At 46.7% G+C, this 42,165-nt stretch carries 44 protein-coding genes; 16 read left to right on the top strand and 28 right to left on the bottom strand.

Annotated features, from left to right (window positions below):
• Positions 1 to 175: 175 nt before the first annotated feature.
• From KW844_RS26720 to KW844_RS26710, 3 genes are all read right to left on the bottom strand, one after another.
• On the bottom strand, positions 176 to 1,012 hold the full coding sequence (locus KW844_RS26720; RefSeq protein ID WP_218379829.1) for a hypothetical protein: 837 nt from the start codon (positions 1,010 to 1,012) through the stop codon (positions 176 to 178).
• Positions 1,013 to 1,096: 84 nt separating this feature from the next.
• Positions 1,097 to 1,912 carry a hypothetical protein gene (locus KW844_RS26715; protein ID WP_218379828.1) on the bottom strand — a complete coding sequence of 272 codons (816 nt, stop codon included), beginning with the start codon at positions 1,910 to 1,912 and terminating at the stop codon, positions 1,097 to 1,099.
• Positions 1,913 to 1,984: 72 nt separating this feature from the next.
• Positions 1,985 to 2,806, bottom strand: coding sequence for a hypothetical protein (locus KW844_RS26710; RefSeq protein WP_218379827.1), 822 nt, complete (start codon positions 2,804 to 2,806; stop codon positions 1,985 to 1,987).
• A gap of 176 nt (positions 2,807 to 2,982) precedes the next feature.
• Here KW844_RS26710 and KW844_RS26705 point away from each other — a divergent pair, with 176 nt between their 5' ends.
• Entirely contained in the window at positions 2,983 to 3,702 is a 720-nt protein-coding gene (locus KW844_RS26705) for a ferredoxin--NADP reductase (protein WP_218379826.1), read from the top strand.
• Between the two features lie 43 nt (positions 3,703 to 3,745).
• On the opposite strand, the gene KW844_RS26700 is transcribed toward KW844_RS26705, so the two are convergent.
• From KW844_RS26700 to dtd, 6 genes are all read right to left on the bottom strand, one after another.
• Positions 3,746 to 5,173, bottom strand: coding sequence for a glycine--tRNA ligase (locus tag KW844_RS26700; protein ID WP_218379825.1), 1,428 nt, complete (start codon positions 5,171 to 5,173; stop codon positions 3,746 to 3,748).
• Positions 5,174 to 5,254: 81 nt separating this feature from the next.
• Positions 5,255 to 6,193 (bottom strand): YihY/virulence factor BrkB family protein, encoded by a 939-nt coding sequence (locus KW844_RS26695; RefSeq protein WP_218379824.1) that lies wholly within the window; start codon positions 6,191 to 6,193, stop codon positions 5,255 to 5,257.
• 8 nt (positions 6,194 to 6,201) lie between these two features.
• The gene (locus tag KW844_RS26690) at positions 6,202 to 6,528 is read right to left on the bottom strand and encodes a nucleotide pyrophosphohydrolase (protein ID WP_218379823.1); all 327 of its coding nucleotides are present in this window, start codon (positions 6,526 to 6,528) and stop codon (positions 6,202 to 6,204) included.
• A 112-nt stretch (positions 6,529 to 6,640) separates the two neighbouring features.
• Positions 6,641 to 7,153, bottom strand: a complete 513-nt coding sequence (locus tag KW844_RS26685; protein WP_218379822.1) for a hypothetical protein — start codon at positions 7,151 to 7,153, stop codon at positions 6,641 to 6,643.
• Between the two features lie 12 nt (positions 7,154 to 7,165).
• Positions 7,166 to 7,684, bottom strand: coding sequence for a hypothetical protein (locus KW844_RS26680; protein WP_218379821.1), 519 nt, complete (start codon positions 7,682 to 7,684; stop codon positions 7,166 to 7,168).
• Positions 7,685 to 7,862: 178 nt separating this feature from the next.
• Entirely contained in the window at positions 7,863 to 8,315 is a 453-nt protein-coding gene (gene dtd / locus KW844_RS26675; protein ID WP_218379820.1) for a D-aminoacyl-tRNA deacylase, read from the bottom strand.
• A gap of 95 nt (positions 8,316 to 8,410) precedes the next feature.
• Here dtd and arfB point away from each other — a divergent pair, with 95 nt between their 5' ends.
• Entirely contained in the window at positions 8,411 to 8,812 is a 402-nt protein-coding gene (arfB, locus tag KW844_RS26670; RefSeq protein WP_218379819.1) for an alternative ribosome rescue aminoacyl-tRNA hydrolase ArfB, read from the top strand.
• A gap of 20 nt (positions 8,813 to 8,832) precedes the next feature.
• On the top strand, positions 8,833 to 10,368 hold the full coding sequence (locus KW844_RS26665) for a polysaccharide biosynthesis C-terminal domain-containing protein (protein WP_218379818.1): 1,536 nt from the start codon (positions 8,833 to 8,835) through the stop codon (positions 10,366 to 10,368).
• 150 nt (positions 10,369 to 10,518) lie between these two features.
• Here KW844_RS26665 and KW844_RS26660 read toward each other — a convergent pair whose 3' ends face one another.
• Positions 10,519 to 11,157 carry an MBL fold metallo-hydrolase gene (locus tag KW844_RS26660; protein WP_218379817.1) on the bottom strand — a complete coding sequence of 213 codons (639 nt, stop codon included), beginning with the start codon at positions 11,155 to 11,157 and terminating at the stop codon, positions 10,519 to 10,521.
• Between the two features lie 57 nt (positions 11,158 to 11,214).
• Between KW844_RS26660 and KW844_RS26655 the strand changes: the two genes are divergently transcribed.
• A complete protein-coding gene (locus KW844_RS26655) occupies positions 11,215 to 14,646 on the top strand; it encodes a hypothetical protein (protein WP_218379816.1) in 3,432 nt (1,143 codons plus the stop codon).
• Positions 14,647 to 14,712: 66 nt separating this feature from the next.
• On the opposite strand, the gene KW844_RS26650 is transcribed toward KW844_RS26655, so the two are convergent.
• From KW844_RS26650 to KW844_RS26625, 6 genes are all read right to left on the bottom strand, one after another.
• Positions 14,713 to 15,390 carry a DUF1361 domain-containing protein gene (locus KW844_RS26650; protein ID WP_218379815.1) on the bottom strand — a complete coding sequence of 226 codons (678 nt, stop codon included), beginning with the start codon at positions 15,388 to 15,390 and terminating at the stop codon, positions 14,713 to 14,715.
• A gap of 41 nt (positions 15,391 to 15,431) precedes the next feature.
• The gene (locus KW844_RS26645; protein ID WP_218379814.1) at positions 15,432 to 15,797 is read right to left on the bottom strand and encodes a diacylglycerol kinase; all 366 of its coding nucleotides are present in this window, start codon (positions 15,795 to 15,797) and stop codon (positions 15,432 to 15,434) included.
• 157 nt (positions 15,798 to 15,954) lie between these two features.
• Entirely contained in the window at positions 15,955 to 16,107 is a 153-nt protein-coding gene (locus tag KW844_RS26640; RefSeq protein ID WP_218379813.1) for a hypothetical protein, read from the bottom strand.
• 17 nt (positions 16,108 to 16,124) lie between these two features.
• Positions 16,125 to 17,468: a cell envelope integrity protein CreD gene (gene creD, locus KW844_RS26635; RefSeq protein ID WP_218379812.1), complete on the bottom strand. Its 1,344-nt coding sequence runs from the start codon at positions 17,466 to 17,468 to the stop codon at positions 16,125 to 16,127.
• A 51-nt stretch (positions 17,469 to 17,519) separates the two neighbouring features.
• Positions 17,520 to 17,816, bottom strand: a complete 297-nt coding sequence (locus tag KW844_RS26630) for a transcriptional regulator (protein ID WP_143159948.1) — start codon at positions 17,814 to 17,816, stop codon at positions 17,520 to 17,522.
• Positions 17,817 to 17,818: 2 nt separating this feature from the next.
• Positions 17,819 to 18,463, bottom strand: a complete 645-nt coding sequence (locus KW844_RS26625) for a hypothetical protein (protein WP_218379811.1) — start codon at positions 18,461 to 18,463, stop codon at positions 17,819 to 17,821.
• Between the two features lie 133 nt (positions 18,464 to 18,596).
• On the opposite strand from KW844_RS26625, the gene KW844_RS26620 reads away from it, so the two are divergent.
• Entirely contained in the window at positions 18,597 to 21,104 is a 2,508-nt protein-coding gene (locus tag KW844_RS26620; protein WP_218379810.1) for a DUF5686 family protein, read from the top strand.
• 65 nt (positions 21,105 to 21,169) lie between these two features.
• On the opposite strand, the gene KW844_RS26615 is transcribed toward KW844_RS26620, so the two are convergent.
• Positions 21,170 to 22,351 carry an aspartate aminotransferase family protein gene (locus tag KW844_RS26615; protein ID WP_218379809.1) on the bottom strand — a complete coding sequence of 394 codons (1,182 nt, stop codon included), beginning with the start codon at positions 22,349 to 22,351 and terminating at the stop codon, positions 21,170 to 21,172.
• Positions 22,352 to 22,441: 90 nt separating this feature from the next.
• On the opposite strand from KW844_RS26615, the gene KW844_RS26610 reads away from it, so the two are divergent.
• From KW844_RS26610 to KW844_RS26600, 3 genes are read left to right on the top strand one after another with little or no spacing between them, the layout of a single operon-like run.
• A complete protein-coding gene (locus tag KW844_RS26610; RefSeq protein ID WP_218379808.1) occupies positions 22,442 to 22,981 on the top strand; it encodes a gamma carbonic anhydrase family protein in 540 nt (179 codons plus the stop codon).
• 34 nt (positions 22,982 to 23,015) lie between these two features.
• The gene (locus tag KW844_RS26605; protein WP_178372137.1) at positions 23,016 to 23,168 is read left to right on the top strand and encodes a hypothetical protein; all 153 of its coding nucleotides are present in this window, start codon (positions 23,016 to 23,018) and stop codon (positions 23,166 to 23,168) included.
• 12 nt (positions 23,169 to 23,180) lie between these two features.
• Positions 23,181 to 23,327, top strand: coding sequence for a hypothetical protein (locus KW844_RS26600; RefSeq protein ID WP_218379807.1), 147 nt, complete (start codon positions 23,181 to 23,183; stop codon positions 23,325 to 23,327).
• Positions 23,328 to 23,331: 4 nt separating this feature from the next.
• Here the strand turns inward: KW844_RS26600 and rsgA are convergent, their stop codons facing one another.
• The 5 genes from rsgA to KW844_RS26575 all read right to left on the bottom strand — a co-directional run bounded on the left by rsgA (position 23,332) and on the right by KW844_RS26575 (position 28,234).
• A complete protein-coding gene (gene rsgA, locus KW844_RS26595; protein WP_218379806.1) occupies positions 23,332 to 24,261 on the bottom strand; it encodes a ribosome small subunit-dependent GTPase A in 930 nt (309 codons plus the stop codon).
• Positions 24,262 to 24,352: 91 nt separating this feature from the next.
• Positions 24,353 to 25,363 carry a VWA domain-containing protein gene (locus KW844_RS26590; RefSeq protein ID WP_218379805.1) on the bottom strand — a complete coding sequence of 337 codons (1,011 nt, stop codon included), beginning with the start codon at positions 25,361 to 25,363 and terminating at the stop codon, positions 24,353 to 24,355.
• 30 nt (positions 25,364 to 25,393) lie between these two features.
• Positions 25,394 to 26,308 (bottom strand): hypothetical protein, encoded by a 915-nt coding sequence (locus tag KW844_RS26585; protein ID WP_218379804.1) that lies wholly within the window; start codon positions 26,306 to 26,308, stop codon positions 25,394 to 25,396.
• An 86-nt stretch (positions 26,309 to 26,394) separates the two neighbouring features.
• A complete protein-coding gene (locus KW844_RS26580; RefSeq protein ID WP_218379803.1) occupies positions 26,395 to 27,261 on the bottom strand; it encodes a DUF58 domain-containing protein in 867 nt (288 codons plus the stop codon).
• A gap of 49 nt (positions 27,262 to 27,310) precedes the next feature.
• Positions 27,311 to 28,234, bottom strand: a complete 924-nt coding sequence (locus KW844_RS26575) for an AAA family ATPase (RefSeq protein ID WP_370626517.1) — start codon at positions 28,232 to 28,234, stop codon at positions 27,311 to 27,313.
• A gap of 296 nt (positions 28,235 to 28,530) precedes the next feature.
• Here KW844_RS26575 and KW844_RS26570 point away from each other — a divergent pair, with 296 nt between their 5' ends.
• The 4 genes from KW844_RS26570 (at position 28,531) to KW844_RS26555 (ending at position 30,476) form a co-directional block, all read left to right on the top strand.
• On the top strand, positions 28,531 to 28,866 hold the full coding sequence (locus KW844_RS26570) for a hypothetical protein (RefSeq protein WP_218379801.1): 336 nt from the start codon (positions 28,531 to 28,533) through the stop codon (positions 28,864 to 28,866).
• A 9-nt stretch (positions 28,867 to 28,875) separates the two neighbouring features.
• Positions 28,876 to 29,535 (top strand): peptidylprolyl isomerase, encoded by a 660-nt coding sequence (locus tag KW844_RS26565; protein ID WP_218379800.1) that lies wholly within the window; start codon positions 28,876 to 28,878, stop codon positions 29,533 to 29,535.
• Positions 29,536 to 29,593: 58 nt separating this feature from the next.
• The gene (gene gcvH / locus KW844_RS26560) at positions 29,594 to 29,974 is read left to right on the top strand and encodes a glycine cleavage system protein GcvH (protein WP_218379799.1); all 381 of its coding nucleotides are present in this window, start codon (positions 29,594 to 29,596) and stop codon (positions 29,972 to 29,974) included.
• A gap of 103 nt (positions 29,975 to 30,077) precedes the next feature.
• Positions 30,078 to 30,476: a VanZ family protein gene (locus KW844_RS26555; RefSeq protein WP_218379798.1), complete on the top strand. Its 399-nt coding sequence runs from the start codon at positions 30,078 to 30,080 to the stop codon at positions 30,474 to 30,476.
• 67 nt (positions 30,477 to 30,543) lie between these two features.
• Here the strand turns inward: KW844_RS26555 and KW844_RS26550 are convergent, their stop codons facing one another.
• The 3 genes from KW844_RS26550 to prfA form a co-directional block, all read right to left on the bottom strand.
• On the bottom strand, positions 30,544 to 31,149 hold the full coding sequence (locus KW844_RS26550; protein WP_255578645.1) for an OmpA family protein: 606 nt from the start codon (positions 31,147 to 31,149) through the stop codon (positions 30,544 to 30,546).
• Positions 31,150 to 31,395: 246 nt separating this feature from the next.
• Positions 31,396 to 31,974 (bottom strand): hypothetical protein, encoded by a 579-nt coding sequence (locus KW844_RS26545; RefSeq protein ID WP_218379797.1) that lies wholly within the window; start codon positions 31,972 to 31,974, stop codon positions 31,396 to 31,398.
• A 199-nt stretch (positions 31,975 to 32,173) separates the two neighbouring features.
• Entirely contained in the window at positions 32,174 to 33,238 is a 1,065-nt protein-coding gene (gene prfA / locus KW844_RS26540) for a peptide chain release factor 1 (protein WP_218379796.1), read from the bottom strand.
• A gap of 100 nt (positions 33,239 to 33,338) precedes the next feature.
• On the opposite strand from prfA, the gene KW844_RS26535 reads away from it, so the two are divergent.
• Positions 33,339 to 34,484, top strand: a complete 1,146-nt coding sequence (locus KW844_RS26535) for an amidohydrolase family protein (RefSeq protein WP_218379795.1) — start codon at positions 33,339 to 33,341, stop codon at positions 34,482 to 34,484.
• A gap of 79 nt (positions 34,485 to 34,563) precedes the next feature.
• Positions 34,564 to 35,664 carry a mechanosensitive ion channel family protein gene (locus KW844_RS26530; protein ID WP_218379794.1) on the top strand — a complete coding sequence of 367 codons (1,101 nt, stop codon included), beginning with the start codon at positions 34,564 to 34,566 and terminating at the stop codon, positions 35,662 to 35,664.
• An 81-nt stretch (positions 35,665 to 35,745) separates the two neighbouring features.
• Here the strand turns inward: KW844_RS26530 and KW844_RS26525 are convergent, their stop codons facing one another.
• The 3 genes from KW844_RS26525 to KW844_RS26515 all read right to left on the bottom strand — a co-directional run bounded on the left by KW844_RS26525 (position 35,746) and on the right by KW844_RS26515 (position 37,901).
• Complete coding sequence (locus KW844_RS26525) at positions 35,746 to 36,264, bottom strand: co-chaperone YbbN (protein ID WP_218379793.1); 519 nt, start codon at positions 36,262 to 36,264, stop codon at positions 35,746 to 35,748.
• Between the two features lie 11 nt (positions 36,265 to 36,275).
• Positions 36,276 to 36,803: a MerR family transcriptional regulator gene (locus tag KW844_RS29175; RefSeq protein WP_255578644.1), complete on the bottom strand. Its 528-nt coding sequence runs from the start codon at positions 36,801 to 36,803 to the stop codon at positions 36,276 to 36,278.
• 126 nt (positions 36,804 to 36,929) lie between these two features.
• A complete protein-coding gene (locus tag KW844_RS26515; protein WP_218379792.1) occupies positions 36,930 to 37,901 on the bottom strand; it encodes a M23 family metallopeptidase in 972 nt (323 codons plus the stop codon).
• Positions 37,902 to 38,241: 340 nt separating this feature from the next.
• Here KW844_RS26515 and alaS point away from each other — a divergent pair, with 340 nt between their 5' ends.
• Entirely contained in the window at positions 38,242 to 40,860 is a 2,619-nt protein-coding gene (gene alaS, locus KW844_RS26510; RefSeq protein ID WP_218379791.1) for an alanine--tRNA ligase, read from the top strand.
• A gap of 159 nt (positions 40,861 to 41,019) precedes the next feature.
• Complete coding sequence (locus KW844_RS26505; RefSeq protein ID WP_218379790.1) at positions 41,020 to 42,036, top strand: PDZ domain-containing protein; 1,017 nt, start codon at positions 41,020 to 41,022, stop codon at positions 42,034 to 42,036.
• The last annotated feature ends 129 nt before the right edge of the window (positions 42,037 to 42,165 follow it).

Here is a 42,165-nt window from a genome sequence, read left to right as displayed (position 1 = left end):
TGATACATCAATCACTAAAATAGTGATATGTAATCATAAATAAATGGTTGTCAGTATCTTGTTAAAAAATCAAAAGAAAATATATAAAAGAAAATGGTCGGAAGAAATTTCTTCCGACCATGACTACTTCCAGGCCCTCTTTACAATTATAAATATTTTATAATAAATCAATGTATTATTTCTTATACACAAATCTGATACTGCCGGTTTGAGTATCCGAATCACCCTTCCAGGTACTGCTAACCGGATAGTTTTTATCATTGTATACATAGGTATACGTTGTTTTCCATTCCGTGTTTTCCAATGAGGTTTTTTCAACCAGCTCTACCACATTATTTTCGCTCAACCAGTTGATTTCGCCTTCTGTAAACATAGCAGCACGAACGCTGGCATATGGATTTTTCTTATCGTCATACCTGTAGGTCATTGTACGCAGGAAGGTTTCAGTGGAGCCACTCATACTTTCTCTGCTTACAATTTTGGTAACGTTATTGCCGGTCCAGGTAAGTGTGTCCTGATACGACAGCTTACCGTCCGAATAGGAAAATGTGCGGATAAGTTGATTATTGTCATTATACACCAGGGAGTCTTTGGAGCTAAACCCATTTTCACCATTATAGATCAATGCCGGACGACCTTTAGCATCATAGGTGATCAGCTGTCTGTCGGTAGCCAGCGTATCTTTGACGTTACCCGTTTCAGCGTAGTTGATTCTTGTCAGCTTTCCGCCGCTGTAAGTAAAAAAGTAGCCATTGGGAATATCTTCCGCATCGTTGGTAATCAGTTGTGCGTTTAACGTACTGTCGGCATTGTATTTAAACAGCCAGTTAATACTGCCTTTTTGTTCTGCTTCTATTACGGAGTCGAGCAGTGGCGCACCGGATACCACGCCAGGCAGGCCTCCGCCGGGATTACCGGTATCAGGTGTTGGGACATCGGATTTACTGCAGGAGATTATGCACACGGCTAATAAAGCGGGTAAGGCTCCGAAAAGGAAGTTGGAAGTTTTCATAAAAATGTTAAATGGTTATAGCTTTTTAAGCAAAAACAGAAGCCAGCAATGCTGGCCCCTGCATAAATTAGTAAATGGTATTGATTATTTTTTGTATACAAAACGCATAGGTACTTCACCACTTGCCTGGCCACCGGAGTACACCCTTGTTAGCGTTACCGGGTAGCCTTTCTCGTTATAAACATAATTCCACTTTGCTGTTACAGTAGCTTGACCTTCCTGTGTTTCTGAAACCTCCACAGGATTGTTTTCGCTCAGCTTATAAATATTATTCTTGAATTGTATAAAGATAGCGCTTTGTGGTGCACAGAGGTAGGGATTTTTCTTATCATCATACTTATAATTGACGGTATTTACCAAAGCAACTTCACCATTCATCTCGTATCTGGTATATCTAAATTGTGTAAGATTCTTTCCAGTCCAGGTCAGGGTATCTGCAAAAATAATTCTGCCGGAATTAGTTGAAAATCTGCGAATGATCTGATTAGCGTCATTATATACAATAGAATCACGCATCGACTCTCCTACAGGAAGTATTATACTTAACCTACCCTGAGCATCATAAGTACAATCAGAACCCCATGCTGAATCCGCCAAATGACCCGTGCTGGAATATACATGGCGGGTAATTTTCTTATTGGTATACAGATAAAAAAAGCTGCTTTTAATACCTGTTCCAGAGGTAATAATTTCAGCAGCCTGTGTTCCATCCTCATTATATTGGTACGTGCTTACTTCGGTATCAACAGCTGTTTTTCCTGTTGTAAAAACAGAATCCAGGAACACTGCCGATGTTGTTTCATTTCCTGGCGTTGCATTATCTGATTTTTTGCAGGAAAAGAGGGAAATAGTTAATATGGTGAACATTGCACCTGCTATGAAAGTAGTATTATTTTTCATGAATCCTTGTCAACTAATTTTACGCTAAAGCTGCTAACAGCCTAGCTCAAATCATTAAATATTTTTCTTGTCTTATTTCTTATATACAAATCTGATCGTTCCCTCATCACTTACCCCTTCACCTGTAAGCACATAAGCAGCGTTTGTCGGATAATTTTTATCATTGTAGGTGTAGGTATATTTAGTAGTATTAGAACGCCCTCCTTCCACTTCATCTGAATATTCAACTATATTATTTTCACTCAGCCTGCAGATATTCTCCGGGAAAAAGAAAGCACTGACAGGAACACTAACGAAAGGATTCCTTTTATCATCGTATTTAAAAGAGTGAGTTTCCACATATCTGTCCTCACTGCCATAGATGTATTGAACAGACTTATACCTGGTGAGATTTTTACCTGTCCAGGTAAGAGTATCTGCATAATAAAGCTCGTCGGAATAGTATTTAAAGATGCGTACCAACTGATTAGCATCGTTATAAACGAGGGAGTCACGATTGGCCCAGTTGTCAGGGTTTCTAATTATCAGCCTCCCTTTAGTGTCATAGATAAACGTGGTACCATTAGTAGTATCATTCACATTGCCTGTCTCACTGAATACAAATCTTATCAACTGCTTGTTGGAATACAGAAAAAACACCCCTTGTGCACCCCCATTTGCATTTATTGAAATATCGGCATACTGTGTACTATCTGCATTGTACCTGTAGGCAGTCGTCGAATTCCATTCAGGACTGGCAGCAATGGTAATAACTGAATCCAGCAACGGACGCGCTTCCGCTACCACCGGCGGCTCCACCTCCGGCGTAGTATCATCAGATTTTTTACAAGAGAATAGTGATAAGGTTAACAGGGAAAACATGGCTCCTGTTATAAACATTGATTGTTTCATCATAGGTTTAATTTACCGGGATTAAATACATTAATAATTATATAAAATTAATAAATATTAAATATTTAAATAGCTTATAATTAAACATGATAAATATTTAGGGAGAGATTAAATTCATCGCCTGCTAATTTCCCACAGGAATATTCGTTATATTCAGTATGAGAAAATCCTGATTCCACATGGTCGAAAACTGGTATACCGGCATCGTTACAAAAATTGTAGATGCCACGCACAACACCCGTCGTTTCTGGATTAAAATACCGGAGTTGGAGCGGTTCGACTTCAAGCCAGGACAATTTGTGACGCTCGACCTCCCCATTCATGAAAAGAAAAACAAAAGATGGCGCAGCTATTCCATCGCTTCCCATCCCGACGGGAGCAATGAAATAGAACTCGTAATTGTACTACTGGAAGGAGGTGTAGGCAGTACCTATCTTTTCAACGAAATCAGGGAAGGAAGTGAGCTTACACTCAGAGGGCCTCTCGGCGTTTTCGTACTGCCGGAAACGTTAGAAACCGAAATTTTCTTTATCTGCACTGGTACAGGCATCGCGCCATTTCGTGCCATGAGCCATTATCTCAACCATCACAACATCCCACATAACGGCATACACCTCATTTTCGGCAGCAGGTATGAAAAAGACCTGCTCTATGCTGAAGAAATGCGACAGCTCGAACAATCCTTTCCGGGGTTTCATTACATACCTACGTTATCCCGCCAGGACGACTGGAGCGGCCGCAAAGGCTATGTACATCATATTTACGAGGAAATGCTGCAGGATAAGCGCCCTGCCAATTTCTATCTGTGCGGCTGGAAAAATATGATCGATGAAGCTAAACAGCGGATACAGGCCTTGGGGTACGACCGAAAACAAATTCACCTGGAATTATACGGCTAGCCATAAAAAGAGAAAAGGTCCGGTAAGTTACCGGACCTTTCTTTTATAAAATCTTGTTGAGTACCAGATTTCTGACTTCCGACATCGGCACACGTTCCTGCTCCATGGTATCGCGGTGGCGAATGGTAACAGTACCGTCTTCTTTTGTCTGATGGTCGATGGTTACGCAGAAAGGCGTACCTACCGCATCCTGGCGGCGGTAACGCTTACCGATCGCATCCTTCTCTTCATAAAAACAATAGAAGTGCTGCTTGCACTCATCCATGAGTTGCTGCGCCAGTTCCGGCAAACCATCCTTTTTAGTGAGTGGGAAAATAGCCAGTTTAGTAGGCGCCAGCTTGGCTGGTAAGCGCAGTACTACGCGACTATCCTGTTTTTCCGGTGTGCTCAGGTCTTCCTCCGCATATGCAGAGCAGATCACCAGCAGGAACATACGATCCAAACCAATAGAGGTTTCAATCACATATGGCACATAATTCTGGTTGATCTCTGTATCAAAGTACTGGATCTTCTTTTTGCTGTACTCCTGGTGCTGTTTCAGATCGAAATCAGTACGGGAGTGAATACCTTCCACCTCTTTGAAACCAATCGGGAATTCGAATTCGATATCCACAGCGGCATCAGCATAGTGCGCCAGCTTCACGTGATCTTTAAAGCGGTATTTAGCCGGATCGATACCCAGGCTCAGGTGCCATTGCATGCGGGTTTCCTTCCATTTCTCATACCACTCTTTCTGAGAGCCGGGACGGATAAAGAACTGCATTTCCATCTGCTCAAATTCACGCATACGGAAAATGAACTGACGGGCCACAATTTCGTTACGGAAGGCTTTACCTACCTGTGCTATACCGAAAGGTATCTTCATCCTGCCCGTTTTCTGCACGTTCAGGAAGTTGACAAAAATACCCTGTGCAGTTTCAGGGCGGAGATATATTTCACTTGCCTCGTCGGTCACACTACCCAACTGTGTAGAAAACATCAGGTTAAACTGACGTACATCTGTCCAGTTTACAGTACCGCTCACGGAGCAGGCAATTTTATTTTCTTCAATCAATGCTTTCAGTCCGGCATAATCCTGTGCAGCTTCCAGTTGTTCCATGGTACCCAGTAGCGCTTTCCCCTGGTCTTCCGGCAAGGTAGCGGCATAAGCCTCAATCAGGTGATCCACGCGGTAGCGCTTTTTGCTATCCTTGTTATCAATCATTGGATCGCTGAAGTTATCCACGTGACCGGAGGCCTTCCAGGTGGTAGGATGCATGAATATGGCAGCATCAATACCCACGATGTTATCATGGAGCTGTGTCATGCTCTTCCACCAGTAGTCCCTGATGTTCTTTTTCAACTGGGCACCGTTCTGACCATAGTCATACACAGCGCTGAGTCCATCGTAAATTTCGCTGGACTGAAAGATGAAACCGTATTCTTTACAGTGCGATATGATCGCCTGGAATGTATTCTGTTCTGTAGACATAGTTGCGCAAAGATAATTGGCAAAATTGAAAATACGGATGCAATTATTATCACATCTATACTTTATTAATAATTAATAAATTCAACCTTTTGAAACGGATGTATTTGGGGAATTCCCATCTTCCACTTCCCGTATCCAGATGGCGTAGTCGTTGGGGTGTATACGGGACCCGAAGTATTGTACCCAGACCCTGGTGAATACTGCGCCGAAATATAGGATAGCGGCCGAATAGTAAACCCACAGGAGTATAATAACAATGGAGCCGGCGGCCCCATAGGCTGAAGACACCTTGCTGGCTCCCAGGTAATACCCGATAGCGAACTTCCCGATCATAAACAACACGGCAGTAGCAATCGCCCCTACCAGTACATCTTTCCAGCGGATGCGCGCATCCGGCAGCACCTTGAAAATGATGGCAAACAAAGAGGTGATTACCAAAAATGTAATGACAAGGTTAGCAACGTATAACGTGAAATATTCTATCTCCGGGAATAAAGACAGCAGCCGGTGATTTAGTACCTCCATCACACCATTCAGCGCGAGAGACACCAGCAGAATGAAACCCATACTGATTACCAGTGAAAACGACAGCAACCGGTTCAATATCATCTTCACAATCCCACTTTTTTTAGGCTTGGCTTTGAGCTTCCAGATAAAATTAATGCTGTCCTGAATTTCGGCAAACACCCCGGTGGCACCAATGATAAGCGTCACCACACCCACAATAGTGGCCCAGCTTACATCACCGGATAAGGAGGCGTTCTGAATCATATTCTGTATCTGCACCGTAGCCTCGTCACCCACCATGGAGCGGATTTGCGTGTAAATACTGCCTTCTATGGATTCCTTGCTGAGGAAAATATCACAAAGGAAAATGATAATGATCAGCATCGGGGCTATGGAGAATATGGTATAGTAGGAGAGTGCGGCACTTAGTTTTAGTACTTTATCATCAATAAACTCGCTGCCCGACTGCTTCAGGACCTGCCAGATGATTTTAAGTCTGTTTAATAACCGCATAACTTCGCTTACTTTAATTTGGGATTATTGATATGCCGGTCTGCATCCCGGATATTCTTTTTGTTGAAATTTTTCTCCAATGCGGCCGTCATGTCCACACCAGTTTGGTTGGCAATACATAGCAACACCCACATCACATCAGCCAGTTCATCCGCCAGTTCTTTCTTTGAATCCGACTCTTTAAAGGACTGCTCTCCGTATTTGCGTGCCATCAATCGTGCCACTTCTCCCACTTCTTCCGTCAGTATAGCCATATTGGTGAGTTCGCTGAAATAGCGTACTCCGGTAGTGTTGATCCAATGGTCTATCTGCTCCTGGGCTTCTTTAATCGTCATCTCTTATAAAAATTGTTAATTCTCCTAAAGATAACGAAAGAGTAAAAACAATGTTCAGGCCAGAAAGAATTTTCCAGCCTGAACATGCAAATATTTCGTATAACCGTTAAGGTTATAACTGAATAGGAATATTAATTACAGGGGCACCGGTGGGGTGAGGTTGTGGCTTATAAAAAGTGCCTGCCTTGTCTAAATACAGCCCTCTTAAACTATAACCACAACAATTAATGCCGTATTCAACATTTAACAATATCGTATTTTCACCGGCGGCGGTTTTAACTTTCAATGTCAGCGGTAAGCCAAGTTCCTTAGCAGCTGGGTTCATAAGCACCACACTCAGTAGGTTTAGCAGCGACGTATTCAGGTAGCCCGTGGCATTCGCCGAATCGGCGGAGGAATGCATCTCAAATGTCATTTCATGGAAAGCCAACGAAATATTTTCTGGAAGAATTCGTGCATCCGGGCCATAAACGAGGTTTTTACCTGCAGCATCTACCAGGCGAAAACGTAGATCCAGACCGGAATAATCGCAATAAATACCAGCGCAATCCTGCTTATCATCACCCTTTTTACAGGAACTGATAGCAAGCGTGCAAAGCACAAATAAGAAGATAATTCTTTTCATTATACCAGAGGATTAAATTTTAATGGGAAGATCAATTGGTGCAAATCCATTCGTATTATTCGCCTTATACACCACTCCCTCCTTATTGATCTGTATACCTGTTACCATTGCGCCACAGCAATTACGATGGTTTAGTATATGCAGCAGATACGTTTTGATTCCACTAGCTGTACTGATTTTTAATGTGAGGTCCAAAGTAAAATCGTTCCCCGGAGTTCGTACACTACTCTGTGCATAGGTCGCTTCCAGATAAGCTCCTATGAAAGCGCTGCTGGTGGCAGAATCTGCGGAAGACCGCCATAGCAGAGGCTTATCACCATAATACAGGCTTATGCTTTCTTTAGGAATGCTGGCATCAGGACCATAAACAAGGTTTTTACCCTGTTCATCTACCAGCCGTACAGCAAGGATATGCCCTACTGACAGGCATAAAACCTCTGCGCAATCTGCTGATTGCTCGGGGTCGTCATTCTTTTTACAGGCAGCGAAAAGTAATAGTGCTGCCATGGTGAGCACACTTAATTTCTTCATAGATTTTGATTTTAGGTTGATAGTCTCCAGGCTACCCGACAGCTTTTTGCGCATCCATCTGCATATTAAACGTGGGAAGCCGCCATTGGTTACAGGATAAGATTATTGCACTAATTTGAGGTTAAAATGCCGGAGGGACCAGCATTTACAAGCGTAAAACGGCCATGTTCAAGACCTACTACTCCTTATTTTGCGTATCAATAATAATCGTCACCGGGCCATCATTCAGCAGCTCCACTTTCATATCAGCCCCAAAAATCCCGCGCTGAATAGTAGTTTCCATATCCTGCTCCAGCCGGGCAATCATTTTTTCGTACAGGGGTATAGCTACATCGGGTTTGCTGGCTTTCAGGTAAGACGGACGGTTCCCTTTTTTAGTAGAAGCATGTAGAGTAAACTGGCTCACCAGGAGAATGTCCCCATGGGCATCCTTTACCGACACGTTCATCACACCGGCATCGTCATTAAAAATGCGCAGATTCACAATTTTACTGCTCAGCCACTGGATATCTTCCTGTGTGTCCGCATCTTCAATCCCCAGCAATACCAGCAGCCCGGTTTGTATAGCCCCGGTTACCGTTTCTCCCACCGTTACAGATGCCTTGCTTACTCTTTGTATTACAGCTCTCATTATTGTGTATTTTTGCAGCCCGGAATTTACGCACAGTTTTTAATAACTTGCTCCGCTAAGTATAAAATTTATATTACAGAGAGATATAATATATAATGAATATAGATGTAACGGCCGAACTCAGTTTCCGCACCGCCAGGAGCGGAGGGAAAGGTGGCCAGAATGTGAATAAGGTGGAAACAATGGTGGAAGGGTATTTCGATATATCCGCTTCTGCACTGCTCACCGATGAACAAAAGGCGATACTGAAAGAGAAACTCTCCAACCGTATTAACGCCGAAGGCATGCTGCTGGTAAAATCCCAGACAGCCCGTACCCAGCTGGGAAACAAGCAGGAGGTAATCCGTAAAATAAATGAGCTGATTTATAAAGCGCTCATTCCCCGCAAAAAACGTATTGCCACCAAGCCCTCCAAGGCGATGGTAGAAAAACGTATCCAGTTTAAAAAGCGGCTGTCGGACAAAAAGCAGCAACGCAGGGGCGGAAACTTTGAATAACTTTACAAAAATCACTGGCTTTGAGCATAAAGAATCTGGCAGGACAAACAATCTTCTACGGCCTCAGTAATATAGTGAGCAAGCTGCTCAATTATTTCCTGACACCTTTTTACCTGGGTATACTCACCGCCGTATCCTACGGCGAAATGAATACCGCCTACGCCTATATCCCTTTTGCCAATATCGTACTCACCTATGGCATGGAAACCGCCTTTTTCCGGTTTGCCAAAAAAGACAATGAAAACCTGGTGCTCAGCACCTCTATGATTTCACTGATCTTTTCCACCATAGGCGCTACCATACTGCTCTTCCTGCTGCAAGGGCCCATTCTCAACACCCACTCGGCAGAAATGGCCGGGGTAGCAGGGCACCCATCGTTCTATTTTTACATTGTGCTGATCATGGCGTTTGATGCACTCACCGCCATCCCTTATGCGCAACTGCGACTCGAAAACAGACCATTGAAGTATGCGTTTATTCGTATATCCAATATCGTTACCAACGTATTTTTCAATGTCTTTTTCCTCTACCTCTGCCCCAAACTCTATGATGCCGGCCACCACTGGCTGCCGGATGTAATGGGAGGAGGCGCCACCCTGGGCTATGTGTACCTCAGCAACCTGCTGGCCAGCGGCCTTACCCTGCTGATGTTCTTCCCGCAGATCAAAGGCCTTAAATGGCAGTTCGACAAATCCCTGTGGAAAGAAATGATCACCTACTCGCTGCCACTCATCATCGTAGGAATGGCCGGGATGGTAAACGAAACCTTTGACCGTGCATGGTTTCTGCCCACCTTTTTGCCGGTGGACAGTGAAGAAAAAAAGAAATATCTGATCGGCATCTACAGCGCCAACTACAAACTGTCGATCCTCATCAATATGTTTATCCAGGCCTTTAAGCTTGGGGCAGAACCGTTTTTCTTTAAGCAGGCGGAGTCTGACAGCAACCCGCAGAAAATGTATGCCCGCATCATGAAAATTTTCGTGGTGCTGCTCTGTTGCATGTTCCTGTTTGTAAGCCTGTACCTGAATATCTGGAAAATCTTCCTCCGCAAACCGGAGTACTATGAAGGCCTCACCATTGTACCGCTGCTCCTCATGGGTTACATGTTCCTCGGAGTGTATTACAATCTCACCATCTGGTTTAAACTCACCAACAACACCAGGGCTGGTGCCATTATCACCCTGATATCAGCAGGTATGGCCATCCTGCTTAACTGGTGGTGGATACCGATTATGGGCTACTACGGGGCGGCGCTGGCCACCATGGTATGCTACCTCGCGCAAATGGTCATCTGTTATATATGGGGTCAAAAGTATTACCCGGTGCCATACCATCTCCCTAAAATAATTACCTACATGGTATCCGCTATAGGACTGTATTACATCTATAACTGGATCAATGTCACCTTCCTCACGCCTAATAACGTATATGCGATCAAGGGATCATCGCTGACGGTGGCAACTATTTTCTTCCTGGGATATCTGCTATTTATATTCCGGATGGAAAAACGGGAGTTTGCAAAACTGCCGGTGATAGGGAAATTTATAAAATAAAAAGAGCCCCTGGTCGAACTGGACCAGGGGCTCTTTTTTACTCCCCTGCCGTGGGCAGGGCTGAAAGCGGCTGACTAAAAAGTAAAATGAAGACGTTTGTTTTCATCACCTCCCCGTAAGGGAGGCCTTTTTTGCCAGCCTCAAAAAATGTTAATTCAGGAAAGGATTATGCTGCTTCTCATACCCAATAGTAGTAGCAGGCCCGTGCCCCGGGTACACCACCACATCGTCCGGCAACACAAACAGCTGGGTACGGATGCTGTCCAGCAATGTTTCATGATCGCCACCAGGCAAGTCCGTACGCCCTATACTATCACGGAACAATACATCTCCCCCTATAATAATTTTTTGTGCCGCACAATAAAAAGCCACACTGCCCGGAGAGTGCCCCGGAACCAACAGAATTTCAATTTTATTATCCCCGAAATCAAAGATTTCACCGGCCGTCAGGTACGCACCAGGCATGGGAGAGGGTGGAAAAGGCATATTATACATACTACCTACCTGCTGGGAAAGGTCCAAAATCGTTTGTTCGTTGGGGTGAATCTCCGGCCTTACCTTATAGGTTTCTGACACAAGTTTGTTACCAAAAATGTGATCCAGATGGCAGTGGGTGTTCAGCAGCCTCGTAACAATTAGCCCCTCCGTTTGTATATATTGTAATAATTCTTTTCTTTCGTTCTCAAAATAACAGCCCGGGTCTATAATTATGCATTCCTTTTTTTCGTTAATAAGCAGGTAAGTGTTTTCCTGCATAGGACTGAAGGTGAAATGGTGAAGTTCGATCATGTTACCCGTTTTTTAGCTAATTTGTAAACAGATCACAATATTATCAATACTTTCTGTATGAACAGATTTATTACCAGGTTATTATTCCACGGAGCCCTATTACTTGGAACGACAGTGTCGTTTGCTCAGACCAATACCGTAGAATTCGGCCAGAATCGCGTGCAGTTCAAGAATTTTAAGTGGCGGTATTACCAAAGTCGGCATTTCAACACCTACTTCGCCCAAAATGGCCTCGAACTGGGAAAATACGTGGTACAAATCGCGGAAAAAGAGTTGCCCCAGCTGGAACAGTTCATGGAAACCACGCCTCGCCAACGTATCAACATCGTTGTGTACAACAGCTTTGGTGAGATGAAACAATCCAATATAGGCATTGGCGTAGAATGGCAGAACACCGGCGGCGTTACCAAACTGGTAGGCAACAAAATGATCGTGTACTTCGACGGTAACCATGAAAACCTCCGCCGGCAGATACGCCAGGGGATTGCCCGTATCATGCTCGAAACCCTGCTCTTCGGAGAAGATATCGGGGAATTCGCCGGCAATGCAGCCCTCATCGACTTCCCTAAATGGTTTACCGACGGCTTCATCGCCTATGCCGCTGAAAACTGGACGGCAAGAGAAGATGAACAGCTGAAATCTATTATTCTCTCCGGAAAATACAATAACTATAACCAACTGGCCTATGACCATCCCCTGCTGGCCGGTCATGCTTTCTGGTATTATGTAGAAGCTAAATACGGGAATGACGCCGTGCCATACCTGATGTACATCACCCGTATCAACAGAGGGCTCAAAAAAGGTTTTGAACAGGTGCTGAGTATGACCCCTAAAAAGGCTACGCAGGACTTTATGCTGTTTTATACCAAACGCTTCTCCAACGATAACAAACGCAGAAAAACATCCGCCAAAGGTCGCACCATCGTAGCCCAGGAAATCACACAAAAGGCCGATTACTTCCGCTTCAACCCTAATCCTAAAAATAATTCATACGCGGTAGTAGAATTCAAAAAAGGCCTGTACAAAGTACAGATACAGCTGGGATGGAACAAACCTAAAGTACTCCTCAGAAGCGGCGTTATGCAGCTCGCCAACCAGATGGACCCTAACTATCCTCAGATGGCCTGGAATACCAAAGGGAACCGCCTCGCAGTGATCTACGAACACGAAGGCAAAACAAAACTGATGATCTATGACCTGGTGACCCGCATCACCCTGCGCCAGGATCTGCCACAGTTCGACCGCGTAATCGACTTCAAATACATGCCGGTGATGGAAAATACCCTGCTGCTGTCCGCTGTGAAAAACGGACACACCGACATTTTCACCTATAACATCAGCAATTCCAAAACCGACCAGATCACCAACGACGTGTATGATGACCTGGAACCATCCTTCGCAGCATTCCCTGGTAAAAGCGGCATCATCTACGCTTCCAACCGCCCTGCCCCTAAAGGCCGCGGCTCGGATACCTCGCTGCTGCGCAATAGCTACAACATCTTCATGGTCGACAACTGGACCAAGAGCGCCGACAGGCAAATCACCCAGCTGACCGACCTCAAATACGGTGATGCACGCCTGCCCATGCAGTATAACACCACCCACTTCACCTTCGTTTCAGACGCAAACGGTATCCGTAACCGTTATGCCGGTTTCTTTAAATCACAGAACGTAGGAGTGGACTCCCTCTTCTACGTAGGCTCCGAAATCCTGCATAACCCTGAAAAAGAAGACCTGGACTCCGCCCTGGCTGCCTACGGCACCAGCACACCGGATTCAGTGGAAGCAGTGGTGATCACTAACGACTCCACCTATACGTTCCCGATCTCCAACTACCCTTACGGTATCCTGGAATCACGCGTAACCGGTGAAAAAGGCGAAGTATCCGAAGTAGTGGCCTACGCCGACATCAAACGGCTCATGAAGCTCAAGGTGGATACCACTACCCTGAAGAAAAGAAACGTTACTGCCCGCAATACCAGCTTCCGCCAGGATCAGATGCACCAGGACAGTATCCGGCTCGGACTGCCTACGTTTATGGCTCCCCGTAAGGATACCTCTACGCAGCCTAACTTCTTCCAGAACGAGTTTGGTAACGAGCCGGCCGATACCGCCAAAGCACCTGCCAGCTCGGAAATCAAACTGGTAAACGAGGCAGCACAGGAAGGCGGCCTCTCCATATTCGATAAAAAACCGGCCACACCGTCGATACTCAAACAAACCCGACTGATGCCGTACAAATGGAAGTTTGCGTCCGACTACCTGATCCTCCAGATCGATAACTCCATCCTGATCAACCGGTACCAGATCTTTACCGGTCAGCCTACCTCCCCAATCCGCCTCACCGATCCGGTTAACGGACTGATTCGTATAGGCGTCAGCGATCTGTTTGAAGATGTGAAAATTAACGGCGGCTTCCGTATTCCATTTGACCTGCAAGGTTCAGAGTACTTTATCACCGGCTCGTACCTGAAGCGCCGGTTCGACTATAAATTCACTTACTACCGGAAAGTAGATAAGAGCGGCGCCGTTCCAATCGAACAGGATAACCAGATTTACTGGAACCCGGTCAAACTGATGACCAATCTGTACCAGGCGGAAATGCGCTATCCTTTTGACCAGGTGAGAAGTGTACGCCTCTCCGTTGGCTATCGTACTGATAAAATGGTATTCCAGGCCGACAAACGTATCAGCCTCGACGAACCAGATCGCAAAGAAAGCTATATCCTCGGTCGCATCGAGTACGTATATGATAATACCATCAACCCGGCCATCAACATCTGGAATGGTACCCGGTACAAAATCTATGGCGACGTCAACTCGCAGGTAACCAATGGTGGCCTCAACGAGTTCTTTAATCCGAATGCCATAGCCGCCAAAGGCAGATTTACCTATAACATGGGTGTGGATATCCGCCACTACGAAAAGATCTACCGCAATTTCATCTGGGCCACCAGGTTCGCCATGGATATGTCGTGGGGCAGCCGCAAAATGATTTACTACCTCGGTGGTATCGACAACTGGCTGAACCCACAGATCCACGGTAACAACCCTGTGGACCCAACCACCAACTACGCTTATCAAACCCTGGCCGAAAACCTCCGCGGTTACAAGCAGAACGCCAAAAACGGTAACAACGTGATGTTGCTGAATACGGAACTGCGACTGCCGGTATTCGCCACCTTCATCGATAAGCCGATCAACTCCGCTATGATCCGCAACTTCCAGCTTACCACCTTCATGGACATCGGTACTGCCTGGAATAAAAAGCTGTCGTTTAAAGATGCCAACTATGGCAACTACGGACAGGCACCAGGAGTAGTAACCCGCATTAAGGAAGGCTTCCTCGGACCTTTCATCGGCGGTTACGGATTTGGTGCCCGCACCACCATCGCTGGTTATTTCCTCCGCGTGGATGCAGGCTGGCCAATGGTTGACTTCTTCAAAAGCAAGCCTATCTGGTACTTCGGTATGGGTGTAGACTTCTAAAACGCGTTATATAAAAAGAAAAAGCCTGCGGAACATTTTCCGCAGGCTTTTTTTTATGGTGAGAATTCAGGCCCTTCGCAACTGCTTTACCAGCGGATACATCAGGCTTAAAAATACACCCATGCATATGGTAAATGCCCAGGCGTGACGGTTTTCCCAGGGATGGATAAACAAAGCGATCATATCTTTTGAGAGGGTGATGGGGTCTTTCACTACATCCCAGCTGTTGTAACGTAAGTACCTGCCTATATAAACGCCCATGCTGCACAGGAACATCACCGGGATGGAAAACAGCCATGCCGGCCAGCGGGAGTACCTGCTGCTCCACATCTTTTCCATGCTGCGAATGGATAAGTAGCCGAGCATCATGCCGTTAAAGGCAAAGGAAGAAATAAGAAACAACTCAAACCATACCGGCACGCCACCGTCAAAAAGATGAAACAGGTCGGTGATGATATACGGTGCGTTAGGAATGAAGAGCAGCCACACGATGAAACAGGCGTACCAGTTGAGCCGCTGCTGCATATCCGCCGGATGCTTTTCCATCCAGCGGGTAAGCGCAAAAGGAATATAGGCCAGGAAAAGATTCCATACCAGCGAGGCGCGCAGCATACTACCGGTATAGTATATACGAAAAAATATCAGTGCCAGGCTGAAGATAATAGAGGCGTACAGGATATGATGTACCTGCGGCCTTTCAAGTATACTGCCGATGGCAGCCAGTCTTTTTTTAAACACGTTCATGATGTAGCTATTAATCAGTGAATAGCATAGGGATAAAGCGGTTAACTAAACAGGTAAGGCCAGAAGATGCATCCGCCAGTGATGGCGGCGGCAATGGCAGCCACCAGTACAGCAGCGGCAGCCAGGTCTTTGATGAACTTCACCTTTGGATGAATGGCCGGCGACAAATGATCCATCATTTTTTCGATCACGGTATTGAGCATTTCAGTAATCCATACCAATGCCATGGACCATAGCAGCCATAGCCAGTCCGGCTTGCTTACCTGGAACCAGCAGCCGGCGGCTACAACCGCTACTGTGGATACTGCGTGTATGCGTGCATGTGGTTCTGATTTTACAAAAGCAAAGAACCCTGCAAATGCATATCCGAAACTGGCTAATCGATTTTTGAAATATGATCCGGGCATGTCAAAGCTATTCGTTGGCAGTGCATATCACCGGCACTGCACGTGATGAAATTGTTAAAAACACTGTTATCAAATTTAATCATAAAAAACGGCCCCGGAACCATTATATAAAGCTTGTCGTGTCAACCATAGGGGCCGTTGCATTGATTGTAGCAATTTAGTTTTTACTGCTCCTTTGTTCTGCTTTCATCATACAGAAGAGTACAAGGGCAGGGATGGTTATCATCAGCAGCAGCAAAGGGTTGCGACCGAGCCACTGGGTAATGAAATACCATATGAATGATCCGAAAGAAGTATTATCGTCATACATAAAAGCAATTTTAGGAATTATGCATTTACTGCGGCCGGCTGGGTCCTGCTCCAGTTAATCTTCCTGCTGTAGTACATGATGCCTGCCAGTGTAAAGAACAGTCCGAAGCTACCCATGAGCAAGGCATAATCTTCCGCGCTGATGATCACATAAATGAAGGTATAAAACAGCGCTAGCAGTCCGCCGATGGTGAAGCCGATGCGGCGGGTGAGCACGGCACAGGTGTAGAGTACAATCAGGCCTATCGTCATGGCGCTGGCCGTGATGTAGGCGATGAGGAAAGTGGTGTGTTCCGATAATGACAGCAGCAGGATGTAGAATACACTCAGTGCAATTCCAATGAGGCCATACTGGATGGGGTGAACGGTGCGGCGCTGTGCAATTTCTACAAAATAATACAGGAAGAAGGTAATGCCGATGATCAGGAAGGCATATTTAATGGCCCGGGCGCTTTGCTGATAAACGTCCACCGGGGTGATCAGCTTGACGCCAAACTGTTTGGTGTTCATGTTGAAGGACATAGGTTTCAGCGGATTCCAGTTCATATTCTGCACGATCCATTTGGCCGTAAATCCGCTTTTAGATACTTCGCGGCTGTGCGGTGGGATATCGCCATAAAAGTTAGGGCTGTCCCAGGTGGACTGCAGGCTTACTTCCGTATTTTTGGAGGTAGGTAAAAAACTGAGTGCTGTACTACCTTTCAGGTCCATGTCGATGGTGAAGGTGTTTACATCTTCGGTGAGGTTAGCCGCTGGAACAGCAATTTCCACGATGCCCGGATTGCCGGCGGGGCGGTATTCGTCGATGTGTTCTTTGGCGGAAGTGGCTTCCCCGCTTACGTTTGGTTCAGTGGTAAGGGGCTGTCCGTTCCAGGTAATTTTAGGTTGAGAATAAATCCCGCCTATATCTTCGAGGCTCAGGTACAGCTTTGTTTTCTCCAGGAAAATGGCGGAAGGAGAGTCGTCTGATTTTTTCAGGTCAGAGAGAGAGAAGCTGCCGCTGATCTGCATTTTAGTATCATACACGGTAACGGTATAGATCCCACGTTTGAGTTCCGATGGCTTCACATTCCCATCTACCTTAACAGACCTGGGGTTTAAGCTAAAAACATGATCATGTACGATGCTATCCCTTGTTTGATAGGGGATGCTCAGTTGTGGCAGCAGTACCCTTTGCTCACCGCCCCAGGTACGGGCAATTTCAGCGGCTGCCCCTTGGCGCAGCTGGTTACGCTCATCAACGAGGGAGCCGATGTTGAAGGTGGGCACCAACAGGATGATCATTAAAAAAAAGATGAATGCCGCTTTGATGGCGTAGGCAAATCGATCAAAGAAAGAAAGAGGAGCGGAGGAGTTTTCCATAAATCAATATTTAAAAGTGCTTTGTATTTCAAAGTGTAAAGACAAAAAAAATTATTTTGTAAACCGGATCATGTGCTCGAGCGCAGCGAGATGGCCTTTGAATGCCTTTTCGCCCACCGGAGTGATCGCATAGGTAGTATTGGTTTTACGCCCAATAAATCCCTTATGCACTTTGATATAGCCGTTTTCTTCCAGGGTATTCAGGTGTGAGGCGAGGTTACCATCTGTTACTTCCAGCATCTGCTTGAGATCATTAAAATTGATCTCCTCGTTCACCATCAGCACACTCATCACTCCCAGGCGTATACGGCTTTCAAATATCTTGTTTAAATTTCCTATCGGATTCATGCTCATGTTTGAAGACTACCTTTACGTTCATACTTCCACCACATCAAAGCTCCATAAATTATATGACAAAAGCCAAAGCCAATGGCCCAAAAAATTATGCCCTTACGCAAAAAGAACATGTTGATCAACCCTAAAGCTATTTCTGTAATGCCCAGGTAACGCACATCCTGCAGTGTATACTTACTGCCGTTTACCAATGCCAGCCCGTAAAAAATCAGGCAGCATGGCGCAATAATCTGCGTAACATTATTGTAGATCAAAGCCAGTATAAAAATCCCACCGGTCAGGAAAGGAATCGCACAATTAATAATCACCTTCTTTGCAGTATGATCCCATACCGGCAGGTTATTCTGGCGCGCCTTGCGGTAGGTAAAAATGAAACCGGACAAAAATGCCGCTGCCATCACCACAAATCCCAGTATAATCAGGTTACCACGAAGCCCCGCAAAATCATAGTCATCATAACCCCCACGCATACCCCAACGATCATAATAATCAGCTATCCAGGAATGAGCAATATACGCACCTATCAGGCCTATAATACCTGCTGACACACCACTTAACCCGCTCAGCGCCCTGAAGCGGCTGCTGCGGTCCATGATGTTCCTGATGTCCGTTAACGTCTTGAGATGTTCATGATCTGTCATGATAAAAAGCACTTTGCAATACAAAGTTAACTTAAATTTCAATATATCAAAATATATTTTTTTGTCATCCCAGCGTTAAGGAAAACGGTAAGTGTGCAGGTGACCCGAATTTGCGCTAATATTGTTCTCTGATATGGTAGACTGGAAAAGAATTATAGCAATTATATTTATCGTATGTGCCTGGTCCTCAGGCTTAATGGCCCAACAGTACAAGGTAAGCGGAGTTGTCAGAGATGCCCACTCCCAGGAAATTATTCCCTTCGCCACCCTGCAGTTCACCAATACACAAACAGGCATGGTCAGCAACGCAGAAGGTAACTACCTCTTCGAGCTGAATGTAATCCCTTCCGACTCCCTGCAGGTGCGCGTGATGGGATACAACCTCACCAAAATGAAGGTGGACCGCAGCCTGAAAGAACAAGTCATCAACTTCGAAATCACCCGCTCCGACGTATCACTCAAAACGCATGAAATCAAGGCCAACGTAAACTTCGCCCTCATACTCCTGCGCCAGATCGTGAAACATAAACCTGAAAACAATTATAACCGGCTAGATAACTATAAGTACCAGGTGTATAATAAACTGGAACTGGATATGAAAAATCTTAACAAAGAAAAATTATCCAAAAACAGATTCACCAAACCATTTGCATTCATCCTGGAAAATATAGACAGCACCTCGGAAGACAAACCCTTCCTGCCCATATTTCTAACCGAATCTTTATCCGATTACTTCTACCAGGCCAAGCCACATAAAACCAAAGAAGTAATAAAAGCAGCACGTACCTCCGGCATTGATAACGAAAGCGTACATAAGTTCCTCGGAGGCATGTACCAGAACATCAATATCTACGATAACTTTATCCCGGTATTTGATAAGCAGTTTGTGAGCCCAATCAATAACAACGGCGCTTTCTACTACGACTATAAAATTGCAGATACCCAATACGTCAACAACCAACGTTTCATCAAACTAAACTTTACGCCTAAACGTAAAGGAGAAAACGTATTCGTGGGCGACCTCTGGGTGCACGATACCACCTACGCGGTGCAAAAAACAACCTTGTCGGTCCCATCTGCCGCCAATATCAACTTCGTAAGGAAAATCAGCCTGGTACAGGAATTCAGGCAGCTGGAAGACAGCACCTGGTTTTTGTATAAAGATAAATTTGTAGCAGATTTCTGGGCCCCCAGTCCTAAACCCGGTAAAACGCTGGACTTCATAGGCCGTAAAACCACTACCTATACAGACGTTATTACCAATGATACTGCGGCTACCAACATATTCGGCGATAAACGCTATCCGGAAGCCATCACCTTGCTGGACAGCGCAAGGTTCCGTAAAGATACCTTCTGGGATAACAACCGCCCGGAACTGCTGAGCAAAAACGAAGCTGGCATCTACAAAATGGTAGACAGTCTCCAGAACATGCCACTGTTCCAGAAGTATTCCAATACCATCAAGTTCCTCGCCACCGGCTACAAACCATTTGGTATGCTGGAATGGGGGCCTTACTGGTACGCGTTTTCACAAAACAGACTGGAAGGTTTCCGTATGCGCTTCGACCTCGGTACCACCACCAAGTTCAATAAGGACCTGTACCTCTACGGCTACCTGGCTTATGGCTTCAAGGACGAAGCCTGGAAAGGAAAGATGTCCGCCCTCTGGCTGCTGAAACGCCATCCGCGCATGTACCTCTATGGCGCCTACGCCCGTGACCTGGACAACGGCTCGCACTACTACGATGAAGTAGGCTCGGACAACATCTTCACCCTCGCCATCCGTAAAAACGGCGTGCCACAGAAATTCCTCATGGCAGATGAAAAACGCGTAGAGTTTTTCAAGGAATACTACAGCGGCTTCTCCCACCAGGTATCGCTGGCACACAAACGCTTACGCCCATACGAACCGCTGCCTACCATCGACGCCTATAAAAATTTCACCACCAAAGGCGATCCCATGACCAGCATGGAAGTAGAACTCAAGTTCCGCTACGCTTTCCAGGAGGAGTTCCTGGAAGGGGATTTTTACAGGTATAGTCTGGGAAGCAAATACCCGATTGTAGAACTGAAATACGCGCTCGGTATCCCCGGTATCGCCAGCAGCAGCCAGCAGTACAATAAAGTAGCGCTCAGTGTAAGCGACTACGTTAAACTGCCGCCTTTCGGAACACTGTATTACAACGTGTACGGTGGTAAAATTTTCGGAACGCTGCCGTATACTTCTCTCGAAGTACACCCCGGTAACGAGATCTATTATTATAACAAGTACGCATTTAACATGATGAACCGCTTCGAATTCCTCAGCGATCAATACGCAGGATTCAATGTGGAACACACCATCGGTAACGGCATTTTTGCTTATATCCCGCTGATAAAGAAATTGAAATGGCGCCAGTTCTGGACTGCCAAAGGCGTAGTTGGTTCTCTCTCTACTGCCAACAAACAACTGAACCTCTACAACGGCTATCCATTCAAAACGCTGGAGAAAAACCCATATGCAGAAGTAGGCACCGGTATTGAAAATATCTTCAAATTCCTGCGGGTCGATTTTGTATGGAGAGTGGCGCCGGCGGCGTTACCGGATGAGCCTAAGAGCAAGCGCTTTGGGGTGTTTGGTTCTTTCAAACTTACCTTCTAAATATGCTGATGGGAGGGCCCAGCTGGCCCTCCCATCAGCTTTAAACCATTGCCTTCGGCAATGGTTTAAAGCTGATCCAGCGCTTCGCAAATCACTTTACAAGCCTCAATAATCTGCGCTTCTGTAATCACCAGTGGCGGCGCAATCCGCATACAATCCGATGCAAACAGGAACCAGTCAGTCAGCACACCATTTGCAATGCAATAATCAATCGTTTTCTTATTCACCTCAAAGCTCTCCAGCTGCACGGCCATCATGAGTCCTAACGAACGTACCGCCTTGATGCGCGGGTGCTTCAGGTATTGTAAAAATATCTCTCCTTTTGCTTTTACATCCTTCACTAAATTTTCTTCCAGCAGTGCCTGAAAAGCGGCTTTGCCGGCGGCGCAGTTCACCGGGTGTCCGCCAAAAGTGGTGATATGGCCCAGTATAGGAGCGTTGGTAAGGCTCCACATGATTTCTTTGGAAGATATAAATGCACCCAGTGGCATACCGCCACCCAATGCTTTACCGAGTGTAAGGACATCCGGTTCAATCCCGTGCTGCTGAAATGCCCAGAGCGTGCCATTACGGCCCAGGCCGCACTGCACCTCATCCAGGATTAGTAAAGCACCTGTAGCGGTACATTTATTACGAAGTGCGTGTATCCATTCCCGTTGTGGTATTATTACACCGCCTTCTGCCTGCACGCTTTCCGCGATAACAGCAGCGGTATTTTCTGTAATGAGTTCCAGGGATTCAAAGTTGTTATATTCCAGGTGCTGGATGCCTGGAAGTAAAGGCCGGTAGGCATTTCTAAAGTATTCATCACCGAGGATACTGAGGGCGCCCTGGGTAGACCCGTGATAACTGCGGTTAAACGCCGCAATTTCCGGACGGCCGGTATAACGCTTGGCCAGCTTCATGGCACCTTCTACCGCCTCAGCACCGGAGTTGGTAAAGTATACACAGTTAAGATGATCCGGCAGGTGATCTGTGAGCAGTTTTGCATAGGATACCTGCGGCGACTGCACAAACTCCCCATATACCAGCAGATGCATATATTGCTGCGCCTGCTCCTGTATGGCCTGTACCACCGAGGGATGGCAATGCCCCACATTACATACACTGATGCCGGCTATCAGATCGAGATATTGCTTCCCGTCTGCATCCCACATATACATGCCCGCTGCCTTCACTATTTCCAATGCCAGCGGCGCATCTGTTGTTTGCGCTACATGCTGTAAAAAAAGTTGCCTGTTGTTCATATCTCATTCACACTATTACCTGCGAAGTTAGAAAACAACTGGTAATTACTTATTGTTATATTTGTACACCAAGCGCTAAAACTCTTATATATGGCTTATATACTGCCCTTAAATGGTCACACACCACAACTGCCTGACGACATCTTTATCGCTCCCAATGCCACCATCGTTGGCGATGTAGTAATGGGAAAAGGCTGCACCGTATGGTTTAATGCCGTAGTACGCGGAGATGTAAACAGCATACGTATAGGCGAAAACGTAAATATCCAGGACGGTGCCGTTATTCACTGTACCTATCAGAAATCACAGACCATCGTGGGTAACAACGTGTCTATCGGCCATAACGCTATTTTACATGGTTGTAAGGTAGAAGATAATGTACTCATAGGCATGGGCGCCATCGTAATGGATAATGCCCGCATCAGCAGCAACAGCATCATTGCGGCAGGAGCCGTGATACTCGCGGATACGCATGTGGAACCAGGCACCATCTGGGCAGGCGTGCCGGCTAAAAAAGTAAAGGACATCGATATGGCGCTGATCAACGGCGAAATCAACCGTATTTCAAAGAATTACGCCATGTACGCCTCCTGGTACGAGGAAGTACTCCCTAAAGAAAAAACGCTTTAAATAAATTTATTATATTGCAGGCAAATATCCTCCTATGAAATCTCATATTTGCCTGCTTTTATTGGGTTGTATCCTGCTGGTGAGTTGTGCTTCGCAAGAAAAGGGATGCCCATCTTCCAACTACTATACAAAAGAGATAAAAACCCACAACCGCAAGGCTGGTAAGCAGATGGGGAGATTATTTTAAACCCTTTCTGCCATGAAAAAAACCCTGTTTATCCTCCTGCTGCTCAGCGCAGTAGCTACCGCCTGCCGCACACAGAAAAAAGGCTGCCCGCAGCCACGCCGCAACTGGGGTGCTGAAAAAGTGCTGGGCGAGCTCAACTCGCCCACCAAAAGAAAATAATTGATTAGTACTCCTTTTCGTTGATGGTTTCCAGAATGGTAGCATAGCTTACATATCTGTCCACATTAATTTCCCCGTCGTTTACGGCCTGTTTTACGGCGCATCCGGGTTCATTGATGTGCAGGCAGTTATTGAACTGACATTCGCTCAGATATGGCACCATTTCCAGGAAATAATGGGATAGTTCTGCTTTGGGTATATCTACAATTCCAAATTCCCGCACGCCGGGTGTGTCTATCAGCCGGCCGCCATCAGGCAGGTCATACATTTCCGCTGAAGTAGTGGTATGCAAGCCCTTGCCGCTCCAGTCGCTTACAGCGGTGGTACGCAGGTCCAGGCCGGGCAATAAATCGTTGATCAGGGAGGACTTACCCACACCCGAATGGCCGGAAGCCAGGGTGGTCTTATCCTTCAGCAGGGCTCTCACCTCGTCGATACCATCTTCTTCCTTCGCAGAAATCAGCATCACCTGGTAACCAATACCGGTATACAGCTCTTCCAGTTCCGCAAAGCGCTCCAGCTCTTTATCCCTGTAAATATCTTTTTTGTTGAAGATGAGAATAACGGGTACATGGTAAGCCGCTGCCGTTACCAGGAAACGGTCAATAAAACCCTGGGAGGTTTTGGGTTCTTTTAACGTGCAGATCAGCACTGCCTGATCTATATTAGCCGCAACAATATGTTTTTTGAGTCGCCCGTGCGGGGAGCTGCGCACAATATAGTTCCTGCGTTCCCCGATTCCGGTAATCATGGCATTGGCCGCATCTCCTTCTTCCGGTTCAATTTCTACCAGGTCGCCAACGGCCACGGGATTAGTGGAAGTGATATCTTCATTTTTCTTGAAGATACCCTTCATTCTCGCCTGATAAATCTCGCCGTCGTTGGTTTTTACCACATACCAGCTTCCTGTGGACTTGTATATTGTAGCTTGCAATGCCTTGTGTTTAATAATTGATGCTCAAAGGTAAGCATAAAAAAAATGCCCTGCCGGGTAGGGCAGGGCATTACTATATAAGTTATTACTGTTATGGTAAACTGCGGAAAAGGGTGTATCTCAGCACTACCTCAAGCAGGATGCAAGCCAGCGCTATAAAGGCCAAGAGGAAGAAATGTTCTGCAAACTTCTTATAGGAAGTGATTTCTACCTTGGTTTTTTCCATCTGATCAATTTCATCATACACATGTTTCAGATCATTGGTATTGGTAGCGCGGAAGTATTGTCCGCCGGTTTCTTTGGAGATTTTCTTCATCAGCGGCTCATCGATCTGCACGTCCTGCATCACTGTTTGTACAGAGCCATCCGGCATTGGCATCGGGAATGGCGCCTTGCCAATGGTACCTACCCCGATCGTATACACGCGTATCTTGAATGCTTTGGCTATTTCCAGTGCCGTAAGCGGATCTACCAGCCCGGTGTTGTTCACACCATCTGTGAGCAGGATGATCACTTTACTTTTAGCATTGCTGCCGCGCAGCCTGTCCACCGAGGTTGCCAGTCCCATGCCGATGGCGGTACCATCTTGCAACATACCGCTTTTCACCTGCATAATCTGGCTTTTTAACACGCCATGATCCGTGGTGATAGGGCATTGGGTAAAGCTTTCGCCGGAAAACACGACCAGGCCTATACGATCGCTGATGCGCTTATCCACAAATTCCATGGCCACATTTTTAGCGGCTTCCAGCCTGTTGGGCTGCAGGTCCTGCGCCAGCATACTACCGGAGATATCAATGGCCATCACGATGTCGATACCTTCACTGTCGATATTCTCTGAAGTATTGCTTGTTTGAGGGCGTGCCAGCGCTGTTACCAGGGCCCCGAAAGCCAGCAATCGCAACACCAGCAGCAGTGGTCTGAAACGCACCTTCCACGATACCGGGAAGCCTTTCAGCCCCTGTAGCGAGGAGAGCATCATCACGCCCTGCTGTTTTTTACGCCTGGATATATACCAATAGACCATCACCGGCACCAGCAGCAGCAGCCAGAAAAATGCCGGGTGGGCAAATTCAATATTTTTCCAAGTAGATAGATCCATTAATATCTGATTATATCCTTTCTGTTAATGTTATGCTTCCTGCGTTACCACGCCTTCGCCGGAGGTTTCTTCTGATTTCGGGCGTGTCCATTCCAGTATCTCTTCTGCTTTTTGCATGCTGGAGAGATGTTCATCTGCACTAGGCTGTAGTTTCGCGAATTTGGCCAGGTCCGCAACGGATAAGATACTCCGCAGTTTATCCCGTTGCTGATTGAGCTTGGTAACCGGTTTGATATTCTGTAACAGCTCTTCTGAAGTTTGCTCCAGTGCGGCAATACCAAACTGGTGTTCAAAATAGGTTCGCAGAATATCAGTCAGGCGGGTATAGTATCCTTTAATATCCCCGTTTTCCCATACTTTTTCCGCTTTCAGTGCCTGCAGCTGTTGTGTTGCCAGCTCATACGGTGTAACCGTCGGCGTTGGTACTTCCGGAATGCTCTTCTTACGGGTGCGCAGGAACCAGATGATACCGATGATGATCAGCACCAGGAGCATGCCACCGGTGATTTCCATCCAGTAGTCCCATATTCTCCATGGAGCGGTTACAACGGATTTGATCGGTTTAAATGCCTTGGTGGTATCCACCGCCACGGTGCCCACATCAATGCCTACCGGAAGGGTAAACAGGGAGTCGGCCAGGGCGCTGTTGCTTTGCAGCACTTCAAAACGCATAGCCGGTATATCCCAGTGGCCGGAATCGAAGCTGGTAAGTACAAAGGTTTGCCCCAGCACTTTGAGCTGATCGTCGCCGCTGGTATCTACGGAGGAGCGGGAAACTACTTCAAAATGGTCCAGCGAATCAGGCAGTACAGGAAATCCAAGACGGATGTCCTTGAACTGTGCTGCCGGGATGGTAGCCGTCAACCGGAGTTTTACCTGCTCACCGATTCTGATATTGGTGGTATCCACGCCGGCGTGTACTTCCGGCGCAGTTTGCGCCAGCATTGTGCCGGGTAATATCAGCCCCGGTAAAAGACATAAAAAAAGACGGATAATTATTTTTTGTCTGTACATGATTTCTTTGCTCCGCTTTAGGCTCTGTTGAGGAAAAATGTTTGCAATGCCTTTACATAATCCTCATCGGTTCGTACGGATACGAGTTCAGCACCACTTTTCAGAAATGCGTTTTTGCAATATTGTGCATGCTGCGCAAACTGCCGCTCGTAGTACTGCCGTACCTGTTTATCATTGGTATCAATCCACTGTACATCACCTGTTTCTGCATCAGATACCTGGATGAGTCCCACAGGAGGCAGCTCCTTATCCCGCTGGTCATACACATGCACGCCCACTACATCATGCCTTTTGGAAGCGATGTTGAGTGCGTCCTGGTAGTCGCCGGAGAGGAAGTCGCTCAGTACGAAAACGATACTTCTTTTTTTAGTGGCATTATTGAAGAAACGCAGTGTTTCTTTCAGGTTGGTTCCTTTACGTTTAGGCGTAAACGATAGAAGTTCACGGATAATGAAAAGGATATGTGATTTACCTTTTTTGGGAGGTATATATCTTTCCATACCATCGCTGAAGAAGATGACGCCTACCTTATCATTGTTGTTGATAGCGGAAAAGGCGAGCACTGCGCATAGCTCGGTGATGAGGTGACGTTTGTCCTGTTTTTTGGTACCGAAGGCAGAGCTTTCGCTCACATCCACCAGGAGCATCACGGTCAGCTCTCTTTCTTCTTCAAATACTTTTATGAAAGGAGTGTTGAAGCGGGCGGTTACGTTCCAGTCGATAGAGCGCACATCATCACCGAAGTGGTATTCGCGTACTTCGCTGAACGACATACCACGGCCTTTGAAGGCGCTGTGATATTCGCCTGCAAATATGTGATTGGTAAGACCTTTTGTTTTGATCTCAATCTGTCGGACCTTTTTTAGTATTTCAGCAGTATCCACCTGATAAGTATTTGTGTGACGAAATTATTTAGAGACAGGAGGGCCGCTATTAAGGCACTTCTACCGCATTCAGGATTTCGCTGAGGATATTTTCGCTGGTAACGTTCTCTGCTTCTGCTTCATAGGTGAGGCCTACACGGTGACGCATCACGTCGAAACAGATACTGCGCACATCTTCCGGAATCACATAACCTCTGCGTTTCATGAAGGCATAGGCTTTGGCGGCCAGTGCCAGGTTGATGCTGGCTCTTGGAGAACCACCATAGGCGATGAGCGGCTTCAGTTTCTGCAGTTTATACTCTTCCGGATTACGGGTAGCAAAAACGATATCGATGATATATTTTTCGATCTTCTCATCCATATACACTTCGCGCACCAGTTTACGGGCTTCCATGATATCAGAAGGCTGGATCACAGGGCGGATTTCCGGTGTAGCCTGTGGATTCAGGTTCTGACGGATGATATGACGTTCTTCTTCTTTGGTTGGGTAACCGATCACCACTTTGAGCATAAAACGGTCTACCTGCGCTTCAGGGAGCATATAGGTACCTTCCTGCTCAATCGGGTTTTGGGTAGCCAGTACCAGGAAAGGCTCATCCAGTTTAAAGGTGGTATCACCGATGGTGATCTGTCTTTCCTGCATGGCTTCCAGCAGGGCACTCTGTACTTTGGCCGGGGCACGGTTGATCTCATCTGCCAGGATAAAGTTGGCGAAGATAGGACCGCGGCGAACCATGAATTCATTGCGCTGCTGATTATAGATCATTGTACCGATTACATCCGCTGGCAACAGGTCCGGCGTAAACTGAATTCGGCTGAATTTACCATTGATGGCAGATGACAGGGATTTGATGGACAAGGTTTTAGCCAAACCCGGCACACCTTCCAGCAGCACGTGCCCCTGGGCCAGGAGCCCGATGAGCAAGCGTTCTACCATGTATTTCTGCCCTACGATTACTTTACCCAGCTCCATGTTTAGCAGATCCACAAAGGCGCTGGCCTGATGGATCTTTTCATTCAGTTGTCGGATATCGGATGATGTATTTTCCATGCTAATTATTTTTCAGGTGTGCTAAAATAATCATTCTTAGAACAAATAAAACTTATCACTATGTGAATGCCCCGTTAAAATGCTGTTAAACTTGCCACCGTGGCGGTTCTTGCAGATATTTGCCCCCAATTTGCCGCCCAAATTAATAAAGCACCCCCATTTTATCATAATATTTTTAGCTTGATGTACATTTGCTGCTCAAGCTAAATATATAGACAATGGAGGACTTTGCGCAACGCTGGAAGCCTGTAGAAGAAATGCTCACAGAAAGATTCGGTAAAACCCCGAATATGGAAGCGATCCTTTTTCTCATAGGCATGAACGAGTTAAATAATCTTAAAAAGAAATACTCAAAAGAACAAAAACAAGACCTGATGCACGTAGCAGTATGCACCCTGCTCAGCCAGAGTGGCTACTTTGAGCTGGAAGGTTACGATCAGGACGGATGGCCACACTTCAAAGAAATACAGGCGGTTCCTAAAATGGAAATGGCTGAACAGGAGCAGTTTCTAAAAGAACACATCATTGTTTACTTTAACGAACACGAAGACTAACCTCGATTTATGAAAAAACTGTTACTCCTAGGCACCCTGCTGTTACTGGTAGCGGTAGCATCCGCCAAAAACCGTAAAGTAAAAATTATTACTCCCTACGGAACCATGGTGGTGCTGCTATATGACCAAACACCCCAGCACCGGGACAACTTCATCAAACTTGCCCGCCGTCACTTTTACGACAGTACGCTGTTTCACCGGGTGATCAAAGATTTTATGATCCAGGGTGGCGACCCGGATTCAAAACATGCCAAACCTGGTCAACAATTAGGCGATGGAGATGTTGGTTATACGGTGCCGGCGGAATTTGAACTGGATCTTTTTCATAGAAAAGGCGCCCTCGCTGCCGCCAGGGAAAACCGCCCTGACAAAGCCTCATCCGGCTGCCAGTTTTACCTGGTACAAGGAAAAGTTTTCACGGACGGACAACTGGATACCCTCGAAAGAACCCGGCTGGGAGGCCGAAAAATACCGGTGGACCAACGGGAAGTATACAAAACGGTGGGTGGTACCCCACACCTCGATCAAAGCTATACCGTGTTTGGGCAGGTGATAAAAGGCATCGATATTATCGACAAAATTGCTGCTGAAAAAACTGATAAAAACGACCGCCCGGTAACAGATATCCCGATGAAAATCAGGCTCAAGAAAAAATGGCTATTCTTTTAGTATTAGACTCGTTGTAAAATAACTTTCTGTATTTTTACGGCTCAAAAATCAAACTTGTATGAATTTTCCGGACAATTTGCGCTACACCAAAGATCATGAGTGGGTGCTGTTAGAGGGTAACGTTGCCACCATCGGTATCACTGAATTTGCTCAACGTGAATTAGGTGACATCGTTTTTGTTGATATTCCTACCGTGGGCAAATCCCTCGAAGCGGAAGAAGTATTTGGTACTGTAGAAGCAGTGAAAACTGTTTCCGATCTGTTTCTGCCAGTAGCAGCTACCATCAACGAAGTTAACGTAGAACTGGAAGGTAGTCCAGAACTGGTAAACGAAGACCCATACGGTGAAGGCTGGATGGTGAAAGTTACCGTTAAGAATCCAAAGGACGTTGAAGGTCTGCTGACTGCTGCTGCTTATGCTAAGCTGGTAGCTGAATAAGCCACGATAATCATACTAACTATACTTACGGAGGACAACAGGCCGCGTTATCATATGCGCCCGTTGTCCTTCGTGCATTAATACTTAAAGGAATCAACGGTAAATGAAGAAAAGATTTTTCCTGCCTGTTACGATTTGGGTAATCCTCATCCTGGTACTATGTACCATGCCAGGCAAAGACGTGCCGACCAACTCCTTCCTTGAAAAAATACATTTCGATAAAATCGTACACTTCGGGCTGTTCGGCGGCATCGTATTCTTTCTGAACCTCGCCATCTACTGGCAAAAGAAAAAGGTATCTACCGGCCTGCAGGTACTATTCGTCCTTTTCGCCGCTTCCTATGGCCTTGCCATTGAGTTCATACAAAAATATTATGCGGAAGGCCGTAGCTTCGATCTGGTAGACGCTGTTGCTGATACCATTGGTGCTATCGCGGGGGTGTTCGTATTTAAGATTTTCATCTCCCTGATAACAAAAAAGAAACAAAGTGCCGGAAAATAAAAATCCCTCCTGGAACCAGGAGGGAATGTATTTTCAGCTTATGAGAAATAAGTGTTTCTAAATATTTTTATTGCTGACCTGCTTCTTTCTTCGCGTCAGACTTCATTTTGTCATTCGCAAAGATGGAGAACTCAACACGGCGGTTTTTAGCACGTCCTTCTTCAGTTTCGTTATCTGCAATTGGCTGTGATTCGCCATATGCAAAACCCTGGATACGGGAAGCCGTTACACCTTGTTTGGTCAGGAAAGCAGTTACGCTGTTAACCCTGCGCTGTGACAGCCCCATGTTGTACTCATCTGTACCTTTTGAATCGGTATGACCTTCCACACGAACGTAAGTATCAGGATACTTGTTCAGTACTTCAGCCAGCTGAGTAATGCTGGTTTGCGCTGCAGGAGACAGATCAGATTTATCGAAACCAAACAGTACGCCAGCATCAAATTTCACGTTAATACCTTCACCTACACGTTCTACTGTCGCATTTGGAACTTCGTTCTGAATTTCCTGTGCCTGTTTATCCATTTTCTTACCGATAATAGCACCACCGGCACCACCGATAACAGCACCCAGGATTGCACCCAATGCAGTATTACCGGCTACTTTACCGATCACCGCACCAGCAGCAGCACCACCACCTACACCAATCGCAGCACCTTTCTTAGTATTGTCCATGCTCTGCCAGGTTTTACAACTAAACAGCATTGTTACAGATAAGACCACTGCTACCAGAACATTCAATTTTTTCATCATAGTAATTTTAAATATGAAGGTATTATGTAATTATGAAGATGACGGCCCTCCGTCATTTGCCAGCTAAACAAATATACTGCCAAAGTCGAAACAACCTGGCAAATAACTGTATAACAGTTGTTAAAAAATATAAAATAATCAACACTTATTATTCATATACCCGCTGGATTACCCAAACAGATTCTTCAGCACATCACCAAAACCGGCTCCGCTGCTGCTTCCCTGCTGTTGCTTCGCACCGTTGCTCAGCACATTTTTCAAATCATTGAAATCCACATCACCATCACCGTCTTTATCCAGGCCACCTTTCAGTTTACCCAGGATACCATTCAGATCCAGGCCGGAAGAAGCACCACCGGTTAATGAACCCAGTATACCATCCAGACTGAAGCCTTTATTGGAAGGATCATTTGTTTTATTCACCAGAGAACCCAGTACCGCAGGAATCAGGCTGCCTGCAATCTGTGAAGCCGCACCTTTATCGAGGTTAAATTTCTTTAACAGGGTATCCAGGAAATTGTTGGAAATGTTGTTTACCAGCGGATTAGCATTGGTATCCGCCTGGCCGCCCAACAAGCTGAGTACACCTGCCGTATTGCCATTGGCGAGTTCTTGTTGCAGACTGGAAGTGATGGATTCAGTGGCAGCTTGCACCACGGCCTGGTTTTGCTCATTTGGGACAGCAGGATTGTTTACCACGGCAGTTTGCGCGTGCTCCTGAACCAATTGCAGTAATTGCTCGAACATGATAGTTTGATTTAAAAGAAGGGGAGTAAATATGGTTTCACGAACTGTATTAAATGTAGGATTTTTCCGGTAGATACGGACAGAGCAGGCAAAGTTTTCATATTCTTAAACAACGAATCAGCCGGTGCCACAGGCACCGGCTGATTCGTTACAACCGCCGCCACAGGCGGTGGATGTAACGAAGTATAAACTCCGGTTATTAAGAACCCTGCTTCAGCTTCTCGGCATTTTCTGCAAATGCCAGTGCTTCCACCATATCTTTAATATCGCCGTTCATAAAGGCATCCAGGTTATAAACGGTCATCCCGATCCTGTGATCCGTTACACGGCCCTGTGGGTAGTTATAAGTTCTGATCTTGGCAGAACGGTCGCCCGTAGATACTAGGCTCTTACGTTCTCTCGCAATCGCATCCTCATGCTTACGTACGGCCGCTTCGTAAATACGGGTACGCAGCATTTTCATTGCAATCTCCCTGTTGGAGTGCTGGCTACGGCCTTCCTGGCATTCTACCACCACACCGGTTGGTACGTGTGTTAAACGCACCGCAGATTCCGTTTTGTTTACGTGCTGACCACCTGCACCACTGGAACGGAAGGTATCCATTTTGATGTCGGCATCACGGATTTCCACGTCCACCTCTTCTGCTTCAGGCAGTACCGCTACGGTTGCCGCAGAGGTATGCACACGGCCAGAGGCCTCAGTGGCCGGTACGCGCTGTACACGGTGTACGCCTGACTCAAACTTCAGGGTGCCATATACATCATCACCGGTTACTTCCAGCACCACCTCTTTGTAACCGCCGGCAGAACCTGCGTTCTCCGTGATCACATTGGTACCCCAGCCTTTCAGCTCACAGAAACGGAGGTACATACGCAGCAGGTCGCCCGCAAACAGGCTGGCCTCATCGCCACCGGTACCTGCACGGATCTCCAGCATCGCATTCTTCTCATCCTGCGGGTCTTTTGGAATCAGGAGGTTACGGATCAGCTCTTCCTGAGCTGCTTTCTGCTCCTGAAGCTCCTCGGTTTCGGCTTTTGCGAGTTCACGCATCTCCTCGTCACCGCTATCCAGTACTTCTTTATTGAATGCAATATTGTCCAGCAGACTACGATAGGCATCATATGCCTTCACAATCTTCTCCAACTGACGGTATTCCTTACTCAGCTGGCCAAACTTTTTGTTATCACTTACCACCTCTGGGTTGGTAAGGGCCAGTGAGACCTGCTCAAATCGGCCTTTTATAGCTTCCAGTTTGTCTATCATAATTATCTTTGACTTTTGAGTATACCACCCAATGGGGTAGAAACGCTACTCAATCGGGATGCAAAATTAACATCATTCACGTAATTAAACACCAGGGTTGTTGAAACAGATCAAATTAAAGGGAAAAGACATATTTGACGGGTACCGTTTTTTGGGTGCAAACAAAGTGCTTGTACTCGATGAAAGTGGCGTGGTTACTGGCATTACAGACGATTCTGCCGCTGGTGAAAACGTACAGGAAGTAGACGGAATTCTCCTCCCGGGATTTGTAAATACCCATTGCCACCTGGAATTATCCCATATGAAAGGGGTGATTCCCGAAAAAACAGGCCTCCCGGCCTTCCTCACACAGGTGATGCAACTCCGCGGCAACAGCGCCCAGGCCCAGGAAGCAGCCATGGCTACCGCCGCCCAGGCCATGTGGGAGGCCGGTATCAGCGCGGTTGGTGATATCAGCAACGGTAACATCTCCCTGGAACAAAAACAAAACAGCTCCCTTTACTTCCACACTTTCGTAGAATGCATGGGTGTAGCCGACGCCGGTGCCGATAGCCGCTACCAATACAGCATGGACGTACTGGAGGCCTTCCGGCAGATCAATGGCCGCCTGCACCAGTGCTCGCTGGTACCGCATGCGCCCTATTCTGTGAGTAAAACGTTATTCGCGAAACTGGCATCTACCCCAAAAAATACCCCGGTAAGCATACATAACCAGGAGTCAGCCGCCGAAAACCAGCTGTACAACAGCAAATCAGGCGATTTCATGGCCTTTTACGATACGTTTAAAATGGATATTTCCGGGTTCCAGGCCAGCGGTACCAACAGTCTCGAGGCTTACCTTCCCTACTTTTCCGGGCAAAAGATCCTGCTGGTACACAATACCTTTTCCGATGAGCAGGATATCCGTTTTGCACAGTCGCAAAGCCTGGAAACCTGGTGGTGCCTGTGCCCGAACGCCAACCTGTACATAGAAAGCCGCCTGCCGGATATTCCGCTGCTGCGCAAGATGCAATGTAACATTGCTATTGGTACGGATAGCCTGGCATCCAACCACCTGTTGTCTGTTTGGGAAGAAGTAAAAACCATCCAGGCACATTTCCCTGAAATACCGCTGGAAGAAGTGCTGCAATGGGCTACCAGCAATGGCGCGGCAGCATTGGGCATTAGCGATACTTACGGTAGCTTTAAACCCGGTAGTCGACCCGGCGTACTGCTGCTCAACGATGCTATTACCAGGCTGTTCTAAATAAATTCAGCCGCCTAAATATAATACCCCGGAATTTGCGGAAATTCGGGCCCGTTAATAACATTCACCTTTCGTGACTATGCAAAATTTTTTGGATACCATTATCCTCGATAACCCGGTCAGGGACTACCTGATTTTGATTGGGGTATTGCTCTTTGTGACTTTTATAAAGCGATACCTTTCTAAAATAGTGGCAGCATTGCTGTTTAAACTGGTGAAGCGCTGGTCGCCGCTGATAGAGCAGAAAAGCTTTGTAGAGCTGCTTCTGAAGCCACTGGAGTTCTTCTTCCTGCTGGTCACTTTCATGTTTACCATCGACCGGTTTAAGTTCCCGAAGGTCCTGAATATAAACGTATATGGAAAGGCCTCCTTACAGCACGTGACGGACACCCTGCTGGAACTGGCGCTCACCATGAGTATCATCTGGATCGTATTGCGACTGATCGATTTTATTGCGCTGGTACTGGAAAAGAAGGCGGATCAAACGCCGGATATGACGGACAACCAGTTTGTGATATTTTTCCGGGACTTCTTCAAGGCTATTATTTTCATCATGGGCGCCATTGCCTTCATCCGGATATTATTTGGAGTGGCGCTGGTGGAAAAGATCATTGCGGGCCTTGGTATTGGTGCGGCAGCCCTTGCGTTGGCAGCCAAGGAAAGCATCGAAAACCTGATCGGTTCCTTTATCATCTTCTTTGATAAACCGTTTCGGGTAGGGGATAGTGTAAAAGTGGATTCATTTCAGGGGTCTGTGGAGAAGATAGGGCTGCGCAGCACGCGCATACGTACACTGGAAAAGACTTTTGTGACCGTGCCGAATAAAAAAATGGTGGACAGTATACTGGATAACCTTTCCCTGCGTACCCAACAGCGGGTAAACATGAAGCTGGAGCTGAGCGGGGATACACCACCAAACAGTATCATGGCTATTTTGAAAGATATACGAGCTATCCTGTCCGGCAATAAAAAGGTACTGGAAGGATTTACCGTAAACCTGCACGACTTCAACAAAGACACGGTGCTGATACAGGTAATTTTCAATACTTACATTATCGATGGCCAGCAATATGCGGCATTGCGCGAGGAGGTAAACCTCGCGATCATGCAGGCGCTGGACAAAGAAGGGATCAAGCTGCCAGGCAGCAGTACCAATGTGGTGTTGCACAATGCGTCGTAAATACCACAGAGCTATACATAGACATAGAAAAGGCTGTATCGGTGTGATACAGCCTTTTCTATGTCAGTAACATAATGATTCCTATTCGTCGCCTTTGGCTGGCTTATCTCCTTTGCTGCCTTTGAGCAGGATGCGGGAGAGGTCGGCCTCGATGGACTCTTTAGGAGCGCCCACGATGCGGCCTTCTTCTTTACCATCTTTGAAAACGATGATGGTAGGAACTTTTTTCACTTTGTAATCAGTAGGGGCGTCAGTATTCATTTTTTGGTCAGCGCCAAACATGGTTACCTGCTCTTCCGGGCTACCACCCATGATCATTACTTTATAAAGCTGTGGAACTACATCGCGGCTGGTTTGGTCCCAGGTACCGAGCACCGCTACCACATTGAAGTTAGTACGGTTTGATTTGATATAGTTGAGCATATTATCATTAGGCTGGTAGTCATTTACTCCTTTGTAGAACCAGGAGTAGTCGCTACCGTTCATGAGCGTTTTCATATCGATCTTTCCTTTCAGCACTTTATCGCTGCTGTTGGATTGAGCCCATGTCAGGGAGGAGAGCAGTAAGCCACCACCTAATAGTAACATTTTTAATCGCATAACCTTGTATTTTATAATTGATCTTTCAGTTCGGTCAAAAAACCTCTAACCTTTAGCAAAGCTTGTACCATTTCGAAATTGCGGGCTGCCAGCTTGCGGTCTTCCTTCAGCTTTTGCTTGGCACCTTCGATGGTGTACTTCCTTTCCCGCAGGAGGTGGTAGATAAGTTTCAGGTGCTGAATATCTTCCTGGCGGAACAGGCGATCACCTTTACGGTTCTTTTTGGGTTGGAGTATATCGAATTCATTCTCCCAATAGCGAATCAGCGAAGTATTTACCTTAAACATGGCAGCTACTTCACTGATGGAATAGTATTGTTTGTCCAATGCCAGTTTGTCCAATTCCATAATCAGGTCCGGGTCTTCCGAAAATTCTTTCAATGATTTACGCCCTCGCTTCCTGCCATTGCCATTGGCTGGGAGTGCGGTTGCGGAGGGGGCCACCGCCTTCACTTTTACTTTAGACTTGGGTGCCGCCTTATTTGCCTGAGGCAAAGGAGGGGGACTTCCTGTAGCGGAGAAAAGGTCTAATTGGTGCATGGTAGTAAAAAACACGTTGAAAAATATCTTTTACAAGCATGAATTTAGCCAAAATACTCCAGCTTTCGTTTATTTATAGTTCATTAACAATCATATTACAATTGATCTGGATGCAATCAGCAGTGGTTAGTCGAACGACTGATTTCCTGATCTTGCCATCTTAACGAGTGTTTCGAACTGTTCAGCAGTAAGGTCGCTGAAGAAAAAGTATACCGGGTCAACTTTAGTTCCGTTCTTGATCACTTCGTAGTGGCAGTGTGGGCCGGTGGATTTACCGGTGCTGCCCACCCATCCGAGTACGTCCCCGCGTTTTACTGCCTGGCCGGCCTTCACTTTCATACGGAGCATGTGCCCGTACAGTGTTTTATAGCCGTAGCCATGGCGTAACACCACATGGTTGCCATACCCTACATCACTCAAACTGGCCTCTTCCACTACACCGTTACCGGTGGCGTAGATCGGTGTGCCGCTGGGCGCCGCGAAATCGAGCCCGGAGTGATATTTCATCATCTTATAAATAGGATCGATCCGATAACCGAAACCGGAGGCGATGTGCTTAAGATCTTTATTGGATACAGGCTGAATGGCCGGAATAGCCGCCAGCATCTCCTGCTTATTTTTTACCAGTTTGTCAATTTCATCAAATGACTTTTCCTGTGATTTGATGCGATTGGTGATTTCACTCAGCAATACTGAGGTAGAAGCAATGATTTCACTGCTGGCAAAAGATTGCAGCTGTGCCGCCTCTTCATCCGCCACCACCTTGCCCATACGGGTACTGTCCGGAATAGGCTCCGCTTCAAATATCACGCGGTAAATGTCGTTGTCTCTTTCTTCCAGCGCCGTCAGCTTGGTTCTTACCTCTTTCATACGGCCCTGCAGCGCTTCATAGCGCTCTTTCATCCCGTCGAGGTCACGCTGCAACAGCTTCTCCTTAGGGGATGCAAAAAAACGATAAGCAAAGGAGAGGAATATTGCCCCGGTAACAATAGCCGCCGATACAAAACCAAGGATGCGCAGCACCTTCACCCGCAGCGATACTACGAGCTTCTCATATTTTAACGTTTGTGTATTGTAGAAATATTTTACCTTCTTCATTGCACCAATGGTGTACGTTTCTTACCACAGCTATACGCTGCGACAGCATATTTTATTACCCTAGAGTTAAAACGGATGAATAAATTGGCATATTTTTCCGCCTTTTCCTTAACTTTTTTACCGGCCAGGCTATCCTGTTTTGAATAATCCTATAGGTTTCAATATTTTTGCACTCCCTGTTTCACGACGGGAAATAAGGCGCACAAACCTAATGTAATTAGATTAAAACATCAACCTTTTGGTGTTCAAATTTATAACTAGTTGATATACAGACGTAAGTCTGTCGCCGGCCGACATAGCAATAAGATATAAAATATATATTAATTCGCATCAATATTTTATGACAGCATCAGAAATAAGACAGCAATTCCTGGACTTTTTTGCGTCAAAAGGGCACACCATCGTGCCTTCTGCCCCTATCGTACTGAAAGACGATCCGACCTTAATGTTCACCAACGCGGGTATGAACCAGTTTAAAGACTACTTCCTCGGCAATAAGGTACCGGCGCACACCAGAGTGGCAGATACGCAAAAGTGCCTCCGCGTGAGCGGCAAGCATAACGACCTGGAAGAAGTAGGCATCGATACCTACCACCATACTATGTTCGAGATGCTGGGCAACTGGAGTTTCGGCGACTACTTCAAAAAAGAAGCCATCGCCTGGAGCTGGGAGCTGCTGACCGAAGTATACAAAATACCGGTAGATCGTATATACGTAACCGTATTTGAAGGTGATGCGAGCGAAAACCTGCCTAAAGACCAGGAAGCCTACGATTTCTGGAAACAACATATTGCAGAAGACCGCATCCTGCTTGGTAACAAAAAGGATAACTTCTGGGAAATGGGAGATACCGGCCCTTGCGGTCCGTGCTCCGAAATTCACGTGGACTGCCGCCCCGACAACGAAAGACAAGCGGTGGACGGTAAAACCCGCGTAAACAACGACGACCCGCAGGTAATCGAGATCTGGAACAACGTATTCATGCAGTTTAACCGTATGAAAGACAAGTCCCTCGTGCCATTACCCGCCAAACACGTGGATACCGGTATGGGCCTCGAACGCCTCGTACGTGTGCTCCAGGGTAAAACCTCCAACTACGATACCGACCTTTTCATGGGTACCATCCATACCACCGAAAAGCTCACCGGTAAAACCTATAAAGGCACTGATGACAAGTCCGATGTCGCTTTCCGCGTAATCGCTGACCACATCCGCGCCATCTCCTTCACCATCGCTGATGGCCAGCTGCCCTCCAATACCGGCGCCGGCTACGTGATCCGCCGCATCCTCCGCAGGGCAGTAAGATATTACTTCTCCTTCCTGGATGTGAAAAAACCACTGCTCGCTGAACTCGTGCCTGTACTGGCTGCCCAGTTCTCCCACGTATTCCCTGAACTGGAAAAGCAGGTGGACTTCGTGAAAAAAGTAGTGTTTGAAGAAGAAAGTAACTTCCTCCGTACCCTCGACAGTGGCATCCGCCGCATCGAAGACTTTATGCAGCAAGCTGCCACCAAAGCCATCGACGGTCAAACCGCCTTCGAACTGTACGATACCTTCGGATTTCCATTTGACCTCACCAGCCTGATCGCTGCGGAAAACAAATTCTCCGTAGACGAAAAAGGTTTCGACGTTGCCATGCAGCAACAGAAAGAACGCTCCCGCGCCGCTACAAAACTGGATACCAGCGACTGGGTAGTACTCGACGAAACCCCTGATGTGATCTTCGTAGGCTACGAAAACCTGGAAGCTACCACCAAACTGCTGAAATACCGCAGCGTAAGTGCCAAAGGAAAAGACCAATACCAGCTGGTACTCAGCAAAACACCTTTCTACGCCGAAAGCGGCGGTCAGGTGGGCGATACCGGTATCCTCCACTTCGACGAGGAAATCATTCACGTGACCGACACGAAGAAAGAGAACAACCTGATTATCCACTTTACCGATAAACTGCCCGCCAACCCTGCTGCGCATGTAAAAGCAGTGGTAGCAAAAGAAAAACGCCGCGATATCGCACGTCATCACTCCGCTACCCACCTCCTGCACGCTGCCCTCCGCCAGATACTGGGCACCCACGTAGCCCAGAAAGGCTCCCTGGTAAATGCAGAAGGCCTGCGCTTCGACTTCTCCCACTTCGCTAAAGTGACGGATGAAGAACTGGCACAGATCGAAACCATCGTAAATGAAAAAATCCGCGCCAACATCCCGGTGGTGATCAAGGAACTGCCGAAGGAAGAAGCCCTGCAACTGGGTGCCATGGCGCTCTTCGGTGAAAAATACGGGGACGTGGTACGCGTAGTAGTCATAGACCCAGCCTATAGTGTAGAGCTTTGTGGTGGTACCCACGTAGGCGCAACCGGTGAACTGGGCCTCTTCAAATTTGTATCTGAAGGTGCAGTAGCCGCTGGTGTACGCCGCGTAGAAGCCGTTACCGGTGCGGAAGCCCTCGCATTTATTAATAACCAGCTCCAGCAACTGAAAGAAGTAAAAGCCGCCCTGAAAAATCCTAAAGAGATTGTAAAGGCCGCTGAAACACTGGTGCAGGACAAAGCATCCCTGGAAAAACAAGTGGAAGCCCTGGAAGCAGAAAAAGTACGCCAGCTGGGTAATGAACTGAAAGCCAAAGTTCAATCCATCAATGGTATCAACTTCCTCGGACAGGTGGTAAGCGTTAGCAACGCCGAAGGCCTCAAACAGCTGGCTACCCAGCTGAAAGCCGACCTGCCTGACCACGTACTCATCTTTGCTGCCAACATCGCCGGCAAAGCCAGCGTAGCCCTCGCCATCGACGAAAGTCTTGTAGCCAGTAAAGGATGGGAAGCACCTAAGCTGATCAAAGAACACGTAGCCCCGCTGATCAAAGGTGGTGGCGGTGGTCAGAAATCCTTCGCTACCGCAGGTGGCCAGGATACTGATAAGCTCGACCAGGTGATTAAAGCTATCCAACAGCTCATCAACTGATTTTAACATTTACCTTATAATGCAGGGCGGACGCGTAAAAAGCGCCCGCCCTGTTTGCTTTTGGTCGCATGAATCCGCCTGATCACCGGTTTTAACTTTTCCTTAGTTTGCTGGCTTATTAAATTTGTTGGCGTAAATTAAATTTAAACAGATCAGCATATGAACAAGTTACTGCAAACATTATCTATTGCAGGGTTCACCTGCTTCAGCCTCTTGACTACCACCGTGCATGCACAACAGTCAAAAGACAAGCTGGGCGAATTTGATGAAATCATCATCAAACGCAAAGGCAACAACGACGGAAAAGTAACCGTGGAAATCAAAAACGGCGAAGTATTGGTAGACGGTAAAAAAGTGGACCAGTATAATAGTCCCGACATCTCCGTCTTCAAACGTAAAGTCACCCCCATGGATGGCAACTCCCTGGGAATGAGTGGCAGCACCATGAACGGGTTCAACTTCTTCAACGATAACGATGACGCTGAGGAAGGAGATGCACCGGAAGTATTCAACATCAGACCTAACAAAGCGCTGTTAGGGGTGATTACTGAAAAAGAAGAAGCTACCGGCGTAACCGTAAAAACAGTTTCCCCCAATAGTCCCGCCGCCAAAGCCGGGATTAAAACAGGCGATATCATTCTCCGCGTTGATGCGAAAAAAATCGCCGAGCCCAAAGAATTGTACGAAACCATCGGCACTTATGCCCCGGGCGACAAAATAACGGTTACGTACACACGTAATAAGAAAGAAACACAAACAACCGTAACCCTCGACGAACGTAAGGAGCAAGGTGGTATGGAGCTACTAATGCCTTCGCCCGACCGCAACCCAGGCGGCTTCTTCAACTTCCAGGGGCCGGAAATGAATGATAATTTCTCCTTCCGCCGGGGCGGTAGTAACCTTCGTTTAGGCTTGCAGGTAGAAGATACCGAAGATAGCAAAGGTGCGAAGGTAACCGACGTAGAAGAAGGTTCCGCAGCCGAAAAAGCAGGATTCAAAAACGATGATATCGTGACTGAGTTTGGTGGAACAGCAGTAAAAACCGCCCGCGACGTGGCAAACGCCTATCGTTTTAACCAGCAAAAAGCAAATATAACGGCCAAGGTTATACGAAATGGTGCCACCCAAACGTTAGAGGTGAAAATTCCTAAGAAAATTAACAAGGTTAATTTATAGTGTGCAAAGAGAAAGGCTGCCGGTTGGCAGCCTTTCTTATTTAATATTGTTTGATACTCAGCCAGCAATCAACCGGCTACCATCGTACCCGCAGTCACTCCTCCGGCAATGTGCTCCGCGCGCAGCGCG

It is taken from the genome of Chitinophaga sp. sic0106 (assembly GCF_019219075.1).
Lineage (GTDB): Bacteria > Bacteroidota > Bacteroidia > Chitinophagales > Chitinophagaceae > Chitinophaga.
Note: the sequence above shows the minus strand (reverse complement) of the source record. Positions and strands in the feature narration are given on the sequence as shown.

What these genes read in the sequence shown, in the direction of transcription:
- KW844_RS26720 (WP_218379829.1), bottom strand. Translation starts at nt 1,012, where the DNA reads ATGAAAACTTCCAACTTCCTTTTCGGAGCCTTACCCGCTTTATTAGCC.
- KW844_RS26715 (WP_218379828.1), bottom strand. Translation starts at nt 1,912, where the DNA reads ATGAAAAATAATACTACTTTCATAGCAGGTGCAATGTTCACCATATTA.
- KW844_RS26710 (WP_218379827.1), bottom strand. Translation starts at nt 2,806, where the DNA reads ATGATGAAACAATCAATGTTTATAACAGGAGCCATGTTTTCCCTGTTA.
- KW844_RS26705 (WP_218379826.1), top strand. Translation starts at nt 2,983, where the DNA reads ATGGTCGAAAACTGGTATACCGGCATCGTTACAAAAATTGTAGATGCC.
- KW844_RS26700 (WP_218379825.1), bottom strand. Translation starts at nt 5,173, where the DNA reads ATGTCTACAGAACAGAATACATTCCAGGCGATCATATCGCACTGTAAA.
- KW844_RS26695 (WP_218379824.1), bottom strand. Translation starts at nt 6,193, where the DNA reads ATGCGGTTATTAAACAGACTTAAAATCATCTGGCAGGTCCTGAAGCAG.
- KW844_RS26690 (WP_218379823.1), bottom strand. Translation starts at nt 6,528, where the DNA reads ATGACGATTAAAGAAGCCCAGGAGCAGATAGACCATTGGATCAACACT.
- KW844_RS26685 (WP_218379822.1), bottom strand. Translation starts at nt 7,153, where the DNA reads ATGAAAAGAATTATCTTCTTATTTGTGCTTTGCACGCTTGCTATCAGT.
- KW844_RS26680 (WP_218379821.1), bottom strand. Translation starts at nt 7,684, where the DNA reads ATGAAGAAATTAAGTGTGCTCACCATGGCAGCACTATTACTTTTCGCT.
- dtd (WP_218379820.1), bottom strand. Translation starts at nt 8,315, where the DNA reads ATGAGAGCTGTAATACAAAGAGTAAGCAAGGCATCTGTAACGGTGGGA.
- arfB (WP_218379819.1), top strand. Translation starts at nt 8,411, where the DNA reads ATGAATATAGATGTAACGGCCGAACTCAGTTTCCGCACCGCCAGGAGC.
- KW844_RS26660 (WP_218379817.1), bottom strand. Translation starts at nt 11,157, where the DNA reads ATGATCGAACTTCACCATTTCACCTTCAGTCCTATGCAGGAAAACACT.
- KW844_RS26655 (WP_218379816.1), top strand. Translation starts at nt 11,215, where the DNA reads ATGAACAGATTTATTACCAGGTTATTATTCCACGGAGCCCTATTACTT.
- KW844_RS26650 (WP_218379815.1), bottom strand. Translation starts at nt 15,390, where the DNA reads ATGAACGTGTTTAAAAAAAGACTGGCTGCCATCGGCAGTATACTTGAA.
- KW844_RS26645 (WP_218379814.1), bottom strand. Translation starts at nt 15,797, where the DNA reads ATGCCCGGATCATATTTCAAAAATCGATTAGCCAGTTTCGGATATGCA.
- KW844_RS26640 (WP_218379813.1), bottom strand. Translation starts at nt 16,107, where the DNA reads ATGTATGACGATAATACTTCTTTCGGATCATTCATATGGTATTTCATT.
- creD (WP_218379812.1), bottom strand. Translation starts at nt 17,468, where the DNA reads ATGGAAAACTCCTCCGCTCCTCTTTCTTTCTTTGATCGATTTGCCTAC.
- KW844_RS26630 (WP_143159948.1), bottom strand. Translation starts at nt 17,816, where the DNA reads ATGAATCCGATAGGAAATTTAAACAAGATATTTGAAAGCCGTATACGC.
- KW844_RS26625 (WP_218379811.1), bottom strand. Translation starts at nt 18,463, where the DNA reads ATGACAGATCATGAACATCTCAAGACGTTAACGGACATCAGGAACATC.
- KW844_RS26620 (WP_218379810.1), top strand. Translation starts at nt 18,597, where the DNA reads ATGGTAGACTGGAAAAGAATTATAGCAATTATATTTATCGTATGTGCC.
- KW844_RS26615 (WP_218379809.1), bottom strand. Translation starts at nt 22,351, where the DNA reads ATGAACAACAGGCAACTTTTTTTACAGCATGTAGCGCAAACAACAGAT.
- KW844_RS26610 (WP_218379808.1), top strand. Translation starts at nt 22,442, where the DNA reads ATGGCTTATATACTGCCCTTAAATGGTCACACACCACAACTGCCTGAC.
- KW844_RS26605 (WP_178372137.1), top strand. Translation starts at nt 23,016, where the DNA reads ATGAAATCTCATATTTGCCTGCTTTTATTGGGTTGTATCCTGCTGGTG.
- KW844_RS26600 (WP_218379807.1), top strand. Translation starts at nt 23,181, where the DNA reads ATGAAAAAAACCCTGTTTATCCTCCTGCTGCTCAGCGCAGTAGCTACC.
- KW844_RS26590 (WP_218379805.1), bottom strand. Translation starts at nt 25,363, where the DNA reads ATGGATCTATCTACTTGGAAAAATATTGAATTTGCCCACCCGGCATTT.
- KW844_RS26585 (WP_218379804.1), bottom strand. Translation starts at nt 26,308, where the DNA reads ATGCTGGCGCAAACTGCGCCGGAAGTACACGCCGGCGTGGATACCACC.
- KW844_RS26575 (WP_370626517.1), bottom strand. Translation starts at nt 28,234, where the DNA reads ATGGAGCTGGGTAAAGTAATCGTAGGGCAGAAATACATGGTAGAACGC.
- KW844_RS26570 (WP_218379801.1), top strand. Translation starts at nt 28,531, where the DNA reads ATGGAGGACTTTGCGCAACGCTGGAAGCCTGTAGAAGAAATGCTCACA.
- KW844_RS26565 (WP_218379800.1), top strand. Translation starts at nt 28,876, where the DNA reads ATGAAAAAACTGTTACTCCTAGGCACCCTGCTGTTACTGGTAGCGGTA.
- gcvH (WP_218379799.1), top strand. Translation starts at nt 29,594, where the DNA reads ATGAATTTTCCGGACAATTTGCGCTACACCAAAGATCATGAGTGGGTG.
- KW844_RS26555 (WP_218379798.1), top strand. Translation starts at nt 30,078, where the DNA reads ATGAAGAAAAGATTTTTCCTGCCTGTTACGATTTGGGTAATCCTCATC.
- KW844_RS26550 (WP_255578645.1), bottom strand. Translation starts at nt 31,149, where the DNA reads ATGGACAATACTAAGAAAGGTGCTGCGATTGGTGTAGGTGGTGGTGCT.
- KW844_RS26545 (WP_218379797.1), bottom strand. Translation starts at nt 31,974, where the DNA reads ATGTTCGAGCAATTACTGCAATTGGTTCAGGAGCACGCGCAAACTGCC.
- prfA (WP_218379796.1), bottom strand. Translation starts at nt 33,238, where the DNA reads ATGATAGACAAACTGGAAGCTATAAAAGGCCGATTTGAGCAGGTCTCA.
- KW844_RS26530 (WP_218379794.1), top strand. Translation starts at nt 34,564, where the DNA reads ATGCAAAATTTTTTGGATACCATTATCCTCGATAACCCGGTCAGGGAC.
- KW844_RS26525 (WP_218379793.1), bottom strand. Translation starts at nt 36,264, where the DNA reads ATGCGATTAAAAATGTTACTATTAGGTGGTGGCTTACTGCTCTCCTCC.
- KW844_RS29175 (WP_255578644.1), bottom strand. Translation starts at nt 36,803, where the DNA reads ATGCACCAATTAGACCTTTTCTCCGCTACAGGAAGTCCCCCTCCTTTG.
- KW844_RS26515 (WP_218379792.1), bottom strand. Translation starts at nt 37,901, where the DNA reads ATGAAGAAGGTAAAATATTTCTACAATACACAAACGTTAAAATATGAG.
- alaS (WP_218379791.1), top strand. Translation starts at nt 38,242, where the DNA reads ATGACAGCATCAGAAATAAGACAGCAATTCCTGGACTTTTTTGCGTCA.
- KW844_RS26505 (WP_218379790.1), top strand. Translation starts at nt 41,020, where the DNA reads ATGAACAAGTTACTGCAAACATTATCTATTGCAGGGTTCACCTGCTTC.